The organism is Mesorhizobium sp. CA5 (genome assembly GCF_020165105.1).
Lineage (GTDB): Bacteria > Pseudomonadota > Alphaproteobacteria > Rhizobiales > Rhizobiaceae > Mesorhizobium.
Map to the genome: position 1 here is coordinate 1 of NZ_JAIUHJ010000028.1, position 55822 is coordinate 55822.

A 55822-nucleotide genomic window follows, 5' to 3' on the forward strand; every position below is an offset into this window, starting at 1 on the left:
GGCGTCTCCGGCCAGGAGGCTATTAAAGCCAGGTTACAGACGGCGATCAGCGGGCTCTTCGAGCGATTGGAGATACCGATGACGAAGGCGCCCTTGGAGCGGGCAAGCTCTGCCACGCGCACGGCGTCGATGGTCGAGCCAGAGCTGGATATCACCACCTGAACAGTTCCGTGCTGCGCGGTTCCCGCTGCCATCATCGCCAGATGCGCGTCGCCCAAGGCGCGGCTGAATTTGCCGATGCGGGTCATCTTGTAGGCGAGATACTGTGCCGTGACGGCGGAGGCGGCGATCCCGAAACACTCGACCACGGAAGCATCGAGGAGCTTTCGCGAAGCGGTAGCCACGTCTTCCCGGACGATCAGTTGCTCGGTCTCGCGCAGCGAGGTGATCGCGGTATCGACCAGCCGCTGGATGTCGTCGGACGGCGAGCCGTTGTCCCGGGCCCGCTCGTCGGTCGCGAGTTCCTTCGCCAGCGCCAGCTTGAAGTCCTGAAAGCCGGAGAAGCCCTGGTCGCGGCAGAAGCGCATGACGCTCGCCTCGGACGATCCCGATGTCTCGGCAAGCTCGGTGATGCTCTGGCGCAAGGTGGTGTCGGGCTGCGCCAGCACCGCCTCGGCGACGCGCGCCAGCGCCGGCGTCATATCGCCCGCCGCTGCTCTCAGCGAGGCTATCAGCGCGTGTGTCATGCGAGACCCCTCAGAAGATTCTCGGTGCGAGCAGGATCCTGGCCGAACCATGCTCAAAAATGCTCAGCCACCCAGGGCGGCGGTCCAGCGAACAGCTGATCACAGCGACGTATGTCAGCCGAGTCGCCTGCAACGAGGCCATACTGCGCCAATTTCGAGGCACTGCGAAAGCCCGTGAAGAGCTGGACGAAGGCCGGCGCATCCATGCGCACGGCCGGGCCACATAAATCAGCCCCCTCGCGCACTTCGGCGGCGCCTTCGCGAATTTCGATTTCGAGCGATATATCGCCGATGCGCAGCGCGAGCTTTGCCTCGTCGACATGGTAGCCGCGCTGGCGCAAGGCCGTCGCTGGATCGAGCACCCGCAACAACCATTCCTCCTGGCGCGCAAGGCGCCAGCCTTTGTCCGGTATCGCCGCCACTAGATCGTCTTGTGGCGCGCCATGCCAGCGAACCGCCGGATAGACCGAGCGGAAGCGGGCAAGAAAGGAAAGCAAGCCTTGTGCCGCCTCGGGCGAAGCGGCGGACCAGTCCCGTACCGTCAGGCAAGTTTTGTCAGCCATGTCGAGTATCAGATAGGCGGCCTCGCCTTCGGCGAGATAGGCGGCGAGCGAATCTGTTGGGGCACGCCGCAACTCGTTCCAATGCGCGGCAGCGCGTGCAAGCAACCCGGATTCGCCAAGTGTCTTTGCGACATAGGCGCCGGCCAGGCGCGAATCGTCGAGTTCGATGCGATCGAAGGCGAGCCGGCTCGCGGAAGGTAGTGCCGCTGTTGCCGCCTCATAGACGATCTCGTGCCCGGCAAGCTCGAAGCCGGCCTTGCGGTAGACCGGCCGCGTTGAGGCAAAGAGAGTGGCGATCGCGGCGCCCTGGCTCCTCGCCTCATCGCAGAGAGCATCCACAAAAGGCACGGCAAGGCCCTCTCCGCGCCGTTCCGGCGCGATCGCCACGTGTACGATGTTGGCCGCGCGCACGGGCTTGCCGTGGAAAATATGCGCAGTCTGCAGCAGACCCGCGCATAGGACCGGACAACCGTCCTCGCCGCGACTGAGCCGCAGCGCCTCGACCCCAATATTGGCGATGTATTCTTGCGACCTCGCCTTGCTGAAACCGAAGGCCCAACTCAGCAGGCGAGCGACGTCGGCGAGATCCTTGGTGGTCGCCATTTCGGTTGCGAAGTTTTTTTTCATGTCCGTTCCGTCTATGACGCTTTTCATCATAGCGAATAATCGCGGGCGCGCAATGGCGGCGATCCAATAGGCAGATTTGCGTGGTCGGCGGAATCTTTGTTGGCCACCTTTCGACACGAAATGGTGGCCAGCGGTAACGGCTTCCAACAGAAACAAGCACTTACCTTTAAAGGCGGGGTAAGTCGCTCACTGTGCTCAGTGCTTGGGTGTCTTCAACTTGCCGGTCCCGAGCTGATCCGAGCCGATATCAGTCTACCGATCCATGGCTTCCAGCAGATAAGCTCCCAGGATGAATGCGGTTTGGGAATCCGGCGGCCTCGAGCAGGACACGTACTGAAAGCGGACTTTGTCAAGCTAATGCTTGACCTACAGAATGGCGCCTTCCGCCGCTAGAAGCTCAGCGGGCGCTTCTCGACGACGCTGTGGTTGAATTGTCGACAACGACGTCAATGGTGTCGCGCACACGGCGCGCTACAAGTTTGATTGTAGATCCGTCCGGTGCCGGCTTTTAGGCCGAAAGCCGACCGGCAGCTTGAGCCCATGAATCTTCAAGAATGGACATTCAGCTGGCCCGGAGGATCGCCATCTGGACGTTTTCAGGAAGCGGCGCGCAAACTCTCGATATCCCTTACGATTTGACGATCTCCGTCACGCAATGGACGTAGTCCATCCGGTGGCCTTCGGGGGCGCGCGCTACGTCGGCTTCATAAGCGCCGTAAAGATCGTCGACGATTGCGGCACGGTCATTGGCGGGACGCGAGGGATCGAGCGCGTTCGCAAAAACGGTTTCCGACCAGGAGCGGAGCGTCGGCACATAGGCCCTGGCAAAATCCTGCGCGTTGCCATGGACCCGGAAGGCCTCGGCATAGGGGCACGGCGTCACCATGGTGAAGATGTTTTCCAGCCTCAGCCCGGCCTGCGACACCGGCGAAACGGGATCGCGAAAGGGTGCTGCGAACTCGTCCGGCGTCTTGTAGAATTGCTGGAACGTCGCGTTGACATATTCCGTCTCGCTGATCCGCCCCGCCGCAAGCAGATCGCGCCAATGGCGCGCGAAGCTGTCGAACATGTCGACCCCTGTCGTATGCCCGAGATAGCGCCCTTCCTCGTCGACGCAGAAATTGGCCAGCGCCAGCCGGCCGCCGGGCCTCAGCTCGCGGGCCCTCGCCAGCAGGATCATCTCCCAATCGCGCAGCCCCTGGGCGCGAAACTGCGCCCGCTCGGCTTCCGTCGCGCCGACCGCCTGGACATGGTCGGCGATCATGCAGGGCCGTTTGCTGATCCAGTGCATCGCCGTGGCGGAAAAGCCGAACGACAGCGAATTGTCCGGCAGGATCTGGCGGTAGAAGCTGGTGCCGCTGCCGAAGATGTAGAGGCCGGGCGTCTCCGCCAGCGGAACCTCGGTGGAGGTTCCCAACAGTCCTTGGCTCAGCCGGAACAGGGTCGAGAAATCATTATGGGGCAGGTCGGTATAGGTGATCGATATCGCCCGATCCGGTTCCCTCTCCCGAACGGCGCCAACCAGCCGCCGCATCATTTCCATCGAGGTGCCGCCGTCGGCCGCGCCGAAATCGGCGACGGCGAATGGCTGGCCATCGGCCAGCCGAGGCATCCCGGCGACTGCCTTGACGACGAGATCGCCGACCTTGTCGATGACGTATTTGGCGCCGACGGTGTTGGCCGAGTAGTAGCCCGCCCCACGCATGGCGATCTTCTGGCCGTCGGCTGCACTCATTTTCTTCTCCCCTTGTTGTTATTCATCGTCCACCCGGCCTCCGCCAGCTCCGCGCATGCGCGATCGCTCGCTTTCCGGCACATAGGTTCTGACAGCGAAGGAATTGAGCGCGGCAAGCGTCCGCTCGTCGATCGCGCCGCGCCGGCCTGTGGCCGGCCGCTCGATTTCGGCGCGATGTTCGATGACGACGTCGGCGCGCTTCGCCAGCCCCGCAGGTCGCGCGACGCGCATGGCCGAGCGGCGCAGCATGGCGTCGAGCCAGACCGGCAGACCGACACCAATGATCGCCAGCGGCAGCGCGCTCGCCGGAAGCGGATCGTCGAGCAGCAGGGCCGCGGTTCGGATCGGACAGAGTGGCATTTCGGCAGATTTGTCGGCATTGCCTTTTCGCCAGCGCGCAGCGCGGGCAGGGTCGGGCACCGCGAAGGACTGCGTGTTTTCGGCAAGGCTCAGCATGGCCATGCCCCAATTGTCGTCCTCGACCGCGAGCCGGCGCGCCGCGCGCCCGATATCCTCGGCCAGTCCCCAGGAAAATCCCGCACCCCGCGCCGTCTTGGCGCTGAGCGTCTCCACCTCGTTGAGCGACAGGTCGATCACGCGGCTTCTCCAGCCGATGCGGCGCTGGCGACCTCCTCGATCAGGGGCTCGCCGCTGAACAGCGCGATCCGCAGCCAGCGGTCCGAGCGGGGATCGAAGCTGCGCGCGCCGAAGAACGCCAGCTTGGCGCGCAATATGTCGACGGGCCGCAAATCGGCGCCGATCAGATTATCGTGAATCTCGGCATAGGGGAATTTCGCAACGATCTGGGTGCGCCGCACCGCATGGCGCCATTCGGGCCGGCGCAGCAGGAATTCCGCGACACTGGCCGAGGCCGGCTCCTGCGCCAGCGCGGCCGCCAGACCGAGCGCGTCGCGCGCGGTGGCCAAAGGCTGTTCGAGCTCGGCGCCGTCCTCCTCGAACCGCTCGCCGAGCCGGGGCTCGAGCTTCTCCGCCGATACATACCAGAAGCGCGCATTAGCGGAGGGCTCTGTGAAGTCGATTGCCCCCGCCCATGAATAGCAGTCGAGAAGCGCCTGGCGCAGCGAGCCGCAGTCCATGGCGCCGTCGATGGCATGGCCGGGCGTCTCGTCGGCTTTCATCGTGTCGCCGAGCTCGTCGACCAAGGCGCCATGCGGCTCGAGGACCAGGGAGACGCAAGCCTCCTGCCCTTCCAGGGAGAACTGCTCTTCCGCGAAGCGATAGACCGCATCCCACGGCCGCGGCTTCGCCAGGAGCCGGTCGAGATTTTCGGCCAGCGTGTCGAGATCGGCGGCTAGGGACCGGGTGGCGGCGGCCTGGCGGTCGTCGTCGCTGTGCCAGCGACCAACGCGCTGCGCCAGGTCGGCGAGCGCCTGCGCGAAAATTCTGCGTTCCGCCACGGCGGCCTGCGGTTCGGCGCGCACCCGCGCCAGAGCGGTTTCGCGGGCCAGAAACCAGCTATGCGTCAGCAGCGGGTGGCGCACGAGGAAGGGCGCCATGCCGAGTCCCGTCGCGTTGCCGACCCCGAGCGCCCGGCGCAATTCCGGCGCCAGTCTTGCCGCGCCGGCCGGATTGCGGCGACGGGCGATGTGATCGACCAGATCGAGCGTGAAGGATCGGATCAACCAGACGGTGAGCATCTCGGCCTGGAAAGACCCGGCAAGTTCCGGACGCGCGGCGATCTCGTCGCGGTCGGCGATGCCGAACTTGCCGTTGCCGTAGACTGCCGTGGTGCGTAGCAGATAGCCGACGCCAAGCAGTTGCTCCTCGTCAGGCTGCCGTCCCTGAGCCAGCGTTGAAGCCACGTCTTCGAACAGCCGCACGCTCTTGTTGGCGCGCGCCAGCACCAGCTCGCTTCTGGTGTATCGGCCCGCCTCCTGCAGCGGAGCGTTCGCCTCCAGCCGCGCGATTTCGGCGGCATCCGGCAATCCGTCGTAAAGAACGTAGCTCGTATCCCAAGCCTGCGCGATCACCCGGTCGGACCGCTTCTCGTCGTCAAGCGGCGTCGAGAACGCGACCAGGCTGTAGGTTCTTGCCGGCGTCTCGACGGCATACACCGCGCGTCCAAATCCGTTGTCGTCGAGGTCGAACAGGTGCTTGCGCACACGCCATTTCTCACTGGTGGCACGGCGGATCAATTGGCGCAGGAAACTGAGACGCGTCGGATGCGCCGCGCCAAGCCGCTGCAGTCGCATGACGATTTCCGGCGGGCGCAGCGGAATCGCCGTCATGCGGCGGTCCCGGCCAGCCTTTCAAGCGCGGCGAGCGCTTCGGCCGCCACCTCGATGCCGTCTCTGCTGTTTTGTTCGCGCGCGCCGAAGCGCCTTGTGCCCGGAAGCCTCGTATCGCCGACGAAGGCGCTGGCGATGGTTTCCAGGTTGCCCGAGAACGCCCCGGCCGACGTTGCGTCGGGCGACACCGCCAAAAAGAACTGCCCGGTTCCGGGCGGACCTCCGGCGGTGCCGGAGAGGGGGCTGGCGACAAGCCCGGGGTTCGCCCCCGTCAGGCATGCGGCGAAGATCTCCACCAAGAGCGCCGAGCCGACGCCCTTGTAGCCACCCGCCGGCGCCATCGTGCCCTTCAACGCTTCGCCGGCATCGGTCGTCGTATCGCCGCTTGCGTCGAAGGCCCAGCCGGGTGGGATCGGCTCACCCGCGCGGGCGCGCTTCATGACTTCGCTCTTGGCGACGACACTGGCGCTCTGGTCGATGACGAAGCGCGCCCCGCCCTGCCCGTCCGGGACAGCTAGCGACCAGGGATTGGTGCCGAGGGCCGCCTTGCGGCCGCCCCAGGGTGCGATTGAGGCCGGCGCGTTGGTGAAGCCTAGCCCGACCAGGCCGGCTTGGGCGATCCGCTCGGTGTGATAGCCGAGCGCGCCGCAATTATAGGAGTTGCGGATGGCGAGCGCCGCCACACCTTGCGATCGCGCCGCTTCGATCAGGGCCGGCAGGCCGAGGGCGATGGCCGCATGCGCAAAGCCGTTGGCGGCATCGACGGCGACGACCGCCGGAGTCGGCCGCGTCAGGCGTGGTTCGGCCTGCCCCAGCACCTTGCCGCAGATCAGGTGTTCGCAATAGGTCGATAGATACATGAGCCCATGCGATTTCAGGCCGTCGCGTTCGGCCGCGGCGATGCCGGCGGCCAGCGCCTCGGCCTGCCGCTCGCTTGCGCCGTGCCGCATCAGCGCAGCGCGCGCGAGCGTTTCGATGCGGGCTTGGGTCAGGCGTGTCATCCCCTCACCCACCGATCATGCCGCGGCATAGCCGAACTCCCCTTCGCTCGCCCGCGTCTGCAGGCGGATGCATTCGATGAAGCGCAGCGACGCCGGCTGCAGGTTCCGGCCCTTCTTGGCGATCCAGCCGACGGTGCGGCTCGAACGCGAATCGGCAAGCGGCAGGAAGCGCACGTCGTGGCTCGATTTCCAGCGGCAGAGCCGGGGCAGGATGGTGACGCCGAGCCCGGCCTCCACCATCGCCAGATTGGAGCTCACATTGGTCGCGGTGAGCTTGGAGCCGGCGGCAAGCGCTTCGGTCTCGGCAAGCCCCAGTGCCGCGGCCGCGCCATTGCGGATGAAGCTCTCGCCGTCGAGCTCAGCCCATTTCAACGGGCGCTTCGATCTTGCCAGGGGATGGTCGGCCGGGCAGACGAAATCGAGCGGCTCATGGAACAGCGGCTCGAAACGAAGCTGTGGCCGCCTGATCGCAAGCACGCACAAGCCCACCTCCACCATGCCGTTCTCGACCGCCTCGACGATAGCGCTGGAATCGCTGTCTCGGACATGAATGTCGAACTGGCCGCCCTCGGCGCGGAGCTTGGCGATGGCGCGAGGCAGCAAGGTCACCGCGACCGAAGGCACGCTGGCCACCTCGCAGCGCCCCTGCCGGTCCGCCGCGTAGCTGGTCATTGCCAGACAGGCGCGGTCGTAGTGGGCGATCATCGCGCGCGCCTCGTCGAGCACCACACGGCCGACAGGCGAGAGCGCGCCCTTGCGTTCGCTCTCGAACAGCGGTGCGCCGATATCGTCCTCCAGTTGCTTCAGGGTCATCGACACGGCCGAGGGCGTGCGGCCGATCTGGTCGGCGGCGGCGCGCACGCCGCCGGTCTCATAGACCGCGACGAAGCTGCGCATGCCGGTCAGGCTGATGGTTTTGGTCACTGTTAAGCTTGCCTGAACATTTGTGCCAAAAATTGAGCTTGATTGAAGTTCACCGCATTGGTTAGGTCGTTGTCAACCCAATTGATGCAGGTCGAACAGGATGCTGAGCGGTCAGAACTTCGTTGCAGGCGAGTGGCGCGACGGTGCCGACTGGGTCGAGGATATCAATCCGTCCGACGTGACCGATGTTGTCGGGCGTTTCGCGCAGGCACGGCCGTCCGACATCCATGACGCCGTCGCGGCGGCGCAAGGCGCGCAACGGAAATGGGCGGCGGCCGGGCTGGAAGCGCGAGCCGCCGTTCTGGACGCCATCGGACGCGAGTTGATGGCGCGCTCGAAGGAGCTTGGCGAGTTGCTGTCGCGCGAGGAGGGCAAGACCCTTCCCGAGGGCGTCGGCGAGGTCTATCGCGCCGGCCAGTTCTTCACCTATTTCGCCGCGGAGGCCTTGCGCAATCTGGGTTCCTCGTCCGATTCCGTCAGGGCCGGCGTCGATGTGCTGATCGAGCGCGAGCCGCTTGGGGTCGTCGCGATCATTTCGCCCTGGAATTTCCCCATCGCCACCGCGTCCTGGAAGATCGCGCCGGCGCTAGCCTTCGGCAATGCCGTTATCTGGAAGCCGGCCAGCGTCACGCCGGCCAGCGCCTGGGCGCTCACCGAGATCATCAGCCGGCAGGCGATCCCGAAGGGCCTGTTCAACCTGGTGATGGGTTCAGGATCGACGATCGGCCGTGAGCTTGCCGCCAATGCCGACATACAAGGGCTGAGCTTCACCGGCTCCGGCGCCATCGGCTCCGGCATCGCCGCGCTCGCCGCCGCGCGCTTCGTGAAGCTGCAGCTCGAAATGGGGTCGAAGAATCCATTTGTGATCATGGACGATGCAGACCTCGATCGCGCCGTCGACCTTGCCGTGAACGGCGCCTTCGGCGGCACCGGTCAGAAATGCACGGCCTCGTCCCGCCTGATCGTCCACCGGCCGGTGCATGACGCCTTCGTCGAGAAGCTGCTGGCGAAAACAAAGGCCCTGAGGGTCGGCCATGCGCTCGAGGCCGGCGTCCAGATGGGGCCGGTCGTCAGCGCCGAGCAGCTCTCGGCCAATCTCGATTATGTGACGCTCGGCATCAGCGAGGGCGCCGAGCTAGCGACCGGCGGCGAGGCGCTCGATCTGGCGCATCGCGGCCTCTACATGGCGCCCGCAGTGTTCCTCAACGGCCGTTCGCGCATGCGCATCAACCAGGAGGAGATGTTCGCGCCGATCACCTGCGTGATGACCGCCGACGATCTCGACGAGGCGATCTTTCTTGCCAACGATACGCCCTATGGGCTGACGGCCGGCATCGCCACACGCTCGCTGGCGCGCGCCACGAAGTTCCGCCACGCCTCGCGCTCTGGCTGCGTCATGGTCAACCTGGCGACCGCCGGCACCGACTATCACGTGCCGTTCGGCGGCGTCCGCGCCTCGAGCTACGGGCCGCGCGAGCAAGGCCGCGCCGCGGTCGAGTTCTACACCCAGGTCAAAACGTCCTACATCCACGCGGGCGCGCCCGAATGACCAGCGACGCGCCGCAGGTGCTCATCGACGGGTTGCAATACTGCAAGTGGTCGCGCGCAATCTTCGAGGAGATGCGCCGGGGCGGACTGACCGCGGTCCACGCCACTGTCGGCTATCACGAAGGCTTTCGCGAGACGGTGCGCCATCTCGTCGATTGGCGCACTTGGCTTCGCGATAATGAGGACCTGATCCTCCTGGCGCGCGATGCGGGCGACATCGAGGAGGCGCGGGCCTCGAACCGGACGGCGATCCTGCTTGGCCTGCAGAACCCGATGCCGATCGAGGACGACATCGGCCTGATCGAGATGCTTTTCGATCTCGGCATCCGCTTCATGCAGCTCACCTACAACAACCAGTCGCTGCTCGGCTGCGGCTGGATGGAAAAGGAGGACAGCGGCCTGACGCGGATGGGGCGCGAGGTGATCGCCGAGATGAACCGGCTCGGCATGATCATCGATCTGTCCCACGCCGGCGAGCGGACCGCGCTGGAGACGATCGCGCTCTCCGAGCAGCCGGTGGTCGTCAGCCACGCCAATCCACGCTGGCTGCGCGACAGCAACCGCAATGTCTCCAAGGCCCTCTTGCAGGCATTGCGCGCAAAGGAGGGGCTGCTCGGCCTTTCGCTCTACCCGCTGCACCTTCCGAACGGCTCGGACACGACGCTGGAGCAGTTCGGGAAAATGGCTGCGGAAGCGGCCGGGATCATGGGACCTGACCATCTCGGCATCGGCTCGGATCTCTGCCAGGACCAGCCCGACAGCGTGGTGCGCTGGATGCGCGAAGGCCGCTGGACCCGCGAGACACAGGCGGCGGCAAGTTTCCCGCAGCAGCCATCCTGGTTCAGATCGAGCCTCGATTTCCCGAAGTTGGCGCAAGGCCTTTCCTCGGCGGGGTTCGGTGCGGCCGAAACCGCGCTTGTTCTTGGCGGCGCCTGGCATCGCTTCCTCGAGGCCAGTCTGCCTTCGACCCGAGATTCGCCAGCCACCAGTAGGTAGATTTGCCCCGCATGATGGCGCTGTGGCCTTGAAGATGAAACCGCTTTCAGGTGTCACCGGACGCCGCCATCCTTTCGCAGGCGAAGTCTGCTTTTAAGAAGCGGCAAAAGTCACCTCGATGATCGAGATGGGTCGCAAAACTGCCGTTCGCGTCGCAGGTAGCTTGCGTGTCAGACTCTCCCGGTCCTACCGGTCTTCGCAGCACCAAGACAGACCCATCACGCCCGACGCTGTAGAAAACATCGTACGCTCTCCGAGTGGGGGAAAGGCGGTAGTGCTCTCCCGACTCGAACCCCTGATCACGTTCGTAATGTATGAGGCACTTTGGGCGCCATCCAGTGGCGCATCGGGGCGCAGCGTGGGGCCGGCAAACTCGCTATCGTACTGATGGCCGACCGGGCCCAACATGTGCGGCGGCTTCGGAACCTTGCGATCAGAAAAAGCGCTGTGGGATCGCGTGCGCCGCCGAAGGGTTTGGCAAAGCAAAGGCGGAGTGGCTGGCCCGGTCTGGTCGGCAACGCCGTAATGGTTTGGAACCGGCGGTTCGCCGCGGAGTTAGCTTGTACCCGTCAAGGGTGATTTCACCCAACCGGAAGAACTCCGATGGCAACAAGCAAGAAAGCCGCTGCCGCTGATAAGGGTCTCGCGGACCTTCGGCAAGTTGGCACGGTCAGTCGGGACATAAGCCGCTAGACATGGACAGCTGAGATGGTGGCCGAGCTGACTCCAGAGCAGTCGAAGGCCGCGCGAGCCCTGCTTAACTGGTCACAAGTCCGTCTGAGTGCCAAGTGCAATCTGAGTGAGGGCACCATACGCGATTTTGAGAATGGTATTAGGACGCCGCGCCCGTTGAAGGTCGCAGCCATCCGTCAAGCATTCGAATCGGCGGGCGTGGTATTCGTCTCAGGCGCGAGTCCTATCCTGAGTAAATGACTTCCATGGAAATCCGCGCATTAAAAAACCCGCCGGCCGGAAGTAGCGGGCTTATCCAGTTCGCCTGAGCTTCGATAGATCAGGGCGGAGGCGGCGGCACAGGTGGGACCGCGACGATTGCGGAAAGCTTCGCCTTGCGACCCAGCGTCGGCTGCTCGTAAGTCTTCTTCATGAGAATTCCCCCGGTTTCGATTGATCCCTCAAACACGATGACACTGTCCCGTGCCTTCTCTGGTTGCCAAGCTGCGAGAAACAAAGTTGCACCGGATGGTTTGGGCCTGTCGACCAAGGGCAGAGCATCATCACGACCTATTATTTCGACGTCGACAACAGCTAATTCATCTCCGACGTAGATGGTGTCAATCTCCCGCGGCAAGGAAGGAGCCGTGCGGGCTGCCGGCGAGATGATAAACGAGAGCAAACATTCTTTCTGGAAGTATACGAAGCCTCGGATCATGAAAGTGACGGACGATGAAAATCATCTCCTGTTCACGCTTCAGGTCGCGGCGAAAGTCCCATCAGGGAATGCGCTCTACATACCGCAAACGGAGGCTGTGCACGGCTAGGCCGCCGTCCGACAAAAAGCCCGCCGGCCAGAGCCAGCGGGCAGTACTGGAGTAGCCTGGGGCGCGAAGTGGCAACGTGCGCGGCAGGCTACTCGGGAACAGCGCAAAAGCCCGAGTTGTTCCCCCGACACCTGTGTCTTGCCCGTCAGTCGTAATACGCGTCGGACAGACGTCTTATCCGCCAACTCATAAGTCCCGACGACGCAACATATTCCGTAGATCTTCATTTGGGAGTGCTGGCGAGCATAGTCCCTTCATCGCCAGTTCATGGATGCCCACCATTACCTGCGACGATGGTGGGCATCCATCAGCCTAAAGGTGCCGGATTGCCGATTCCCCAAGAGCTTAACGACGAATATCTCACCTTTGAGTGCCCACGGTGCGAACGCCCCATCGTTCGAAAAGGCACGTGGTTTAAAACCATATCCTCATTCAAATGCCCGTCCTGCAACGCGGCGCTGAGGCTTGGATACCCCGAAAAGCTGCACCTGTTCGAGAAGCACAAGCGTCTGACCGGGGGACCTCACGAACCGGCGAACCCGCCTGCCTGAACCAAGCCGTGGCTAGCCGTACGACCTGTATGGATCGCATCGCACGCCAATCTTGCTCCATTGATCGATTATCAAGCTCTCAAATGGGCTGCTTCTTCGAATAGGGCAAAGACCTTAGACTGAGGTAGGGGCGACCGAACAGCCAACCCTGTCGGTACAGCCATTCTCCCTGATCAACTGATACTGTTCCTCAGTTTCGACGCCCTCGGCTGTCGTGGTCATGCCGAGAGTGGCCCCAAGTTCGGCGACGGCCTTGACGATCGCCCGGCTTTCGCTGCTTTCACAAATCAGGCTGACAAAGCTACGATCGATCTTGATGCGGTCGAAAGGGAAAGAGCGCAGATAGGTTAGGCCGAAGCCTATTGTTCGCCTGAAGGCATTCATCCGCGATCCCCTACCAATCGGCAGAGGTTAGTGTTGTCCGGCTTAGGAACCGCTAATGATCCACCGAGATGGATTTCTAATCTAACAAAAATAGGACCTTTACTCGCCGCAGTCACTGGGTGCGAACGGCCGGTAACGGCTGCAAATAGCAGCGCTTATCTTTAAAGGCGGGCTAACTCCCTCCGCCCGCTCGCCGCACTGTCGGAGGCTATCGAACGAAACCGACCGCCGGCTCTAACTATTGATTTCCTGCCCGACAGCTCAATTGGCACCACCGCAGGCGTGAATGATCCGTGTCATGCCACCACCAAGTTTTGGCGCATGCTCCTTCGGCATTTGCGGCAGCGAACCTTCCGCACGAGGGCAGACACAATCCAGAAACATTCAGGAAAAACTGCAGAAATCATTCAAGCGTATCATGCTCTGGAGGGATCAGTTCATCGGCTGCAGCAGTGCTGCACTTGCTCGGGTTTGCGACAAGCGATGCACAGAATCTCGATCAACTTGATGGGTGCGTTGCTCAGCTTGTCGCTCGCTACGGCAGCGACCGGACCCTCCACCTCAAAGGCGGCGCCGCTCACCCGGACCGAGCGTTGCACCATTCTCAGCCGTCAAGTCGACGAAGCCCTCAAAACGCATGCCGCGGCAACGCAGGTCACCGCGGCGAAAGCTCTTCAGAGAAAGGGAAACCGGTACTGCGCCAAGAAGAAGGAGGCGCAGGGAATCCGGATGCTCGCGAAAGCTTTGAAGCTGCTTGGAGTAACACCCATCGATCCTGATGGGTGACGCTCAACCCCCGACTTGCCAAACAAGGAATAGACACATGAAAAAGTCTCTTCTGTCTGCCGTCGGTCTTGCATTCGCGCTCGCCGTCTCGATGCCAGTTCTCAGCCCTAACGACGCCGCCGCGGCTACGAAGCCAGCGCCAGCAGCGACGGCCGCAACTGGCTCTGCACCCGCTTCGGATGCTATGACCATGAAGAAGGCTAAGAAGCACGTAACGAAGGCCTGCAAGGCGACCAAGAAGCACAAATGCCCGGTGAAGCACAGGAGGAGCGCCGCGAAGAAGGCCTATTAAGGTGTGAAGTATTGCAAAGAAGGCCGTCCACCTCCGCATATACCGGGATGGCCTTTTTTGCTCCCGCCTGCGACTGAGTGGGCGCAACGACCGGCTCTTCGTGCCGGCCCGCTCTTTTCGTCATGGACAGCAGCAGGCTCGTTACGCGCCCTTTGCGGCGTCCTCGATCAACCTGACCACGAAGTTGCGGCATCTCTGGCCCGGACTTATCCCCTATATTTCCAACCTCCTCCGCCCCATTGCGGGTACAGAAACGGACACCTCCCCGCTCAACTGCGCGCTGACTGTGAATGTCCCAAAAACGTATCAGAACTACTCCAATTTTTAGGCTGCCATGTTCAGCCTATGTCGTCGCGAATGCATGCCTTCATACGTCCAGGAGCTATCTCCCGTAGCCGTGGCACGGCGCCGGCACAGGCAGCCATCGCTGCGGGACAGCGCGTTCTGAAAACACATCCCGACGGCGGATTGGCGGGACTTGGGATGTCGCCTTTCAGTATCTGCCGTTGCTTCCTGGCGAACGCATCTGGCGATGGGACGGCCGACAGCAATGCCCGTGTGTAGGGATGCCCAGGCCGGACATAGAGATCGGTCGCGGGCGCGACTTCCATGATGCGTCCGAGATAGAGAACGATGACCGTGTCGCAGATATATTCGACAACGGCGAGGTCATGCGAAATGAACAGCATGGTGAGGCCAAGCCGGACCTGGAGATCGCGAAGAAGATTGATCACCTGGGCCTGAATAGACACGTCGAGTGCCGAGACCGGTTCGTCCGCGACGATAAACTCGGGCTCCAGCATAAGGGCTCGCGCGATGCCGATGCGCTGGCGCTGGCCGCCCGAGAATTCATGCGCGTATCGGTCATAGGCATCGACCGGCAGTTCGACGGTGGCGAGCGCCTTTTCGGCGCGGGCGCGGCGCTCGGGCCGACTACCGATGCCCTGGATATCCAGGCCCTCGGTGAGGATCTGGCCGATAGTCATGCGCGGCGACAGGCTGGCGAAGGGATCCTGGAAGATATACTGCATGTTGCGCCGTTGACGTCGAAGCTCCCTTGCCCCGAGCTTGACGATGTCCTTGCCGTCGAAGCGTATCTCGCCTGAGGTCGGCTCGATCAGCCGCAACACGGAACGGCCAATTGTCGTCTTGCCGGAACCGGATTCGCCGACCAGCCCGACCACCTGACCACGTGGAATGTCGAATGAAATATCCTGCAGTGCCTTGACCACAGGTCCGCGCGAGAACGCTGTCGGCGGGAAATGCTTGGTCAGGTTGCGAACGGACAGATAAGGAGCCGGCGCGCTCATAGCTCCTCCCAGCGGATGCAGCGGCTCGTCTGTGTCGGCGATACCTGCAACAGCGGCGGCACGGCGGCGCGGCAGGAGTCGATCGCCATCGGGCACCTTGGAGCAAAAGAACAGCCTCCGGGCAGCATGGCCAGCGAGGGGACATTGCCGGCAATCGTCGGCAGCGGTGTGCCGGCCGCCTTCAGCACCGTTGCTTGGCCAAGTCGCGGTGCCGATCGCATCAGGCCTGTCGTGTAAGGATGGCGCGGCCGGGCAAAGACTTCGCCAACCGGGCCGGTCTCGACGATGCGGCCGGCATACATGACGGCCACGCGGTCGGCGATTTCCGCAACAACGCCAAGATTGTGGGTGACGAAGAGGATGCCCATGCCGCGTTCCGCCTGAAGAGTGGCAAGCAGATCGAGGATCTGCGCCTGGATCGTCACGTCAAGCGCCGTCGTCGGTTCGTCGGCAATCAGCAATGTCGGGTTGCATGCGAGCGCCATGGCAATGGTGGCCCGCTGACGCATGCCGCCCGAGAGTTCGTGCGGGTATTGTTTCGCGCGCCGCGCGGGGTCCGGGATGCCGACCTGCATCAGCAAGCGCACCGCTTCGGCTGCCGCCTCGCGATGCGATTTGCCAAGATGGATGCGCATCGGCTCGGCGATCTGCTCGCCGATAGTGTAAACCGGGTTCAGGCTGGTCATCGGCTCCTGAAACACCATGCCGATATCGTTGCCGCGCACGCGGCGCAGTTGCTCCGCGTCCAGCCCGGTCAGCTCGGTGACGGAACCGTCGCGTCGTCTGATCGAGATATGGCCGTGAGCGATATGGCCGATCTTCGGCGCCAGGAGCCCCATGATGGAGAGGCTGGTGACTGACTTGCCCGAACCGGACTCGCCGACCAGCGCCACGGTCTCGCCGGAGCCGATCTCGAGATCAACGTCCTGTACGGCCGCAATGTCGCGCCCCGCAATGCGAAACACGGCACGCAATCCGGCAATCTGGAGGATCGGCGCTTCCATGATCAGCCAAGCAGGCCGGCGTCGCGCAGGATCGCGTCGACCTTGGCGGTTTCCTCGGCGTTGAGATCGCGCTGCGGGCGGGCCATCCTGTTGGTGGCGATGATGCCGAGGCTGCGCATGGCGGTCTTGAAGGAGCCGACGCCGGCTGAACCGGCACTGGTGCGCCCGAGCGCGATCCAGACGATCTCGAACAGCTTCAGCAGGCGTTCCTGCTCGACGCGGGCCTCGGCATGCTTGCCGGCCTGCATCAGGTTCCACATCTTGACGTAGCCGTGCGGGTCGACATTGGCGATGCCCGGCACAACACCATGCGCACCCATGGCGAGAGCAGTATCGACCATGATCTCGGAGCCGGTCATGCCGAAGAAGCCGGCATCGCCGGCCATGTCTTTCAGTACATAACGCAGATTGCCATCGTCGCCGCTGGAATCTTTCAGGCCGGCCACGGTGCCTTCCTTGGCAAGCGTCACCGTCGTCTTGCGATCGAGCTTGATATGGACGCAGACCGGGATGTCATAGGCAATGATCGGGATGTCGATCGCATCCTTGATATAGCGGAAATGATCGATGATCTCCGGCTGGCTGGTGCGCGTGTAAAAGGGCGCGGTGACCACGATTGCGTCGGCCCCGGCCGATCTGGCGATCTTCGAATGGTTGATGACACGGTCGGTGGTCGGATCGATGACGCCGGCGAAGATCGGAACGCGACCGTTGTTGACCTTCACTGCGTGCTCGATGATCGCCTTGCGCCCGGCTTGGTCGTGGAAAACCACCTCGCTGGTCGAGCCAAGCACGAACAGTCCGTGGACGCCGCCGTCGAGCAGGTTCTCCAGCGTCCGGGTGAACGACGGAAAGTCGATGCTGTAGTCGTTGTTGAGGGGGGTAACGACTGGCGGCACGACGCCGGTAAAAAGTGGCATTTTGAAACCTTCAGTTGAGATCGGATCGGGGATCGAAAGCGTCACGCAGCCCATCGCCAATGAAATTGATGGCGAGGACCGTGAGTACGAGGGCGGCACCGGGGAACATCCACTGCCAGGGGTATTGTTCGAGGACGACGGTGGAGCGGGCAAGATTGAGCATATTGCCCCAGCTCGCTTCGGGTGGTGCGATGCCGAGGCCGAGGAAAGAGAGGCCAGCTTCCAACAGGATCGCGTTGGCGATCTGCAAAGTTGCGTAGACGACGAGGATGTCCATGCAATTGGGCAGGCCGTGGCGAAACAGGAGATGCGGCAGCCCTGCCCCCATGCCGCGCGCGGCAACGACGAAATCGCGCTCGCGCAGTTCGAGGAGGCGGGCCCTGACCATGCGCGACAGAACCGGCCACGATAGCAGCGAGATGACGAGGATTGTCGGCGCGATGCCGGTGCCGGCGATCGAGGCAAGAACCAGCAAGAAGATGACTGGCGGCAAGGTCATGGCGAGATCGACGAAGCGCATCGCGGTTGCATCAACGATGCGGCCGCCGAAGCTCGCGATAGCACCGATGAGGAAGCCAATAACGGTGGAGATCGCGACCGAGCAGACGGCAACCAGCAGCGAGATGCGACCACCCTGCAGAAGCCGCGCGAAAACGTCCCGCCCGACACCGTCGCTGCCGAGCCAATGGGTGGCGGACGGTCCCTTGTTCATGGCCTTCAGGTCGATGGCGTTAGGAGCGTATGGCCACCACCAGTGGTAGGTCATGACCGCTATCAGTACGGGGATCACGATGACCAGACCGGCCCGCGCGGCGCGGTTCTCGATGAAGCGGCCGAGTGCGCGGCGCAATGGACCTTTGGTGCGCTGCATGGGTGGTTCGATCTCGGCAATCGTCATCACCCCACCTGGATGCGCGGGTCGACAAAGGCGTAGACAACATCGGTGAGAATGTTGACCAGAATGACGCAGACACCGATCACCAGCGTGGCACCCATGATGACGGGATAGTCACGCGTGCCGACGGCATTGACCAGCAGCAAGCCCATGCCTGGCCAGTTGAAGACGCTCTCCAGGAAGATCGCGCCGCCGATCGCGATGCCAATGGTCGACCCGATCAGCGTGATGACCGGCAAGAGCGCGTTGCGGGTGGCGTGCTTGATGATCACCCAGAACTCTCGCACGCCTTTGGCCCGGGCGGTTCGGACATAATCCTGGTTGAGCACTTCGAGCAGCGAAGCGCGCATATAACGCATGATCAGCGCCGCGTGGCCGATCGACAGCAGGCATGCCGGCAGAATTAGATGGGCAAGCACATCGGAGATCGAGAATGGCGCGCCCGCGGTCTGCATGCCGCCTGACGGCGCCCAGCGCAGCAGAACCGAGAAAAAATAGAGGCCAAGCAGAGCGGTCAGGAAGGCCGGACTCGATATGCCGATGAACGACAGCACGGACATCGCAATGTCGGGCCAGGCGTTGCGGCGCACTGCGCTGTAGATACCGGTCGTAATACCGACGACAATGGCGATCGCCAGCCCCGTGCCCATCAGGAGAGCCGTGGGTCCGATGCGCTCCATCACCAGCGGCAACACCCGCACGCCGTTGCGCTGGATCGAATAGCCGAAATCCCCCGACAGAGCCGCACGCACCCAGCCGAAATACTGAAGCGGCAGCGGCCGATCGAGACCGAGGCGATCGCGCAGGGTCTCGAGATCGGAAGCCGACATCGGCACGGAAGGATTGATATATGCGTCGATCGGATCGCCAGGCGACAGGCGCAACAAGATGAAGATGAGGAGGCTCAAGGCAACCAGCATCAACAGTCCTGTGGCGCAGCGGCGGGCTATGAAGCTCAGCATTGGCTTTCCGCAAGTGGATGGTGTGGGCCGAATCCCAGAGGAAACCGGCCCTTGTGGCGGGCCGGGAGACCCGCCTGCTCACTGAATGTCCCACGCCTCGGGATGAGCGGCGTAAGGACCGCCGGCGGGCGCAGGCGTCCAGACGAAATCCTTCAGCTTATTGGAGGCAACGCCGTAGCGATTGGCCACCCACAGCGTTGCCCACGGAAGGTCCTTGTTCATGACCTTGCAAACATCCCGCCAAGCGGCATCGAGCTTCGATGCATCGGTTTCACCGAGCGCCTTGTCTAAAGCCGCGCTCAGGTCGTCGAACTTGATGCGCATGGTGTTGAAGCCGGCAGGCGGAATCTGCGACTTGTTCAGGCCCGGATTGATGCCAGCCGGGTTCGGGCCATTCTGCAGGCCGGCATAGACCATGGGAAATGCGTTCCAGTCCGGCGTGCCTCCCTTGTAGACGATGCCATTGTAGGTCGGCGTGTCGACGACGCGCGGCACGACGTTAATGCCGACCTGCGACAGCATGGACTGGATGGCTGCCATGACATTGGCAGCCTGCGGAGAGCCGTAATAGGTCAGCAAAGTAATGGGCTTGTCGCCGTTGACCTTGTCCCAGCCCGCCTCTGCCAACAGCGCTTTGGCCTTGGCCGGGTCGTAGGCGTAGGTTTCCAGCCCTTCGGGCACCAGTTGCGGCGCCACAAAGCCGCAGTTGGCTGGTTTGGCTGCTCCGCCATAGAGGCTCTCTATGATCGCGTTACGGTCGATGGCGTACATGATTGCCTGACGAACCTTGAGATCCTTGAACAGGTCGACCTGCTGGTTGAGACCGATATAGTTGACCACGTAGGAGCCGCCTTCGATCACCTTGAAGTTGGAATCGGTCTTGAACGACGCCGTGTCGTCAGGCTCGACATAGGTGAATTGGATCTCACCAGCACGCAGCGCCGCGACCGCCGCGGCCGGGCTCTCGAAATAGCGGTTAATCAGCACGTCGACTTTCGGCTTGCCGCCACGATAATCGTCATCCGCGGCCAGTTCGACATATTGGTCGGTGACGTATTTCTTGAACTTGAACGGACCTGTGCCGACCGGATTGGTCGACCACCAGGTGCTGGTTGCCAGCGACTCCGGCGGCATTCCGGCAAGAGAATGCTCCGGCAGGATCAGCACCTGCGAAAGAATGGACAGGAAGGAGGCGTTCGGCTTCGACAGCTTGATGATTACGGTGCTGTCGTCGGGCGCCTCGACCGAAGCGATATCGCCGAGACGTGCCGCGAACAGGCTGCCGGAAGCTTTGTTCTTGGCAAGATCGATGGTGAATTTCACGTCCTTCGACGTGAACGGCTTGCCGTCGTGCCAGCTCTCCTTGACCAGGTTGAACGTATAGGTCAGCTGGTCGGCGCTCACCGTGTAGTTCTTGGCCAGGTCGCCTTCGAGTTGGGTCAGCCCTGCATTCCAGATGACCAGCGGTTCAAAATAGGTGCTGAGCCAGGTGAAGCCGCCAGTCGCGACTAGCGGGTTGAAGTTCTTGGGGAAGCCGCCGGGACCGACGTCGAAACCACCCGCAATGGTCTTTGGACTTTGCGCCTGCACGATGGTCGGCAGGCCGGTGCCGAACAGCAACGCGGCAGCGATGGCTATCGTCTTGATGCGCATGGTTTCCTCCCTTGGCATTTTTCAGGTTGTGCGGTTTTTGGCGATAACTTGCTGGATACCTCTGTAGTGATCGTCGAGCCGGCTACGTGCCCGGTCAACATCCTTGGCGGCGACCGCCTCGACGATTTCATGATGATCGCGCCAGGTGGCGAGCGGCGTCGGATTGTCGAGATTGGTGAAATCCGAGGCCTTGTTGAACGCCACCCAAAAGATATCGATCAATGCGCTGAGCATGTGGTTGTTCTGGCAGCGGAACAGCATCTGATGGAATTGCTGGTCCTCTTCGGCAAAGCTCTCGCTGCGCTCCGCGCGCTGGCGCATGCTTTCGGTCAACCGGCGAAGCTCGTCGATGTCTTCGGCGCTGATCATCTCGATGGTCTTGGAGATCAGCCCCGTCTCAAGCACACGCCGAATCTCGCGCAGTTCCTCGACGTCGCGCAGCGAGTCCTGCAGGCCATAAGCCAGATTGTCGAGTAGTGGCTTGAAGGAGAATTCCTTGACGAACACGCCAATGCCACGACGCGTCTCCAGGATGCCGATCGATTCCAGCGCCTTGATCGCTTCGCGGACCGAATTGCGGCCAACGCCGAGCCGCTGCGCCAGGAAGGTCTCCGGGGGCAACGGGTCGCCTGCCTTGAGCCTGTTCGCCTCGATATAATTCCGCAGGCTCTCCTGGACGGTCACATGCAAAAGCGGTGGTCGGCTAAGCGGTTCGATCGACTTCAATACCGGCATCTTGTTTCCCGTTTCCACTGCTGTCCGACGCCGATAACCACTTCGCTTGAGAGGCTGGCGACTTGTCCTATAACGACTTGTAGGATATCCTGCAAGTGCAGGAGGAAATATCAGGAGATGAAAGTCGTTTTGGCCGGCATTAGCCATTGGCACGCCGACTTGCATCTCGATGCGGCGCGCGATGCCGGCGCTGAAATCATCGGCGTGTGGGATGAGGACGAGGCGCATGCAAGGGGCTTTGCAGCGCGCAACTCGCTGAGCGCGATTGCTGCATTCAAAGACGTTCTTGCAACACCTGCGGATCTGATCTTGCTGATGGGACATCCTTCGAACGTGCCGGCCAGGGCGCGCAGGATAATCGAAGCCGGCGTCCCGCTTATCCTCGAGAAGCCGGCAGCGACCGGCACGGCGCCGTTGATGCAACTGAGAGACCTAGCCCATCAACGAAATGCCTTCGTCGGCGTGCCTTTGCCCAATCGCTTTGGCCCGGCGGTGATCGCCTTTGAGAGTCTGCGAAGGGAAGGCCGCGCCGGCCAAGTCGCGCACGGCCATTTCCGCGTCGTCAACGGGCCGCCCGAGCGTTATGCCGCCGATGGTGTCGGCTGGGTGGTCGATCCCGCGATTGGCGGAGGCGGCGCATTGCGCAATCTGGGCATCCACGGTGTCGATGCAGCGCTGAGCCTGGCCAGTGGAGAGCTCCATCTCAAAGCTGTATCGATAGGAAACCGCATCCACAGGGCTTCGGTTGAGGACTACGCATTGCTGGTGCTCGAGGACAATGCCGGCGCGGTGTTCACCATTGAGGCGGGCTATACCTTCGCTTCAATGCTCCCTGGCGGGGATTTCGAATGGCGCATCGTCTCCGCCAACGCCACGCTCATCGACCGTGGCGACAAGGCGACCTGCGCAACTCTCGACGACGCTGCGGTTGTGGACCTGCCGGTCGAACTGCCGGCTACTCGCTACCGCCTCAGCATGCGCGACACATTCGAACGGTTGCGGCGAAACGCTGCGCCGGCAATCTCCATAGACGACTATGTTGCGGCGATGTCGCTGATCGACGCCGCATATCAGAAGGCAGGACGATGATTGCACTAGGCATTATCGGCGCGGGCGATTTTGGCGCCGCGCATGCACGCGCAATCAAGGAGGTCGACGGCATCCGCCTCGTCGCAGCCTGCCGTGGAAACGCGACGGCGCTGGCGGCTTTCACGGCCGAATATGGCGGCAAGGGCTACACCGACTGGCGCGAACTTCTCGAAGACAGCGGCGTCGATGCCGTCGTTATCGCTGCCCCGCACGCGCTGCATGCCGAAATGGCGATCGGCGCGGCCAAGGCCGGCAAGCACATTCTGCTCGAAAAGCCGATGGCGCGAACTGTAGCCGAATGCGATGCAATCAATGCGGCTGTGGCGCAGAGCGGCGTCAAGCTGATGGTCGCCCGCCTCCTGCATTTCTCGAAACCTTGCATGGCAGCCAAGAAGGTCATCGAGGCAGGCGAGATCGGACGGCCGCTGATCGCGTCGAGCTGGATGATCAAGCTCTGGATGGAGCACAACCGGCGCGACTGGCACCTGCGCAACGCTACCGGTGGCGGCATGCTGATGACGGCCGGCATTCACGCGCTCGACCGTCTCGTCTGGCTGATGGATGACGAAGTCATCTCGGTGAGCGCCATGCTCGGCGCAAAATTCCATCAACAGGAAGCGGATGACACGTCGATGCTGGCGCTGCGTTTCAAACGTGGCGGCCTGGGCCAGGTGCAGAGTATTGGCTATCGCAACGGTGCGGTCGGCTTTGCGATGGATCTCGTCTGCGAGCGCGGCACGCTACGCATCGACATGGATCGCGGCACGATGATTGGTCGCGATACCGTGTGGACCGACCTGCCGGATTCGTTCGAGCCCGCCTGGATGCACAATGCGGTGAAACGCGAATGGGCAGCGTTGCGCGACGCTATCGTCGACGACAAGCCGGTACCAGTGACGGGCGCCTATGGGCGCAACCTCATCGGCATCATCGAGGCAGCCCACGCCTCGGACAAATCCCGCCGCGAGGAAACAATCGCTGATGCCGGCTGACATAGATACGATTGCCGAGGCCATCGCCGAGGCTCACAGAAACCCGCGTCGACGCGTACCGGGGTCGCGTTTGGTCGACCTGACGCGCGGCGATGCGATGGCCGTTCAAGGCGCGGTGTTGAAGCAGCTCCGGGAGCGCGAGCTCATCGGCTCTCGCATCGACGACCGGACCAAAGCCGGCCCGTTCGGGCCGCTGGCCGACAATATGATCACAGGCGGTTACGTCATCGGCAGGCAGACACCAGTGCAAGCGCCGAAGGTCGACGGGATGGCGATCACGCTTTCCAGCGACGGAGCGATCAGCCAGCGCGAGACCGCCAAATACCCGTTTGGCGACGCCCTTTCTTCCATCATCGCTTTCGCCGGAATGGCCGACGATCATTTCGGCAGCTTCAAAAAAGGCATGGTGATCACCACCGGATCGTTGTCGCCGCTGCTGATCGCTCCAAGGAGGGGTCGCATAGAGGTCAATCTTGGAGACTTCATGCCGCTCTCCTTCACGCTGCGCTAGTCGGACCATGAGTGATCATCTCTCCGCCCTCCCCGAACACGCGCCGCGCGGCATCTGGGGCGCGGTGATGCTGGCCGTGGGCCTGGATGGCAATATCGACTGGAGCGCCACGCAAGAAACCGTCGCGCGGCTCTGCGCATCCGGCGTTCACGGCGTCTATTCCAACGGCACGGCATGTGAATTCCATTGCCAGACTGAAGCAGAATTCGACCGGCTGAGCGAGATGGTGGCGGCAGTCGCCAGTGCCGCGAGAATCCCATTCCAGATCGGCATCAGCCAGTCCAATCCGCGAGTTGCATGCGAGCGATTGAAGCGGGTTGCGGGATTGGGACTCTCGGGAGTGCAATTCACCTTGCCGGACTGGTGGCCACCAAGCGACGAAGAAGTGCTGCGTTTCGTCTCGGGCTTGGCCGAGGCAGCGCCAAGCACTCCTCTGGTGCTCTATAACCCGCCGCACGCCAAGCGGCGGCTGACTCTAGAAAGTATTGCCGCATTGGGCACCGCGGTACCCTCGCTTGTCGGGGCAAAACTCCCCGGCGGTGACGCCAGCTGGTACGCCGGCATGCGGCGCGAACTGTCGGGCCTTTCGGTGTTCGTGCCAGGCCACACGCTGGCAACCGGTTACGCGAACGGTGCGCATGGCAGCTATTCGAACATCGCCTGCCTTAGCCCGAAAGGCGCACTGCAGTGGTGGGCGCAGATACGAGCCGGGGAACAAGCGGCCTTCGAGATACAAGCACGCGTACAGGCCTTTCTCGCGGACCACGTCCTACCATTTCGGGCACGCTACGCCGTCAGCGACGCCGCCCTCGACAAGGCAATGGCGGCAGCCGGCAGTTGGAGTTCGATCAGGGCCCAGCTATTGTGGCCCTATTCTTCGGTCCCCGACGAGGACATCCCACCGCTGGCGACGGCGGCACGCGTTGCCTTCCCTGGATGGTTCTAGCATGGCGCGCTTGCCGAATGGTACTGACGGGGAGACTTTGGCGATATGGGGCAGCTGCGGCTGCTTTTCGTACTCGGGCGCTATGCGCGATCAGGAAAGTCGGCGTGACGATCGCGATGTTTTCCTTGCCGGCCTTCAACGCCACCGACTCTGCGCCGACACGGTTTTGGTCGGCTCGGCTTTCGGTCGCGGTGAAACCGCCGCCTGGCGGCGTCCATCGGGCTGAGCGGTCATGTTCGTGGGGTTCGAGAGTTCACCATGGAATGCACGGAGGAATCGCGCGCGACAACGCCGAGCGCGGCGCTGCCATGGCCCGCGTAGCCGCTAGTTATGCGGAGCGGCCACTTGCATCGGCTCATCAGGCCATGGTCTCGTTGGAATTGCGTCAGCTGACCAGTGTCCCATTTTGTCCATGAGCACCCTCAATTCGGGCTGAGGCGCGACCCAGAAAGTTCGAAAGCTTCCAAGAACCCCAGGCAAATGGATGCCGCCTCGGACATTGATCTCACGGCTATCGCCGTGAACGTCCGCGATGGAGCGGCCAATATCGCCGGCAAAAGAGCGTCCGAATTGGACTATCGGCGGCTCCGTCGTGGGAAACGAAAAAAGAAGAGAAGCAGAACTTTCGCGTGCGATTTGAACAGGACGCTGGGCGACCGAAACCGAGCGCCAGGTCGATCGCGGTGAGACCCCGACCAAGTCCGCATAGCTCGCCTGAAAATGTTCGGCGAACTCATCGACCTTCATATCGACGACATGCGCGATGTGGGCAAGTCCCCTCGCCGCTCCAAGGCCGCAGCCCTGGATATGCGCCGATGTGGATTTCAGCCTCGTCCAACCATACCCGAGGCACGCCATGTGCCAGGAGATCCTTGCGCAACCGGCGCACGAACGGTTTGTCGATACCGGTATGGCGAGAAAAAGACCGTGATAGTTGTCGTTAGCAGGGTCCGCTTTCTCACGCCAGGCTATCGCGCACAAGCTGGGTCTGAGCCTCTTGTGAAGCGGCAGCGTCAGCAGCCAGCCCGTCGTCGCCCCGAAGCTTACCTTGCCGCCCAGGCTTAGCCTTCGGGCGTCGCAGCGATCGAGGCATAGCCTTCGCCAGGAATCCTTCAATTGCAGCCGGCCGATCCTATTCGCGATCGCATGCCGCGCAAGTGATATCGCCCCGCCTCAAGCGATACCGGCAGCAATCGCGATGAAATGCTGTCGATGCCGGTAGCACTGTCCAGCTTACTGCAGCTTGGCCTGCAGGGCATTGACATCGTCGGTGGTCATTTCACCATCGGTGGTCACTTTGCCGTCGACAATCTTCCACAACCGGAACGGACCGGTGATGTCGCCGAATTTGTCGAAGACGACCGGACCGATGACGCCTTCATAGCGGATCGGTTTGCCGTCCTTGATCAGGCCGAGTGCCTTGGCGAACTCCTCCTTCCCGGCAAAGATCGGCGTGCCGGCCGGGTCGACCGCCTTGTATATGGCATCCCTGATCTTGGCCGGATCCTCTGAGCCGGCTATGGCAATGGCAAGGCCAACGATGGCGCCGGCGTCATAGGAGCGGTCGGCCGCCGGATTCGAGGGCTCGATACCGGAGAACGCCTTGTAGTTCTTGGTGAAATACTCGGTCGATGCGGTCGGGCTGGTGCCGGACGATGTGCCATAGGCATCCTTCAAATAGTCGGCACCGACCGACTCGATGAAGTCAGGGCTGTTCATGCCGTCATTGAGCAGAAATTTCTGCACGCCCCCTTGCGATATCCAGGTGCGGGCGATGGTGGCGCCATCGACCGGCGTGCTGACGAGATAAAGTCCGTCCGGCTCGCCTCCCATCGCTGCCGTCACTTCCGAGGCATAGCTCGACTGCTTCTCATTGTAGGGCGTGTCGGAAACGATGGTGCCGCCGAGCGCTTTATAGGCGCGCGAGAATTCGGCCACCATGTTGACGCCGAAATCGTTGTTGACGTGAATGATCGCCAGCTTTTTGAAGCCCCTGTCGAGGGCGTATTTGGCCGCGGCCACGCCCTGCAGCGCGTCCGAGGTGATGGTGCGGAAGAAGATGCCGTTGGTCTTGCCCTCGCGGCCGAGTGCCGTCAGCGTCGGCGAGGACGAAGCCGGCGAGACCTGGACGATCTTGGCCGGCGCGGTGACCGAGGTCAGGATCGGGATCGACACCGAGGAGATGATGCCGCCGATAATGGCCGGCACCTTCTTGACCTGTACCAGCTGGGTCGCGGCATCGACCGCGATGTTGCCCTGGCTCTGGCTGTCGCGCGTGTCGGTGACGAGATCGCAGCCGCGCACGCCACCGGCGTCGTTGATGTCGCGGAAGGCCATTTCGACAGACTTGGCGCCGGCCTGGCCGTATTCGCCGGCGGGACCGGTCAGTTCCATGACGAGGCCGACGGTGATCTTGCAATCGGCGGCCTGCGCGGCGCTGGCAATCGTGACGAGAGCGAGCGCGGTGGTGAGTTGGAGTATCGTCCTTCTCATTGTTGTTCCCCTTTAGTTACACGAACTGGTTTGACGTCTCGAAAGTGTCAGTGTTCCGGCACCTGCAGCCAGGTTCATGCAGATGCCGCCATTGGACGCCATTGGGCGCCGATGAACTAGCAGTGAAGACGGCACTCGACTGGCGGCGGCTGTGCTTGCCGCCACGCAACTGCGCCTCGACATAGAGGATGACGATCGTGTCGCGGGCCTGCCAGCCGGGCTTGATGTCCTCGATCGAGATGGCGAAGCCATCGTCGCATGTGGCGCGGCTGGAGCGGACATGCTCAACGACGGCCTTACGGTCGAGGATTTGGCCGGTTGGTGCGATCATCGTCAAGCCTTCCCCCATGGCGGCTTCGAAGCGGCCGAAATGCACTCTATCGGCGCGCGCAGCAACGAACCAGTCGGCGAAGAAGCGATGCAGGTCGACGACTTCGGCACTAGCCCGCGAAAACAGCTTTCCGTCCATCGTTTTCAAACCCGGCCCGCGTTGAGATTGTAGTGCATGATCGAGCCGTGGCGGCCGTGGCGGTCACGCTCCAGCGCGTAGACATCGCCCTCGAGGCCGGCGCCTTGCGCGATGACGGCAGCGATCCGTGCGCGGTCGTCGGCATCGAGCTCGATGTCCATGATGTTCGCATTTGCCAATGCATGCGCCTGGTTGCGGGCACCGACGATCACGGCGGCCACTCGCGGCTGCTCCAGCACCCATGCGCTGGCGATGGTGGCAATGTCGGCCCGATGGCGATCAGCGACGGACTTGAGCGCCCGCAGCATTTGCTGGAACAGATCCCAGCCGCCGAAATCATCGATAATCAGCTTGTATTTGACCAGCGAGCGGTTTTCGAGCGGCGTGGTGGGTTCGGCCACGCCAAGCCATTTCTCGCTGAGGAAGCCACCGGCCACCGAGCCGTAGCAGAGGAAGCTGACGCCGTTTGTCTTCGCAACTGCGGCGAGGCTGTGCGCAGGCCGCTGGTCGAGCACCGAATATTGCAGCTGCTGGCTGACCACCGGGATGCCGGCGGCCAGGATTTCAGCGAGCCGGGGCGTGTCGAAATTGGTGGTGCCGAGATTGTGCACCTTACCCTCGCATCGAAGCTCGTCCAGCCAACCCATCGCTTCCAAGTAACGAGGCTGCGCATAGTCCCACCAGTGGAACTGCACGAGATCAAGCCGCTCGGTCTTCAGCCTGAGCAGCGACTGGTCCACGATGCCCCTGATATAGTTGCGGCTGATGGTGGCCAGCCGCTCGAGGTCGGGCACTAGCTTGGTGTGCACCTTCATCCTGGCCGCCGCATCGAGGCCGCGCTCATCGGCCAGCCGCAGGCGGGCGGCGCCGATCAGCTCCTCGACGCCGGTGTAGATGTCGGCGCAGTCATAGGTCCAGATGCCGGCATCGAAGGTAGCGATGAGGTCGGCCACCGCCTGGTTGCCGTCGATGGCGCCATGGCCGCCGGCGAGTTGCCACCCACCGCGAATGACGCGCGAGATCTTGTAGCCTAGGCCGAGCTCGAAGGTCTTAGCACTCATCCCTCGTTATTCTCCTTCGGCAGCGGCTCGGCCGTGGTTTCGGCATGGCTGAATCGCCGCTTGGCCAGCCTGACGATCCTGAGCCGACTGGAGCAATTGGGGTCGGGACAAGCGATCTCGGCGTCCGAGGTCATCCAGTCATTCTTCTGGGTCGGGCGCTGCTTTGCCGCAAGCAGCGGCAGCACGGCGGCAAGCGAATAGATCGAAAAGCCTTGCCCTGCCGGCATCGACAGCGTTTCGCCCTTGAGCTCGAAATAGTCGCCGGCCTTGGCGCCGCAATAAATCGGCTTGCCTTCGGGGACGATCGCCTCGACGCGAAGATCGAAGAGCTCGAAGCTGTCGTCGGTCATGTCAGGCCTCCACCACGGTGAAGCTGATATCGCAGGCGCCGTTGCGGCGGATCGCCCCGCATGCGGCGGCGAACTGATCGCTCTCTTCGGCGCGCACCTGCGCCACCACGCTGCCGGCCAGCCAGCCGATCGGGAACAGAAGCCGCGCCCCTTGCCCGTAAAACAGGCCGATGTCGAAGATGGCATTGGGGTTGCCACCCCACATGTGCGGCGGCACGTAGGACAAGACGATATCGCCGGGCTGCGGCGTCAGCGTCGCGTTCTCCGCCGGCAGCGGCCGGGCATAGGCTTGGCCTTCGAGGTCGGCTGATGGAAGCGGACAGGAAATTTCAGGTCCAGTCCACATGGCGTGGATGCCTGGGACGACGCGTGGCGTGGCGAGATACGCGGTGAGAAAAGCGGCGTTTTCCGGCGCCTTCTCGGGCAGTAACAGCGCCGTGACGGCAAGCTTCGAGCGTGGCTCGGTGATCTGGATAAAGGTCATGTCTGATCTTTCCCAGCCGCGGATTGCAGCTTGCTGCGCAAGAAGGTGAAGGGCCGGCTGATGTCGGCGACCAGCGCGTCGCGCGCCGCCCGTGCGTCCTGCGTGGCCAGCGCCTCGACAATGCGGCGGTGATACTGGGCGGTGTCGACCTCACCGGCTTCCGAAAAGGCGTAGATGGCGACGCGGATGCATGGCCCCGATTGCAGCCACAGGCTCTCGATCATCGGGATCAGTACGGCCGAGCCACAGGAGCGGTAAATCTCGAAATGAAAGCTCTGGTTGAGCGTCACTTCGCGGTCGACATCTTTCTTGTGCTTCAGCGCCCGCATCTCATCCCATTCGCCGAGAATGGTTTCGATTGTGGAGATCTGGCGCGGCACCATGCGAGCGGCGGCAAGCGCTATCGCCTCGCCTTCGATCAGGATGCGGGCTCGCAAGAGATCGTCGAGGCGATCCAGCGTGATCGGCGGCACGCGCACCGAACGGTTGGGCAACGCCTCCAGCGCCTTTTCCGTGATCAGCCGCCCGAGGGCCTCGCGCACCGGCATCGTCGAGGTGACCAGCGCATCGGCCAGACCGCGGATGGTCAGCACCTGGCTTGGTTCGAACAGGCCGCCAATCAAGGCCCGTCGCAGTTCGGAATAGACGCGATCCTGCACCGTTTCGCGGCCCACCGGCGCAAGCTGGGCCGCGATCGCCTCGTTGTTCCTTTCGATGGCAGTCTTGTGCATGGAATTCCGCTCTGGGCCCGGTTTTCGGCTTGCGGAGGAAATTAAAGCCGAATAGCGTGATCAAAGCAAGTGTGATCACAAATCAAAATCGGGGGCGACGACGCGCGTCTTCGGCCAGAGGGTTTGATGAGCGAGGCAACCAGACGGCAGGGGCGGGAGAGCCGTGCGCCGGTCCTGACGGCAAGGAACGTCGTCAGGCGGTTCGGCGGTCTCGTCGCCGTCAACGATGTCTCCTTTAATGTCAACGCCGGAGAAATCCTTGGCCTGATTGGACCGAACGGTGCCGGCAAGACGACCATGTTCGATCTGCTGGCCGGCAGCATATTGCCGAACAGCGGCGATATCTTTCTCAACGGCACGCGCATCTCCGGTGAAGCCGCTCACCTGCGCATCGGGAGAGGGCTCGGCCGCACTTTTCAGATTCCACGACCGCTGCCCAATCTGACGCTGATCGAAAATATCTTGCTGGCAGCGCAGGGACAGACCGGTGAACGGCTGCTCGCCAACTTCGTCACGCCTTGGCGAGTGGCGGCGCAGGAAAGAGCCGCCCGGACAAAGGCGCTCGAACTGCTGGAGCTCGTCGCCCTCACCCACCTCGCGTATGAGCCCGCGCGCGTGCTGTCCGGCGGCCAGCGCAAGCTGCTCGAACTCGCCCGTGTCATGATGGCCGACCCGGCGATCATCCTGCTCGATGAACCGGCGGCCGGCGTCAACGCGACGCTCCTGGAGGTCATCATCGATCGGATCCACGACATCAATGCGCGAGGCATCACCTTCCTGCTGATCGAACACAATATCGACATGGTGGCGCGGCTCTGCCACCGCGTCCTGGTAATGGCGAGCGGTCAGTTGCTCAGCGAGGGCACGGCGGAAGCAGTCGCGCGCGATCCGCGCGTCATCGAAGCCTATCTGGGAGGCGCCGCATGAGCGAGACCGTCCTCGATGTCCGCAATCTCGAAGCCAGCTATGAACCCGGCATGCCGATCGTGCGCGGCGCTTCGCTCACGGTCGGCAAGGGTGAGATCGTCGTCGTCCTCGGGCCCAACGGCGCCGGCAAGTCCACCTTCATCAAGGCGATCGCCGGCCTCGTCCCGATTACCGGCGGCACGGTTTTCCTGGACGGGAAGAACATCACCGCAGCACCCGCCCACACCATGGTGCGGCTTGGCCTTGCCTTCGTGCCGCAGACCGAAAACATCTTTCCGCTGATGTCGGTCGAGGACAATCTCAAAGTAGCCTGCGGCATCCTCGAGCGGCGGGAAATCCCCGCCCGCATCGAGGAGATGTATGCCGCCTTCCCCGACCTCGTCCGCCAGCGCCGCACCGCCGCCGGCAATCTGTCCGGCGGGCAACGGCAGATGCTCGCCGTCGCGAGGGCGCTGATCGTCCACCCCAAGGTACTGGTGCTGGACGAACCGTCGGCCGGCTTGTCGCCAAAATTCGTGTCGGTCGTGTTCGAGATGCTGGCCGGCATCCGCAGATCCGGCGTCACCGTTCTGTTGGTCGAGCAGAACGCCAAGGCAGCGCTTGCCATCGGCGACCGCGCTTATGTCCTAGTCGAGGGCAAGGACCGGCATGAGGGCGTCGCCTCCGAATTGTGGAGCGATCCTGTCGTTGCCGAACTCTATCTCGGCCAGCGCTCCCAACATCACAAGGGAGGCGCGGCATGAGCCTGCAATTCATCGTCGACGGATTGCTGACCGGCTCCATGATCGGCCTCGGCGCCATTGGCGTGACGCTCACCTATTCTATCCTGCGTTTCTCCAACTTCGCCCATGGCGACTTCATGGCCTGGGGAACCTATGCGACGCTGGCCGTGGTCAGCGCCATCGGCGCGACCTTCGGCAAGGTGGCGCCGATCGGGCCACTGTCCTTCGGCTGGTCGCTGCTTGTCGCCCTGGTCGTCGGCATGGCGTTCACTGCCCTGCTGGCGCTCCTGCTCGACAAGGTGCTGTTCTCGCGGCTGCGCTCGCAAGGCCAGGCAATCATCGTCGTGATGGCGAGCTTCGGCGCCTCCATGGCGCTGCGCAGCCTGTTGGAGTTCACCTTCACCTCACGGCCGACCTATTTCAGCCGCGCGATCCAGATCGCCATGCCGATCGGCTTCGGCATCCGCATCACGCCTGACCAGATCGCCTTGCTGCTGCTGACCGCCGTGCTCGTGCTCGGCGTGCATCTGCTGATGACTCGCACGCAGACCGGCCGCTCGATGCAGGCGCTAAGCCAGAACGCGGCGCTGGCCCGCATTGTCGGCATCAACGTCGCCAAGGTGGTGCGCGTCACCTGGATCGTCGGCGGCTCGCTTGCCTGCGTGGCCGGCGTGATGATTGGCATTCTGGTGCAGATCCGACCGTTCATGGGCTTCGACATGCTGCTGCCGATGTTCGCCGCCGCCATTCTTGGCGGCATCGGAAGCATCCCGGGCGCGGTAGTCGGTGGCGTGATCATCGGGCTCGCCGAAGCCGGCGCGGTGCAGTTGATCGGTGCCGAATGGCGCGCCGCCGTCTCCTTCATCATCCTGATGGCGGTGCTGTTCGTGCGGCCGATCGGCCTTTTCGGAGTTGGGGAAAGATGATCGATCTCATCGGCTATGGCGCCTTCTTCCTGAGCACGGCGCTGATCTTCTCGCTGGTCACGCTGGGGCTCAATTTGCAGTGGGGGCTGACGGGCCTATTCAACGTCGGCCTCGCCGGGTTCGTCGCCATCGGCGCCTACACATCGGCGCTGCTGACGACACCGGACGACCCCGCGCGCCTTGGCGGTTTCGGCCTGCCGATCCTTGCCGGCTGGGCCGGCGCCATGGTGGTGGGCGGCGTTGCCGCAGCCCTTACCGGCATAGCGACGCTGCGTCTGCGGTCCGACTATCTAGCGATCACCACGTTCGGTGTCGCGGTGGTCGTGCAACTGGTCGCACTCAACGCGCAGAAGCTGAGCGGCGGGCCGTTCGGCATCGGTTTCATCCCGCGTCCCTTCGGCAGCCTCGCCGAAACTCCGCTGCTGTTCAATCTGTCGAACCTTGCTGTCGTCTCGGCTGTCACGCTGATCACCTATCTGGCCCTGGAGCATCTGTCACGCAGCCCATGGGGCCGTGTGCTCAAGGCGCTGCGGGAGGACGAACGAGCGGCGATTTCGCTCGGCAAGAGCGCGAGCTTCTACCGCGTCCAGGCCTTCGCCGTCGGCGGCGCTATCATGGCGCTGGCCGGCGCACTTCAGGCGCATTTCACCGGCTTCATCGCGCCGGACAATTACCTGCCGATCCTGACCTTCCAGGTCTGGGTGATGCTGATCGTCGGCGGCTCGGGCAGCAATCTCGGTGGCGTCATCGGCAGCATCTTGGTCTGGGCGATCTGGGCTGGATCAGGCACGCTGACCAGCTTTCTCTTTCCGCCGGAGCAGCAGGCTCGCGCCGCCTCGCTGCAGATCGTCGCCATCGGCGTCATGCTCTGCGTCATCTTGCTGGTCCGGCCGAACGGACTGTTCGGCGACAGGCCAAAGCGGCCGCGCTTCGGCAAACGGGCGAAGCTGGCCGCTGCCAAGAGCGGCTCTGGCTCATGAATGCCGCGATCCGGCAGGACGCACGTGGCACTTCGCTCTGGCATGCCGTCAGCCGCAGTCATCGCGAGCGGCCTCCCCTGCATGGCGAGATCGATACCGACCTCGCCATTGTCGGCGGTGGTTTCTCCGGCCTTTCGACTGCGCTGCACGCCGCCGGGAAAGGACTTTCCGTGGCCGTTCTCGAAGCCGAAATCATTGCCTGGGGCGCGACCGGCCGGAATGCCGGTTTCGTCGTGCCGAACTTCGCCAAACTGGATCCGGACAGCATCCTTGCATATCTCGGCCCCAAACGAGGCGAGAGGCTGATCGATTTCGCCGCCAGCAGTGCCGACCTCGTGTTCGGCCTGATCCGACAGCATCGTATCGACTGCGACGCGGTGCAGAACGGATGGATCCAGCCGGCGCATTCGCCGGCCGCCCTGGAGAAGGTTAAATCCCGTGCCGGACAATGGTCGCGGCGCGGCCGACCCGCCGTCACCCTGGACCGGCGGGAAGTCGAAGCGCTGACCGGCGCGCGCGGCTATTTCGGTGGATGGATGGATCATTCAGGCGGTGTGCTCAATCCCGTCGCCTATGCACGCGGATTGGCCGACGCGGCGGGAAGCGCCGGCGCGCGGATTTTCGAACGGACGCGTGTCACGTCGGTTGATCGAAGGGCCGATGGCTGGGCGCTTAAAACGCCAACCGGCACGGTGCGCGCGGCCAGGGTGCTGATCGCCACCAATGCCTATGGCGGATCGCTCAATCCGTCGCTTGAGCGGACTTATTTCCCGCTGAAAGTTTTCCAGATCGCGACGCGGCCCCTGCCGCGCGACATCCGCGCGCGTCTGCTTCCCGGTGGGCAAGGCGTCGGCGACACCAGACGCAATCTCTTCACCTTCCGCTTCGATGCCGACAACCGGCTGATCAGCGGCGGAATGCATATTCTGGGCGCCGGCGCCGATACGCGTGTGCCGCAAACGATCTGGCGGCGGCTCTCTACGCATCTGGATCTGCCCGATCTGCCCCCGCTCGCCTATGGCTGGTCGGGGATAGCTGCCGTCGAACCGGATTTCCTGCCGCACCTCCTGGACCTCGGCCCCGGCCTGATCGCCGGCCGTGCCTGCAACGGACGCGGCATCGCCATGACGACGGCGATGGGCAAGGTACTGGCCGATTGGGGCGCTGGAACCGACGCCCGCGACCTGCAGCTGCCTTTCGCGCCGCCGGCGCGGATCCCGTTCCACGCCCTGCTGCGGCATGCGCCCAAAATGCTGCTCGGCTGGAGCATGCTGCGCGACCGGATGGACGAGAAGGCCTAGACCGAACCGTGCCTGCCGCGGGACCAATGCGCTTGCCGCGGTCGTGTGTTGCGCCGGCACGCCCTTGGCCGCGACCGCCGCTGGCGACAGCTGCGCGGTCGAAGGAAGGCGAACGCGCCAAAAGTTTGATGCCTCATAAATTATCCAAAAGCCGTGTCTATTATCCCATACTGTCCCTAAGCACCCGCAATTCGGGCCGAGGCGCGACCCAGAAAGCTCGAAAAGCTTCCAAGAACCCAGGAAAATTGGACGCCGCATCGGACACTAAGGCCCACGGATACCGCAGCGAACGTCCGCGATAGTGCGGCCAACATCGTCAGCAGAAGGGCGTCCTAATAGGGCTGTCGGCGGCTCCGTCGTGAGAACGAAAAAAGAAGAGAAGCAGAACTTTCGTGTGCGATTTTTGCACACGACCTCCGGTAACTACTTGATATTAAGTGTTTATCTGCCCAATCCATCATGGGCGCAACGGCCATCCTATGCTCTTGATTTTTCAGCATTTTTCTTTAGTATCAAACCGTTAGATGGTGCCGAGTGCACACGAATTTACGCCAGAATACGACCCTTTTCGCCAGGTTTCGATCTCTCAGTGCACAGGGAGCGCACACGAAAAAATGGCCACCTACACAAAGCTCTCGTCCGGTTCCTGGCGCGTGCAAGTCCGTCGCAAAGGTCGCTACGCGAGCGAGACATTCCTGCGCCGTGACGACGCACGGCGCTGGGCAACCGAAACCGAGCGCCAAGTTGATCGCGGTGAGACGCCGACCAAGTCCCGTATAGCGCGCCTGAAAACTTTCGGCGAACTCATTGACCTTCATATCGACGACATGTGCGATGTAGGCAAGTCCCCTCGCCGCTCCAAGGCTGCGGCCCTCGCGATGCTGAAAAGAGATCTGGGGAAGTGCCACGTCGCGGCGCTCGATCGCGAACGGCTCATTCGTTTTGGTCGTGACCGGGCCGCGCAAGGTGCTGGACCGATGACTCTCGGCATTGACATCGGCTTTATAAAGCTTGTCCTGTCTCATGCTGCGGCCGTCCATGGCCTACCGGTCAAGGTCGAACCCGTGGATCTCGCGCGCATCGCACTTAAGCGCCTCGGCCTTGTCGGCAAGGGATGTGAGCGCGACAGGCGGCCTACCCAGGATGAACTCGACAGGCTCATCGCCCACTTCAATTCAAACCCTTTGCAGATAGCGCCCGTCGGTCGCATCATACGTTTTGCCGTCGCTACGGCCATGCGGCAGGAGGAGATCTGCAAAGCGCGTTGGTCTGACGTCGATTCTCGCACGCGGATGCTTCTCATCCGCGACCGGAAAGACCCGCGCAACAAGAATGGCAATAATCAGCGCATACCGCTATTCGCGGCAACTGGGTACGACGCATGGGCCATCCTTGAGGAACAGCGCGCAAAGCGAAGCAATGACGATGATCGAATTTTCCCATTCAATCACAAATCAGTCGGGACCGCCTTCCGTCGGGGATGCGCTGTCCTGAGCATCCACGACCTCCATTTCCATGACTTGCGTCATGAGGGCACAAGCCGCCTTTTCGAGGCGGGTTTCACGATTGAACAAGTAGCACTGGTTACCGGGCACAAGGACTGGAAGATGTTGAAACGATACACCCATTTGAAGCCTGAAATGCTTCACAATATTCCCACAGCGAGGATGGCGTAGCCCGCGAGACCTGGTCACCTTTTATGGTGTTCGGACGTTGTTGTAAGCAAGCCTGTCGGCGTCCAGGACCGTTTCCGAGGCCGGCGTCAAATGATACCCGGCTAGCAAATCTTCGCCGCAAGCCGGGGAGTTAAGCCGGCGAAGGACACGGGTAAAAAGCGTTCTCCGCGATAACGCTGAGCGGCCTCCTTGACTGTTAGGCCCCGACTCGTCCTGGCCCACCGAGCAGAGTGTCGCAGCCGCTCCCGCTGTTCATTTACTCATAGCGCCAGATCACTCGCTCCCCCTAACGGATATCCACCAGGCGACGGAAACTGAAGGTTGATCTCAGATTCATGCAGGACGCGGAACCAATTTCGCTTATCGAAGTTAGCAAGCGCTGCTTACGGGGACTCACGCGATGCTCCTTGCCCTGGACGATGCGATCTCGATGGCTGTTTTGGCCGGCAGAGCCACGGATGCGGAAATCTTCGGAGTGATCGACCTCACCAGCAAAATTGAAGCCCGGATCGGCGCCATCAGCTTAGGGCGCGCCATCCAGTTTGTCGCCAATGCCTCGGTGCTTGGATACGACGTTCGCGGTGCAATGGTCTTATATGGGGAACCAGGAGCGCCAAGCTTGAGGATATGGGACTGCGAACACCTTTGGGCGCAATATGGTGGCGCACTTCTCCAGCCATAGCGCGAGGCGGCCTGGAGGACTGGCAACAGCTCTCGCAGAGCTGATCTTACGATCAATGGGAACGAGCGCCAGGGAGGTCTTTAGAAGCGTTATCTCGGCCTGTGCGCCCGGCTGGCCAACGCGCGGTCCTTGGGATCTCAGCCCATAAGCAGCCCGAAGTACCCCCTTGCAAAGCAGTGCTGCTGCTACCGTCCAAAAGCCGGCAATCCACACTGATCTCGTGGCAGCGAAAACCCACGCTGCCACAACTCTGGGTGTCGCGAGCACGTCATTACAAAATACGCAAAAAAATATCTTCACTACCTATTTGGCGGCCGCCCCTGTGGGCTCGCAGCCGCCACCGATCGAAACCCGACGGTGCGCGCTTGGAGCTGTCGCATCATCGAGTGGTTCCAAAGACAGGGTCGGCAACGCTCGCGAGAGCCGCAATGTTATCAATCATGGCTAGAACCGCCTGCGGCTTGCTTTGATGCACCATATGTCCGGCATCCAGGACGATATCCAGCAGCGAGTGGCTTATCTCGGCGTGTAGCCGCAGCGCTTCGGCCTTAGCATCGAACGTCCGAGCGGGCGTCCAGCCAATTCCCGTCTCGCAACGAGATTGTTGTAGAGCGCCAACCCAGCGGTTGCCGCCGGCTTGTTCTGGTCACATCGCGGGTTGACATTCGTGGCTCGCTCGCCATGCTGCATTGCAGCATGAATAATAGCCTTACCGCGTCATCACGCATCGAGTGCCTGGATGGCCTTCGCGCCGCCGCCGCGCTGTGGGTGCTGGTCGGTCACTGTCTGCTGTTGACCGGCTGGCATATTCCGGTGCTTGGCGACCCTGCGCTCGGCGTCGATCTCTTCATCATGCTGTCCGGATTTCTGATGGTGTTTCACTATCAGTTGCGCCAGGCCAAGGAGCCCTGGCAACGGCCTGAGACCTGGCTGAAATTCTGGACGCGGCGTTATTTTCGTATCGCGCCGCTGTTCTACGTCATGTTGCTCTTCGCGCTGGCGCTGGGGCCTTATCTCTATGAATCGCGAATAGTCATCGATGCCTTCCTGCAGCGCGCGCCACAGGCGCCCGAGCGGTTTCTCGACGGCAGCCTGAAGAACATCGCCGCCCACCTGACATTTCTGTTCGGCCTGTCACCGAACTTTGCCTACCGGACGCCGCTGCCGGATTGGAGCCTTGGCCTGGAAATGCAGTTCTACGCAGTCTTCCCGGCGCTGATGCTTTTGGTGCGCCGCTTCGACTGGATATGGAGCGCCATACTCGTGGCGGCGATCGGCAGCCTGGCTGTGATGATCCTCAAGTCGCTGTCGATCCATTTCCCGATGCCGTCCTTCCTGCCGCTGAAGATCCAGGTGTTTCTTTGCGGCATGCTGCTGGCGGGCGTCCTGGCACAAAGCCGACCGAGGCCACTGCTGCATCTGGCCCTGGCCATGGCGCTTGCTGCGATTCCCTTTGGCGACGGCTACGGGCTTTCGAAATTCCTGATACGCGAAGTGCTGGTGCTGGGCTTCTTTGCCCTTGTCCTCTACCGCATGCTGCCCGGCTTGGCGGGCGTCGTGGCGAAAAAGGTCGCCGTGGCGCTGGGCCGCGGTGTCTTTCATGTTCTGGGCGAGCTGTCCTACAGCATTTATCTCATCCACCTGCTGGTGCTGCAGCCCGTCGCGGCATTCGTCATTGCCCGCTATGGCGATGGCCTTGCCGCGCCGTTGCGCCTCGCCATCGTGCTGGCGATCGTGCTGCCGGTGGTCTGCCTTCTGTCCTTCGTCACCTACAGGGTCATCGAAATGCCTGGCCAGCAACTCGGGCGCACGGTCTTGCGCTGGTTCCCCCGGAGGAAGCCGGTGCTGAAGCCGAGCCCCGCTGAATGATCAAGCCCGGCATTCGGGTGGACTTCCTCCCGCCGATCGAAGTCAGCGGGAAGAATCCAGATAATCAATAATTGCCGTTGTAGTACCGGTCGTCGCAGGGCGCGGTATAGATGCGGCCGTAGCGGTCCTGATAGCGGCAGAGCTGGCCGCCGCGCGGCTCGGTCGGCGTGGTGGCGCTGCCGACAACCGCCCCGAGCAGGGCACCGCTTGCAGCACCGATGACAGTGCTCTTGGTGTTGCCGCCGATCGCCTGGCCGACCAGCGCGCCGCCGGCGCCGCCGAGCAATGCGCCGGTGGTGGCACGCTGCTGGCCTTCGGTCTGCGTCTCGCAGCCAGCGAGCGCCGCGGCCATTAGTACCGCGAGAATGGCCTTCTTGATAAACATCACTCGAACTCCTCTGAAGCCCCGAGGACTGACAGGCTGGGGCGAACAAAACCCCGAGTGCGGTCGCATTGCGGCGGAACGGCGGCAGACCCCGCTCACGAAGTGAATCACAGTTTCCCGCCGGTTGAACGCCATGGTTGCCAAATGGGAAAGTTATGCGGGCGATGGTGACCAGCCGCGCGTTCAGTGGATCTTCAAGCGCACCAATATGGAAGCTTGGCTGCGATGGTCCGGATTTGCCTCGATGTGCTCGAGCGACGTAGGTTGCGGAACCGCTATGCCGTCCTCGATCATTCCTACGACGTGAAAGGCCAGGGCTTCCTCGGCCAGCTCGCGCGCCTCGTCAACAGTGGCGCCGGCCGTGATCAGCCCGGGAAAGTCGGGAAATGACACGCCGTAGTCGCTGTCGCCTTCCTGATGGACCAGCCCGACATGTTGCTGCATCTCAGTTTCCCTTGCTCGAGGGCGATCGACCGCTAGTTTAAATTGCCGGCACCAAGGTGCAAGGCGATGGACAAGTTTGCAGAGGGTGGCAATCCGCCTGCGGGGAGGCGAAGGGTTCGCGCTGCGCAATACCTGCGTATGTCGACTGAGTATCAGGCCTACTCGATCGAAAATCAGCGGGATGCCATCCGCGACTATGCGGACCTCATGGGCTACGACATCGTCGCCACCTACGAGGACGCAGGCCGCAGTGGGCTCAACCTCGAAGGCCGTCCCGGCCTTCAGCAGTTGCTGGCCGATGTCGAAATCGGGAGAGCCGATTTCGAGACCATCGTGGTGTACGACGTAAGCCGATGGGGACGATTCCAGAATATCGATGAGAGCGCTGCATACGAGTATCGATGTCAAATGGCAGGTGTGCGGATCGAGTTCTGCGCCGAACAGTTCGCAAATGACGGCAGCATCGGATCCGATGTGCTCAAGGCGATCAAGCGCAGCATGGCTGCTGAGCACAGTAGAATGCTGTCGCAGAAAGTCTTCATTGGCCAGGCGAGGCTAATCCGGATGGGCTTTCGACAGGGCGGCAAGGCAGGGTTTGGCCTGCGGCGCCTGCTTGTCGATCAACATGGGCGTCCCAAAGGCGTCCTGTCGTCCTACGAGTACAAGAACCTGCAGACGGATCGCATCGTTCTGATCCACGGACCGCCTGACGAGGTCGCGACTGTACGATGGATCTTCAACCACTTTGTCAGAACAAAAAAATCACAGCTGGAGATTGCCCGAACGCTCAACAAGCGCGGCGTGCTGACCGACCTGGAGCGCCCCTGGACGCGAGAATCTGTCCACTCGCTGCTGACCAACGAGAACTACATTGGCAACAGCGTCTGGAACAGGGGCTCGACCAGGCTCAAGAGCCATCGGGTCCACAATCCTCCCGAACAGTGGCTTCGGGTGGAGAACGTCCTAGAGCCGATCGTCGATCGCAAGCTATTCAGGCGCGCACAGATTTTGCTCAAGACTATCCACCGCCACATGTCCGATCAGGAGATGTTGGTCGCCCTCGAGGCGCTGCTGGCACGCCGTGGTGCCCTATCCACCTTCATCATCGACGCCGCACCCGATTGCCCGCCCGCCCAACGATACTCGTGGCGTTTTGGAACCCTCGTCAAAGCCTATGAGCTGATCGGATACCAGGCGCCCAAGAACTACCGCTACATCTACGTCAACCGACGACTGGACACAGTGAAGCTGCAGGCGATTCAGGAGTTCTTGGCCGCAGTCGAGGCGCGAGGCGCGGTTGCGGCCTATGACGCGGAGACAGGCGTCGTGCAGATCAACGAGGAGCTTATTGTGGCGATCGCAATAGCGCGCTGCAGAGCCTCCTACTTCGGTTATCCAAGATGGTTTGTGAAGGCTGATCGGCAACCGTTGCCGGACATCTATGTCCTGATCCGGATGAATCCCGGCGACCTCACCATTCGAGACTACCTGATTGCTCCGGCCCGTGAGATCGCCGGCAAGCGTGATCTGCACGCCCACAACGGAGCGCTTCTGGATTCCTATGTTTTCCCCACATTGATGCCGCTGCTTGCTCTGGCGGAGCGGGTCGCTGTCGAGAGCGCAACATGAGGTCGAAGCGGCTGAGCCGGGAAGCTGCCCACAAGATTCTCCTCAACAACGGCCGCCGACATGTCGGGGCGTTGGCCTCCGATCAGCTACGCCCGAAGATGCGCCGTTCCACTCCCGAGTTCCTTAGGATTTACGACGCCGAGTGCAGGCGCAAGCGTGCCTTCATCGCAGAGGTGGAAGAACTGGAGCAACGTTTGGACAGGATCGCCGTGGCGGTACGCCTGATAGCAGGCGACGGGCAGTTCCGCGACCTGTTGGCATCCGAAGGCCTTGCTACGATGCCAAATACATTGGCGCGGAGAATCAGCGGCACGCCGCCTGCGCAGACCTCATCGCAACTCATCTCTTCCGACGCCAATCCGATTTCAGCCGGCGAGATCTGCCCGGAGGTCCTCGATCTGCTGAGGGACTGCAGCGGGCCGGCAGGGCTTTTCGCGTTGCTGCGGACGGTGCTTCCGGTCCGGCAAATAGAGATTGCGCGCTCAATGATTGCCAGGGGGCCGGTCAGTCTCAACTACGTGAAGATGCTCGTCGCCCTCACGCAACGGTCGCTCCTGGTTGAAGATTTCCGTCCGCAACCTGAGCTCGCCAGCCTTTCCGAAGACCGGAGGGGAGAAATGGAGTGCGAGTTGGCCAACCTTAGCCGCGCATTTTTGAATGCGCTCGACCGGCGCGGGCCAGCGAGCCTGGAACTCGTCGCCGCCTGCCGCTATTTTGACCGGCTGATGGATAATTCCAGAGTGGTGCGGTATCTGGCACGCAATTTCCCTGGTCGTTTCGAAGAGTTTCATAACTTGACGGTTCTCAAATAGATTTTACTCGTCGCGCCAAATCACACGCCTTTCCCATCGTATTTCCTTCAGGCGCCGGAAACGGATGCTCACAAGCTCCTGTCGGTAGGGATGGAAGAGTTCCGCCGACATCCACTCCCGCTTGCCGCAGGCCTGACAACGTACCCTTTCTCGCACCTGGTTTATGGTGACATTGCCGATCACCTCGCGGAGCTCGATCGGTTTGTAATGGCGTGTGATATGGCAATGGCCGCAGGAGATGCGCGCGATCTGCCCTGCCTCATGGGCATGCATCAGCGTCCAAGCCTGGCCTCGTGGCCACTTTTCGGGTTGTTCCGGCATCCTCTGAAATGAGGAACATATTCCCATGCAGTCAAGGTGCGTCTTGACTCTTTGTTCTCTTTTCGTTCACTGTTTGCGAAAGGAGACAGAACCATGAAACCGATACGTGCGACCGAAGCCGAGCAGCCCGAAATCTACGCAACCGTCAGGCGCGAAATGCCTGCCATCCACCGAGCAGCTCAAAAGATGGCAAAGCACCTGCGTGGACTGTCAGATGTCAGCCAGAAGCAGGCGATTACAGAACTCACGGCCGCCTGGATCATGGCGATCTACCCCGACAGCCTTAACCTGGCGATATCGCTTTCGGATGCGATGCGCGACCAGACCGACATCGATTTGCAGCAAGCCTTTGAAACCAGGCGACGGAAATTGAGCAATTAATGGTTGCCCGCAGCCGTAGCATTCCGCCGCCAACGATGATCGATCGCGATATGCCGCACCAGGTGGCGCTGCCCGACGACATGTGCACGGCACACAACTTCACGCTGATCCGGCGGTTTCTTGAGGAGCAAGGGCTATCTTGCCGGACGCGATCCGTGATCGCGATCTGGAAGACGGCAAGCAGGAGCAATGGCGACTGCATTGTTTCGCTGATCGCGATGCCGCCGCCGCATTCCTTGACCACTTCGGCGGGATCATGTTCGATCCCAAGCGCGACAGGGAGAATGGACGCGCACGTGGCGCCTGGCGTCGCAAGGGCGTCTATCAGCGGATTTTCGACATTGGACCGCTCAGTGTGCCGGAGCCTCTCCGCAACTGAACTCAGGCGCGCTCTGGCCGTACCGTTTCAACGGACAACGATCCCGCCGGCGAGGGTCGCAACAACTCTCTCTCCGGTCTCGACAAATCAAGCCACGCTGACCAGTTTTCGGGCTGAAGAACGACCACCTGGCGATTGTGATATGGCGAGACATCCGGCCCGGGATCGGTCGTCAACATGGTGAAGGTGGGCGGCTTGTTGCCGGCCGCTTCCCGCCAGAGCCCGGCGATAGCCAGGAAAGGAGCGCCGTTCAGAGTGAAGCGGTGTTTCGCCTTCGGGTATTTGGTGCCAGTGAATTCGAAGAACGCCGAGGCCGGGACCAGACAGCGTTTGCTGTCGGCGAAACGACGTCCTTCCGATCGGAAGTTGAACACCGGTCCTCCCTTCGGGCCGGCCGGCGGAAACCCAAACGTCATCGACGCAAGTTCAACTCCGTCTCCGGCAGCGAGCATGATCGGCGCCGGATCATTGATGCGGATATCATCAGCTTGGGGAAGATCGAGTTCAGTTTGATGAGCCGGGATCTTCAGCGCCAGCGAAGCCATCGTCCGGCAATATTCGGCCCAAGCGACATGCTGCTCATAGTCGTTGCACATGCTGTCCCCACAAAAGCAATACGAACGGGGCCGTCCGTTGCCATGCTAGGCGGATTTTCGCGCGGGCTTTGCGTTTGCCCGCCCCTTGATACCCTCCGCAGCGAGGCTCTTCTTCAGCACTGCAGCCAGGTCCACCACGTTCTCCCTGGGTTTCGGCGCCGGCTTGGGCGGCTTCTTGCCCTTGCGCTTGGCGTCGATCATGGCGATCAGCGCATCCTCATAGGTATCTTCGAATTTCGAGGGGTCGAACTTTGTTGCCTTCTTGTCGATCAGCAGCCCGGCAATTTCGAGCAGATCCTTGTCGTATTTGGGGCTTTTCACGTCGTCGAAGATGCTCTTTTCTGAAATCATCTCGTTGTGGGTTCGTAACTCGGTCAAAAGCATTCCTTTGCCGAAGGGCTGGATAATGACTTCCCTGCCCCGCTGGTACAGCACAACACAAGATCGCGCCGCGACCCGCTTCTTGGCCATTGCTTCTCGCAGCACCGAAAACGTCTCAACAGCGGCGCCATCGGCCGGGATGACGTAATAGGGCTTTTCCAGATACCTCGTGTCGATCTCATCGATCGCGACGAAGCCCTCAATGTCGAGCGTATGCTGCGACGTGAGCTTCAGCTTTTTGATCTCGTCCGGCTCGATTTCGAGGAAGTCGCCCTTCTCAACCTCGTAGCCCTTGATCTGATCTTCTGAAGGAACGACGTCGCCGGTACCTTCATCGATATAGGCGCTCTTGACCGGCAGGCCGTTTTCGCGGTTCAGAATCTTGAAATGGACCTTCCCCGCCTCAGTGGTTGCTCCCACCAGCTTTACGCTGCATGCGACCGATCCGAATTTCAGGAAACCTTTCCAAACCGCGCGCGGCGCTGCCATGTTTCATCCTCCGTTAGGTGAAGAAACACTGGCACCCGCGGGGGGGTTCCGACTTCGTTCAGTTTCCTAGAAATCGATAAGCTTTTTGAGCCTGCCACCCGCGAGGGACGAAGGGCAAGCTCTCGGACTGTGGGCAGCCCGAGAATAACGCGCCATCTGGCGAGGGTGCGTCACCCGACAAGGAAGGCTGCCAGACGCCTTACGTTCCATCATCGCGTAAGCCCTGTAATGGCGCCTGTCGCAGGTAGTCTTCGCCGCGCATGTGTTTCACTCGCCCTATTAGGACCGGCCGAACTTATTGCGTGGCGGGCCGGTTCGGCGAATCGTACTCGTCGACAGCGCTTGGTCGGTTCCCGGAGGTCCCTGTACTTGCCCCGCAACGCCAGCAAGATTGAAGACGCGTGCGCGATGACGATCGGCGGTGATATACAGCAGCAGGAAGAAGATCGGTCGCCAAAGCTCTCACGGCTAGTGCTTTGCAGTCACTCAGGTTGGCTGTGGCGCGCGAGGAATTGGTGCACGAGTTTCGGCAGGTGGGTTTCAGCCACTCCGCCATCGCCTCTTCTTCCCGCAAGATGCCCTCGCAGACCCGCTGCGTCTCGATATCGCCCGCCTCCTCGGCCGTCGCACTCAGGATTCGATAGCTCGCGATCTCCATGTGCTCGAACGTGTAGCTTGCGAGAGCGCCTTTCAGGACTTCGTCGCCGACAAAGAAGCCGCTCAGTCCCTGGGCGGTCGCGAGCATCTTGGCGCCTGCGTCCTTCGCAACGATGTGCTTTCGCCCATACGTTCGAGGCACTCGCTGACGCGTTTGGCCTGCCGACGGGTTTCCTCCAGATGAAGCGAGAACCTGTCACGCAATTCGGGGTAGTTTTGGAGCCGGCTAACCTGGGTGCTGATCATCGTTTCGGCCTGCTCTTCCATGACGCTGACCTGCGGGAACTGGGGCGTCAGACCTATCGCGATTGGGACATCACGGACGCCGATCTGCGACAGAAATGGAAGAAGGGCGACAAATCGGAGTTCTATCCATACGGGGACAATTCAATCTCAATGGACGAGCTCATGCTACAGATGGCGGGAGCAGTCGATCAATTCGCGGGCAGAGCTGAGACTGAGTGAGCATCCGATTGTGCCGCCCGCCCGGAGGGCGATTCATCGTCGGTGGGTAGGCCCGTGGGCCGGTAAAGCTCATTTGGCAGGATTCGCGATCGCCAGTCCCCCAATGCACAAAAGATCCGCGGCCTCCTGTGAACGGCGGATCGCCCTCTCTCAGCGAATTTGCAGAACTCTCAAGCACACTACCAATGCACGCGCTTCGGTGATCGGCCTGCCCCCGCGCGTTGCCACTGCGCACCCAGGCTACTCCAGCACCTGCCCATCGGCTTTGACCGGCGGGCTTTTTCTTTTGTTGACATGGGACGCAACCAAAGGCGAGTTTGACGGCGTTTGAGGGATCATCCGATTTTGAGAGGGTCTCGTGCCAATTCATCAAAGAGCCCGAGAAGCTGGCATCTTCAGTTCTTCGGACCTAGCGCTGCTCGGTCGCGTGTTCGACAAATTGAAGGTCGAACATCAGTCCCCCGAGCGACGCGAAGCCCTCGCATCTCGCCTTCTGGCCAACTACCTGGCAGGGATCAGGGACGAGGCGGAACTGCTGTCAGTGTCAAAACAGCCGCTCGGTCGCTAGATGATACTCCTCACGTTACGGCCGGACAGGTATTGGCGATGAATCTTCTGCTTTTTCTCAAGCAAATGTACGCTGGGACCGGCTCGCATAATCCTGTGTCATGCGCGAGCCGGGCTTTTGGAATTCCTAAGGACGCCAGCTAGAGCCGCCCACCCGGGAAATTCCCCTCGTTAATGCTCCCGAGCTACAGCCCATTAGTCAAAACTGCATTAGAAAGAGCTTTGTGCGGGGTTCCTGGGCTCGGGCGGACCATCCGGGAAAGGAGAGCGTAAGCAGTTTGAGGGAAGATGGCCTCGGCTTCGGTCGGCGGGCTTTTTTCACTTTCTGTTACGCATAATCTAAACCCGAAACCTTGCCGCTCACAATCAGTTCGGCGCGATGCATGGGGTCTCCCATGGGTCATGGAAGAGCGACAAGAAAGATCTTGGTCCGGCGGCTAGTTAAGGAGACGGGGGTTCCGAAGAACAAACCCGAGAGCTCATCAAGATGATCGGCACTGGCTGGGCATCGCTCCTGCGAGAAGCGCGCGCTTTCTGCAGCGAAAGTAGCGATCCCGCGGAACATTCCCGCCAACTCGATGTTCGATAGCCGCGGCGCATGCCCCTCCCAGCATTTTACCGCGTCGCGTCGGGTTTCGGCAATTTTCCCGACATGAGCCCGCATCGCCCTCCCCCCGGTGCGGGCTCTTTCATTGCTGCACACGCAGTTCCGTCACGAGCGCTTCAAGAGCTTTAATGTTCTCTGCGTAGGATGTCGCCTGGCCAGGATACCATCTGCTGGCGATAGAAAGACACCCACTTCGGCAGGTCGGCATCGGGAACGTTCCTCGCCAGACGCCCTTCTCCAGCGTGAAGGTGCCGGCAACGAATCGTAAGTCGCTATTGTCTTCGTGGTGCAAGTCCACGTCGCGTCGTCCATCGTCGCGTTATAAGTTCGCGCCCCTGAAACAAAAGCCGCATTCCGATCGTTTGCCATTAGCAAGCCAGCGCGGTGCGCCATTCCATCCACCTGGATCAGGAAAAGCGAATACGATCCCGCAACCAGGAGCTCTCCGGCTGGTTCGTGGCCAGCGGCAAGCACGCCTCGCACGGTTCTATTACGAATACGGCGACGACGGGGAGAGACTCCTATGATTGAGGTGCTTTATGTCGACGATGACCGCCAGGACGAGCTGATCGCCAACGTCAGACATGAGCCTGTTCAGTATTTTGCAGGCCTTCTTGACTGCCTTCTGGATTCGAGGCGGTCGCGTTTGAGAGGCTGCTTTGGTCGCGCGAAATCCCAGCTGGCATCCTTGCCGCAGCCGGCATTCACATGCCCACGCGGGCCGCGCGGACGCTGCCGCATGGCGTCGCCGGGGCGTGTCGTTTCGTCGCTCGCTCGAAATACTCCAGGTTGCTCACATACCCGGTTTCGACCCTCACGCGCGGGTCATAGTCAGGGCGGTGATCGATTGCATGATGCTTCGGCTGCCAGATGGCGTTCAACACGCGGCCGCCATTTTCAGCGACCTCGTTCAGCAGAAGGCGCTGCCTGTGCTTAGTGAATGTGTCTGACGAGCTCCTGTGAAACTGGCAGCTCAACCGCGCCATTGATCGGGATGTCCAGCATGATAAGGCCTCCCGAATGCTCGTCATCGCGGACCCAGGAGCGCAGTTCGTTCAGGCCGGGCCGTCCCTCGAGCCGCCGACCGCGTCCGCCGAGACTCTCTGCGAGCTTGGCGAAGTCAGGCGAGGCATAACGTGCATGGCGTTCCGGGAGACCCTTGTGTCCCAGCGTATGACGCTCCTGTCCGAAGCCTTCATCATTGAGAATGATGATCGTAAGCGGCAGATCGTACCGGACGGCTGTATCTAGATCGGCCATGTTCATCATAAGCGAGCCGTCGCCGGTCACCAGTGTCACACGCTGTCCGGGCCGCGCGAAGCAGGCGCCGATCGCAAGACCGAGCCCTTGGCCGATGCAGGCGAAATCGAAGGAATAGGCCCAATCGCGTGGATTTCGGACAGTCAGTTTTTGGCAGATCGCCTGGGCCGAGTGGCCGCCGTCCGCCACGATGATGCGGTCAGGGGGAAGTACATCTTGAAGAACATCAAGCGCGCGCCGCGGATCGACGTGTCCGTTCTCGGCATCTGCGTAGTCCTGGCGCCGGCTGAGGCCCGGCAGTCGCGGTTGCGCATGCGCCTTGCCGCCACGGCGGCGTACCGCCCCGCAAAGCCGTTGGGTGGTGAGACGCGCATCTCCCAATAGCGCCAATGTAGGCGACGCATACGCCCCGAAAGCGGTCGGATCGGCGTCGATCTGAATGATCTTCCTGTTACGAACGAGCTCTCCGTGGTTCGTGGTCCACTGGTTGAGGCTCGCGCCAACCGCGAGCAAAATATCGCAATCGCTGAGAGCTTCCTCGGCGATGCCTTGGCCGAGGCCACCGCTGACCCAGACTGCGAATGGATGGTCGCTGCATATTCCCTTTGCAACGAGAGAGCTTGCGATAGGCGCGCCGAGTGCCGTTGCGAGCTCTCCGATCACGGCATCCGCCCCGGCGAGCACCGCACCGCGTCCGGCGAGGATAGCTGGGCGTTCGGCTTGAAGGAGAAGGTCGGCGGCGCGGTCGACCGCAGCTTCCTCCGGCTCACTCGCCATGGGAGCTGAAGGACGCGCGTACGACCAATCATCGCTGAGGTCTGTCGTCTGAACATTGTAAGGCAGGTTCAGCACAAATGGTCCGAGACCGGCGTGTAGATGCCTGAATACCGCGTCGAGCGCGGGGGCAACCATTTTCTCGTTCTCTATCACCACTCCGGCGCCTGCCGTCGCGGTCGTGAAAGCGCCCTGATCCAGCCGCTGCGGATTGTGCATGTCGCCGAGTGAGGTCTGCCCCGCGAGCAGCAGAACGGGCGACCGATGATGGCGCGCGACTGTCAGCGACGTCGCGGTGTTGGTCAAGCCGGGGCCTTGCGTCACGGAACCGAGGCCCGGCCGGCCGGAGAAACGGGCATAGCCATCGGCCATCGCCACGGCGTTCTGCTCGTGCCGCGCATGCACGAGCGTGCGGCGATGACGTTCCGCGAACTCCACCATGAGGTCCATGTTGCCATCGCCCATGAGACCGAAGATTGGACTGTCGGTTGCGTCCGATATTGCCCGCGCGACAGCTTCGTAGACTTTCATGTGAAAACCTCCATGGAAAACACTTGAATGCCGCTTCCGCCGAACGGCACCGTGCAAGGCAGTTCTCATTGCGGCCGCGTTTGACGAAGTAACTCCTTGGCCGGCGGGGCGTTGCAAGTCTGCCCTACTAATCTCAATCAGGATGGTTCACCTTGAGATTGCTTCAGAAATGGAAAGGACCGCGATGCCGGTTCGCGACTAGAGGTCTCGACCAGAGGCGCTGTTCGCTAACTCCTCGAAATATGCCCTGAGGGCGCGAGCAACATGACGGCCGAATCTGCCGGCTGCACCGATCACAAGGATCATTATCGAACTGCACTCAGCCCGGTCGCGGCAAGCCTTGGCGCGCAGGCACCTGCACTTCCAAGTCCAGCGTCGTCAGCGCCTTTCGGAGCGGCTTTCGCCGTCGCGCAGTTGTTTCGTCCTGGCGGTCGGAGTTGTCCTTTCAGTGCAGCCCTAACGCTTAAGATTAGGCCTGATCGCCTCGACCTCTTCTCGCGTGTTCGTATCGGGTAATTCGCCCGCGCTCTCCGGATTTGGTGCGGGATTCTCACGCGTATCTCTTGGCGGCTTTCTCTTAGGCTTGACGCCGGGCGGATTGGATTCGCCCCCTTTTTTCTGCTTCAGCTTTTTCGGCACCTTCTTGACCTCGCACAAGCATCGAGACGCTGCAGCGATATCATTGAATGCCGCTGCGGACGCTTTGGCGGAACGTTACATGCGAGCAGTTGGTTCCTACCTAGATAAGATGCAGCGGCGGGGGCTGGAACCGATCGGAGGCATGTTGAAGATCAGCGGCTATATGACACGTGTGTCAAGGTGGCCAACCCCGACCAGTCAGTCTGCGACGGCACGCAGATAACGGACAGGTTTGACGTCGAAGCTGTTCCAGGAGGCGAGAAGGACCGAGCGGTCGGCAGCGATAAACCGATCGCGACGTGGTGCTTCGCATGTGGCGTCTCCGCGCAAGACCCGCTCACGTCGTTCCACCGACAGATTGACCACCTGTTCGATGACTTCTTCGCGCCGATAGCCGAAGCGACTACGGCCGGCGATCTTTGGCCGAGCGTCGATGCCAACGTGGTGGAGAAAAGACACGCCGCCTTCTTTTCGACGCCTCAGGATCGAAGCAAGGAACCTAATCAACTCGGCGCGGTTCGGGCGCTTCACGCGCCTCGGAGAAGCCGAATGACGAAAATTCACCCGCAATCATTGTCCCGACGTGAAGTTATGGCCGCGGCGGGGGTGGGCATAGCCGCCGGCGTGGCGGGGGACGCCCGTGCACAGCAGACAAGCACCAAACCTTTAGAGAACGGTACCGCGATGCAAGACCCCCGCTCCAAATACCCGAAGCCGCCATTCGAAGCACAGAACCAGCCCTGGCCGGGTCTGGCACGCGACATGAAACCCAAACCCGACCATGGAGAGACGAGCTACAAGGGATCAGGCCGGCTTGCGGGCCGCAAAGCCTTGATCACGGGCGGCGATTCCGGCATGGGCCGGGCCGCTGCAATTGCCTATGCACGCGAAGGAGCGGATGTCGCTATCAATTACTATCCGACCGAAGAACCCGACGCCAACGAAGTGATCCAGCTCATACGCGATGCCGGCAGGACCGGCGTTGCTCTGCCCGGCGATTTGCGGGAGGAGGCGTTTTGTCAGAAACTGGTGGCCGACGCCGTGCAGCAGCTCGGGGGTCTCGACATTGTCGTTTGCAATGCCGCCAGGCAGCAGGCGAAGCCCACGATCCTTGACATCACGAGCGAGGATTTTGACGCCACGATAAAGACGAACATCTACGCACCGTTCTGGATCATCAAGGCTGCGCTGCCGCATCTGAAGCCAGGATCCTGCTTAATCGGCACGACGTCGGAACAGGCCTACGACCCTTCGCCCGACCTCTACGACTACGCCCAAACCAAGGCCGCGACGATGAACTCCGTGAAGTCCTTGGCAAAGCAACTCGGCCCCAAAGGTATTCGCGTCAACGGCGTGGCGCCCGGGCCGATCTGGACCCCGCTGCAGATAAGCGGCGGCGCGTCAGAGGAAAAGTACAAGAAATTCGGCAGCACGACCGTGCTGGAACGGCCGGGGCAGCCGGCCGAACTGGCCTCCATCTACGTGCAGTTGGCGGCCGACGACGCGAGCTTCACAACCGGAAACATCTACGGGTCCGGCGGAGGACAGGGACAACCGTGACAAAAAGATAGCGGCGGCGCCAAGTTCGGCGCCGCCCTGTCACGCTTGAGCGTTCTTAGCGACCCAGAGGCTCTCAACAATTGCCGTTGCATATCGGTCATCGCAAGGCGCAGTGTAGATGCGGCCGTAGCGATCCTGATATCGGCAGGGCTGATCACCGCGGCGCTCGGCGTGATGGCTGAGCCGGCCACGGCGCCGACCAGTGCGCCGATCACCGTGCTCTTGGTGTTGCAGCTGGCGTCCAGTGATTGTGGTCGTGCGGGCGGGCATTGCGACCGCAGTGCCTACACCCACTACCTCGAAGCCAGCTTCAAACCCGACTTGATGTCGAGCAGTATTATAGTTTCGTCTTCAACAACGCGAACCGCGCTGTCGATCATGAAGTATCCCAAATTGGTGCGCACTCAACTGCGGAGGAGATATTTCAGTTCCAGTTAGAATGACCATAGAGACGCGAACGCGGAGTTGTTGCTGCCAGGGATGGTTGCAACTGAGCGGTGGCGACGAAATGACCCCCGATCGCTAAGCACAGCGGTACCCTATTGAGCTGAAAGTGCGCGCTCTTTCCGTCAGACTTGAGTTCCCGGCTCCCTGTCGAAGGCAGCATAGTTGGCAACGCGGGCAGCGGCCAGCGAGATCAACCGAGCCGTTGCTCGTCGTCGATCAGCTCGAGCCTGGATGGGGCAGCGTCACCCCATCGCCACAGAACGAGATTCAAGTCGCCGATTGCGGCGCCCTTGGCAAAGCTCGGCACGAGCAGGCCATTATAGTCTTGCGCGACCAGCTCGCGGGCAAATCGCTGCGTATGCGCCTCGCCATGGCCTCTCATCTGATCGCGCCATGTCGGGTCGGCGAGGGCCGCCGCATCGAGACCCATTGCTGCAAGAGCAGTGCCGTCACCTGCGTCGAAGACGGCCTCGATCTCGGCACGATAAGCGACCAGCGTCGTCGGCTGCAGATCGCCTACCTGGTTGGCTTCGTGCAAAGCCGTCAGGACCGAGGTCGACGCATAGAGCGCCGGCATGCCTTTGGGGTTGAAACGTCCTCCATAAAGCTCGGCACCGCGTCCCGACATAGGCTCGCGGGCATACACCGGATTGAGAGCGCGGTAGAGCCGGCCTGAATAGGTGATGGCGGCGATCGTCAGGCGTAGATCCCCGCATCGACCGCGTCGATGAAGTCGAGGATCTCATCGGCTCGACCCTCCCGCACGAGCTGCATGGCCGTCTGCCCCGAAAATCCCGGCAGCGGCTCGGACCGATACCAGGCATAGGCCATGAGCGCGGAGCCAAATCGCGGCTCGACCTTGTTCACGATTTCCACCATCTCGCGCAGGCGGCGCTGCGTCTTGGCTGAGCGCACCCGCTCCCGGCGCTGGACCGCGTCTTTCCCCAGACCAGCCGTACGCGCGATCTCCTCGCTCGTGGTGCGGAAAGCGTCCGCCATCTTCTTCGGTGCGAACAAACCGTTATCCGCATATCGTGCCAAGCCCATTGCAGCACCTCCGTGCACTGCCAAAAATTATGACGCAATATAGCGTCAGTTAGGTCGACATTTCAAGATCTGCCCGGCTTCTCCCCGCAACGATGGCCGTTCCAGCGATCAGGCCTCCACGACCCCACGGCGGACTGCGCAGGGTGTTCGGCAAGATCGACCAAATCTAGACGCAAGCGGGAGCAACAGAGACAGCTCAATGATGACATTTGGAATCTTTCCGTTCAGCGATTCCGCCAGCGGAACGCACGCGCTTCTTCCTCGTTTTTGGCTCTGAGGGAACCATGAAACGGAGACAGAACGATGAGAAGGCTTTTGTTACCTGTTGTGACAGGCGCGCTTGTCGCCTTGTCTGGCGCAGCTTTCGCCGACACTCCCGTATCCGCCGCTACAAACCTTAACGTTCGAGCCGGTCCCGGCTCGCAATATCCGGTCATCGGCGTGCTGCGGGCGGGCCAGACGGCCACACTGAACGGCTGTCTGCAAAACTCGAAATGGTGCACCATCGCCGAGGCCGGTGGTCAAGGCTGGGTCTATTCCGATTTCGTCACCGCAGAATTTGGCGGCAATCGGGTCGTCTTAACCGAGCGGCCGGCCAATTCAGGCATCGCGGTGGTGAAAGCTCCTCGCGATCAGGCTAATGCCGGAGCCGTCGCCGGCGGCGCTACCGGAGCGATCGCCGGCGCTATCATCGGTGGTCCAGTTGGCGCTGCCGTGGGCGGCGCGGCGGGGATCGTGGGCGGCGGTGCGGCTGGTACCGTGATCACTCCCCCCGAACAGGTGCGCACCTACATCACCGAGCACCGGGTCAAGCCTGTTTACCTTCAAGGCAAGGTTGTGACAGGCGCGACCCTGCCTGCGACGGTAGCCCTGCAGAAGATCCCGAACTACCGGTACCGGTATGTCTATGTGAACAACCGACCGGTGCTGGTTGAGCCGTCGACGCGCCGCATCGTCTATGTGGAAGGCTGAACGTGCCATTCGACAGTGAATACCGACCGCCGGGCGAGTTGCACGGCGGTCAAGCCGAGGCGGGCTCGACGGCAACACACGACTGCGAACAACGACACCGTCGATTTATGGTGAACATCTCCGGCGTTAGCGTGGGCTGGCCTGCGTCGTTCACGCAATGCCGCCGAGACAGACATGTTTGATCTCGGTAAACTCCTCGATTCCATGGCGCGACCCTTCCCGGCCCAAACCCGAAGATTTGACGCCGCCGAATGGAGCTTCGAGGTGAGACCGGTGTTGAGACCGACCATGCCGTATTCCAGGGCCTCCGCGACGCGAAACACGTGCGACAGGTCCTTGGCATAGACGTAGGAGGCAAGGCCAAATTCGGTATCATTGGCCTGAGCAATAACATCTGCCCCATCCTTGAACTGAAACAGTGGTGTCCGGCCGGTTGAATGCCGGCGCGGCGACACCATTGTCTCAGACTTCGGTCCTTAGGAGCCATACGCATCGCTTTTCGCCGTTAGATCCGCAGCTTGAGTGCAGCTGGCCTATGCGAAACGCGCAAACCAGCAGTTAATCCGGTGATTGGGTTGCCATGGTCGTCAACGCCTTCATAACCGCCAGCCCGTAAACCAGCGTCTTCCTTTTCACGAGTGTCGCCGACGGCGAAGCCTTCCTGTCCCCGTGGCGGATAGTGTTCGATTACCCAGCGCTTTTCGCGCGCCGAGGAGCTGGCGCCGCCGAAGCTGGTGTCGGTCGATCTCGGAGCCTGCCTTCTATCGGAGATCAGGGCCAAGTCGCATCTGGTCGTCAACGACAGCGCCTTCTTGCGCAGCTTCGATCCCGATTCGATCAAGATCTTGCTGCAACTCGAGGCCACAGCCGCTTCGATCAGCGACAGGTCAACACCGCGACATAGTCGCGAAACCCGCCGTCGCGATGGACGCCCATCACTCCCAAGTTGG

At 61.8% G+C, this 55822-nt stretch carries 55 protein-coding genes and 4 pseudogenes (1 of these 59 cut by a window edge); 24 read left to right on the forward strand and 35 right to left on the reverse strand.

Annotation, left to right across the window (positions count from 1 at the left end; all coding sequences use genetic code 11):
• The 7 genes from LB529_RS26350 to LB529_RS26380 all read right to left on the reverse strand — a co-directional run.
• On the reverse strand, positions 1–686 hold a 686-nt coding region (locus LB529_RS26350; protein ID WP_224712759.1), incomplete at its 3' end, for a MurR/RpiR family transcriptional regulator.
• A gap of 53 nt (positions 687–739) precedes the next feature.
• Positions 740–2032 (reverse strand): enhanced intracellular survival protein Eis, encoded by a 1293-nt coding sequence (gene eis / locus LB529_RS26355; protein WP_224601156.1) that lies wholly within the window; start codon positions 2030–2032, stop codon positions 740–742.
• Positions 2033–2504: 472 nt separating this feature from the next.
• Positions 2505–3611, reverse strand: coding sequence for a class I SAM-dependent methyltransferase (locus tag LB529_RS26360; RefSeq protein WP_224712760.1), 1107 nt, complete (start codon positions 3609–3611; stop codon positions 2505–2507).
• Between the two features lie 18 nt (positions 3612–3629).
• Positions 3630–4208 (reverse strand): DUF3726 domain-containing protein, encoded by a 579-nt coding sequence (locus tag LB529_RS26365; protein WP_224528467.1) that lies wholly within the window; start codon positions 4206–4208, stop codon positions 3630–3632.
• Positions 4205–5860 (reverse strand): hypothetical protein, encoded by a 1656-nt coding sequence (locus LB529_RS26370; RefSeq protein ID WP_224528471.1) that lies wholly within the window; start codon positions 5858–5860, stop codon positions 4205–4207. The genes LB529_RS26365 and LB529_RS26370 overlap by 4 nt, the downstream gene beginning before the upstream one ends.
• Positions 5857–6861, reverse strand: a complete 1005-nt coding sequence (locus tag LB529_RS26375; RefSeq protein ID WP_224638564.1) for an Ldh family oxidoreductase — start codon at positions 6859–6861, stop codon at positions 5857–5859. The genes LB529_RS26370 and LB529_RS26375 overlap by 4 nt, the downstream gene beginning before the upstream one ends.
• 15 nt (positions 6862–6876) lie before the next feature.
• Positions 6877–7785, reverse strand: coding sequence for a LysR family transcriptional regulator (locus tag LB529_RS26380; protein WP_224528478.1), 909 nt, complete (start codon positions 7783–7785; stop codon positions 6877–6879).
• 100 nt (positions 7786–7885) lie between these two features.
• On the opposite strand from LB529_RS26380, the gene LB529_RS26385 reads away from it, so the two are divergent.
• From LB529_RS26385 to LB529_RS26395, 3 genes are all read left to right on the forward strand, one after another.
• Positions 7886–9334 carry an aldehyde dehydrogenase family protein gene (locus LB529_RS26385; protein ID WP_224712761.1) on the forward strand — a complete coding sequence of 483 codons (1449 nt, stop codon included), beginning with the start codon at positions 7886–7888 and terminating at the stop codon, positions 9332–9334.
• Entirely contained in the window at positions 9331–10329 is a 999-nt protein-coding gene (locus LB529_RS26390) for a membrane dipeptidase (RefSeq protein WP_224528488.1), read from the forward strand. The genes LB529_RS26385 and LB529_RS26390 overlap by 4 nt, the downstream gene beginning before the upstream one ends.
• 708 nt (positions 10330–11037) lie before the next feature.
• The gene (locus LB529_RS26395) at positions 11038–11262 is read left to right on the forward strand and encodes a multiprotein-bridging factor 1 family protein (RefSeq protein ID WP_224528491.1); all 225 of its coding nucleotides are present in this window, start codon (positions 11038–11040) and stop codon (positions 11260–11262) included.
• Between the two features lie 79 nt (positions 11263–11341).
• On the opposite strand, the gene LB529_RS26400 is transcribed toward LB529_RS26395, so the two are convergent.
• The gene (locus LB529_RS26400) at positions 11342–11683 is read right to left on the reverse strand and encodes a hypothetical protein (protein WP_224528502.1); all 342 of its coding nucleotides are present in this window, start codon (positions 11681–11683) and stop codon (positions 11342–11344) included.
• An 849-nt stretch (positions 11684–12532) separates the two neighbouring features.
• Positions 12533–12730 (reverse strand): annotated as a pseudogene (locus tag LB529_RS26405) (EAL domain-containing protein); the annotation flags it as partial.
• Positions 12731–13246: 516 nt separating this feature from the next.
• On the opposite strand from LB529_RS26405, the gene LB529_RS26410 reads away from it, so the two are divergent.
• Both LB529_RS26410 and LB529_RS26415 read left to right on the forward strand, forming a co-directional pair.
• On the forward strand, positions 13247–13549 hold the full coding sequence (locus LB529_RS26410) for a hypothetical protein (protein ID WP_224528505.1): 303 nt from the start codon (positions 13247–13249) through the stop codon (positions 13547–13549).
• A 37-nt stretch (positions 13550–13586) separates the two neighbouring features.
• Positions 13587–13841, forward strand: a complete 255-nt coding sequence (locus LB529_RS26415) for a hypothetical protein (RefSeq protein ID WP_224528509.1) — start codon at positions 13587–13589, stop codon at positions 13839–13841.
• Between the two features lie 338 nt (positions 13842–14179).
• Here LB529_RS26415 and LB529_RS26420 read toward each other — a convergent pair whose 3' ends face one another.
• The 7 genes from LB529_RS26420 to LB529_RS26450 all read right to left on the reverse strand — a co-directional run bounded on the left by LB529_RS26420 (position 14180) and on the right by LB529_RS26450 (position 21320).
• Positions 14180–15151 carry an ABC transporter ATP-binding protein gene (locus tag LB529_RS26420; protein WP_224528511.1) on the reverse strand — a complete coding sequence of 324 codons (972 nt, stop codon included), beginning with the start codon at positions 15149–15151 and terminating at the stop codon, positions 14180–14182.
• Positions 15148–16158 (reverse strand): ABC transporter ATP-binding protein, encoded by a 1011-nt coding sequence (locus LB529_RS26425; protein ID WP_140541243.1) that lies wholly within the window; start codon positions 16156–16158, stop codon positions 15148–15150. Before LB529_RS26425 ends, LB529_RS26420 begins: the two co-directional genes overlap by 4 nt.
• Complete coding sequence (locus tag LB529_RS26430) at positions 16158–17075, reverse strand: dihydrodipicolinate synthase family protein (RefSeq protein ID WP_224638567.1); 918 nt, start codon at positions 17073–17075, stop codon at positions 16158–16160. The genes LB529_RS26425 and LB529_RS26430 overlap by 1 nt, the downstream gene beginning before the upstream one ends.
• A gap of 10 nt (positions 17076–17085) precedes the next feature.
• Complete coding sequence (locus tag LB529_RS26435) at positions 17086–17946, reverse strand: ABC transporter permease (RefSeq protein ID WP_411962585.1); 861 nt, start codon at positions 17944–17946, stop codon at positions 17086–17088.
• Between the two features lie 26 nt (positions 17947–17972).
• Positions 17973–18932 (reverse strand): ABC transporter permease, encoded by a 960-nt coding sequence (locus tag LB529_RS26440; protein ID WP_224638570.1) that lies wholly within the window; start codon positions 18930–18932, stop codon positions 17973–17975.
• 78 nt (positions 18933–19010) lie between these two features.
• Positions 19011–20585: an ABC transporter substrate-binding protein gene (locus LB529_RS26445; RefSeq protein ID WP_224638571.1), complete on the reverse strand. Its 1575-nt coding sequence runs from the start codon at positions 20583–20585 to the stop codon at positions 19011–19013.
• A 21-nt stretch (positions 20586–20606) separates the two neighbouring features.
• Positions 20607–21320: a FadR/GntR family transcriptional regulator gene (locus LB529_RS26450; RefSeq protein ID WP_140542389.1), complete on the reverse strand. Its 714-nt coding sequence runs from the start codon at positions 21318–21320 to the stop codon at positions 20607–20609.
• 129 nt (positions 21321–21449) lie between these two features.
• Between LB529_RS26450 and LB529_RS26455 the strand changes: the two genes are divergently transcribed.
• The 4 genes from LB529_RS26455 to LB529_RS26470 are packed head-to-tail and all read left to right on the forward strand — an operon-like array spanning position 21450 to position 24858.
• The gene (locus LB529_RS26455; RefSeq protein WP_263497408.1) at positions 21450–22409 is read left to right on the forward strand and encodes a Gfo/Idh/MocA family protein; all 960 of its coding nucleotides are present in this window, start codon (positions 21450–21452) and stop codon (positions 22407–22409) included.
• Positions 22406–23401 (forward strand): Gfo/Idh/MocA family protein, encoded by a 996-nt coding sequence (locus LB529_RS26460; RefSeq protein ID WP_224712762.1) that lies wholly within the window; start codon positions 22406–22408, stop codon positions 23399–23401. Before LB529_RS26455 ends, LB529_RS26460 begins: the two co-directional genes overlap by 4 nt.
• The gene (locus LB529_RS26465; protein WP_224638584.1) at positions 23391–23912 is read left to right on the forward strand and encodes a hypothetical protein; all 522 of its coding nucleotides are present in this window, start codon (positions 23391–23393) and stop codon (positions 23910–23912) included. The genes LB529_RS26460 and LB529_RS26465 overlap by 11 nt, the downstream gene beginning before the upstream one ends.
• A 7-nt stretch (positions 23913–23919) precedes the next feature.
• Positions 23920–24858, forward strand: a complete 939-nt coding sequence (locus tag LB529_RS26470) for a dihydrodipicolinate synthase family protein (RefSeq protein WP_224638586.1) — start codon at positions 23920–23922, stop codon at positions 24856–24858.
• Positions 24859–26091: 1233 nt separating this feature from the next.
• Here LB529_RS26470 and LB529_RS26475 read toward each other — a convergent pair.
• The 6 genes from LB529_RS26475 to LB529_RS26500 are packed head-to-tail and all read right to left on the reverse strand — an operon-like array spanning position 26092 to position 30446.
• Positions 26092–27351: an ABC transporter substrate-binding protein gene (locus LB529_RS26475; RefSeq protein ID WP_224638588.1), complete on the reverse strand. Its 1260-nt coding sequence runs from the start codon at positions 27349–27351 to the stop codon at positions 26092–26094.
• 16 nt (positions 27352–27367) lie between these two features.
• Positions 27368–27820 carry a hypothetical protein gene (locus LB529_RS26480; protein WP_224712763.1) on the reverse strand — a complete coding sequence of 151 codons (453 nt, stop codon included), beginning with the start codon at positions 27818–27820 and terminating at the stop codon, positions 27368–27370.
• 5 nt (positions 27821–27825) lie between these two features.
• On the reverse strand, positions 27826–28881 hold the full coding sequence (locus LB529_RS26485; RefSeq protein ID WP_224638600.1) for an aldo/keto reductase: 1056 nt from the start codon (positions 28879–28881) through the stop codon (positions 27826–27828).
• Positions 28878–29231 carry a TIGR04076 family protein gene (locus LB529_RS26490; protein ID WP_140542327.1) on the reverse strand — a complete coding sequence of 118 codons (354 nt, stop codon included), beginning with the start codon at positions 29229–29231 and terminating at the stop codon, positions 28878–28880. The genes LB529_RS26485 and LB529_RS26490 overlap by 4 nt, the downstream gene beginning before the upstream one ends.
• Position 29232: 1 nt before the next feature.
• Entirely contained in the window at positions 29233–29715 is a 483-nt protein-coding gene (locus LB529_RS26495; protein ID WP_224638603.1) for a DUF3830 family protein, read from the reverse strand.
• Positions 29712–30446 carry a GntR family transcriptional regulator gene (locus LB529_RS26500; RefSeq protein WP_224629229.1) on the reverse strand — a complete coding sequence of 245 codons (735 nt, stop codon included), beginning with the start codon at positions 30444–30446 and terminating at the stop codon, positions 29712–29714. The genes LB529_RS26495 and LB529_RS26500 overlap by 4 nt, the downstream gene beginning before the upstream one ends.
• A gap of 126 nt (positions 30447–30572) precedes the next feature.
• Here LB529_RS26500 and LB529_RS26505 point away from each other — a divergent pair, with 126 nt between their 5' ends.
• The 8 genes from LB529_RS26505 (at position 30573) to LB529_RS26540 (ending at position 39529) form a co-directional block, all read left to right on the forward strand.
• On the forward strand, positions 30573–31373 hold the full coding sequence (locus LB529_RS26505) for an ABC transporter ATP-binding protein (RefSeq protein WP_224638604.1): 801 nt from the start codon (positions 30573–30575) through the stop codon (positions 31371–31373).
• Positions 31370–32116, forward strand: a complete 747-nt coding sequence (locus LB529_RS26510; protein WP_224638605.1) for an ABC transporter ATP-binding protein — start codon at positions 31370–31372, stop codon at positions 32114–32116. The genes LB529_RS26505 and LB529_RS26510 overlap by 4 nt, the downstream gene beginning before the upstream one ends.
• On the forward strand, positions 32113–33021 hold the full coding sequence (locus LB529_RS26515; RefSeq protein ID WP_224638606.1) for a branched-chain amino acid ABC transporter permease: 909 nt from the start codon (positions 32113–32115) through the stop codon (positions 33019–33021). Before LB529_RS26510 ends, LB529_RS26515 begins: the two co-directional genes overlap by 4 nt.
• The gene (locus LB529_RS26520) at positions 33018–34001 is read left to right on the forward strand and encodes a branched-chain amino acid ABC transporter permease (RefSeq protein ID WP_224712764.1); all 984 of its coding nucleotides are present in this window, start codon (positions 33018–33020) and stop codon (positions 33999–34001) included. The genes LB529_RS26515 and LB529_RS26520 overlap by 4 nt, the downstream gene beginning before the upstream one ends.
• On the forward strand, positions 33998–35302 hold the full coding sequence (locus LB529_RS26525; protein ID WP_224638611.1) for an NAD(P)/FAD-dependent oxidoreductase: 1305 nt from the start codon (positions 33998–34000) through the stop codon (positions 35300–35302). The genes LB529_RS26520 and LB529_RS26525 overlap by 4 nt, the downstream gene beginning before the upstream one ends.
• Positions 35303–35916: 614 nt before the next feature.
• A complete protein-coding gene (locus tag LB529_RS26530) occupies positions 35917–36978 on the forward strand; it encodes a site-specific integrase (RefSeq protein ID WP_224638613.1) in 1062 nt (353 codons plus the stop codon).
• Between the two features lie 400 nt (positions 36979–37378).
• The gene (locus tag LB529_RS26535) at positions 37379–37660 is read left to right on the forward strand and encodes a hypothetical protein (RefSeq protein WP_224607887.1); all 282 of its coding nucleotides are present in this window, start codon (positions 37379–37381) and stop codon (positions 37658–37660) included.
• Positions 37661–38356: 696 nt separating this feature from the next.
• Positions 38357–39529 carry an acyltransferase family protein gene (locus LB529_RS26540; RefSeq protein WP_224638614.1) on the forward strand — a complete coding sequence of 391 codons (1173 nt, stop codon included), beginning with the start codon at positions 38357–38359 and terminating at the stop codon, positions 39527–39529.
• A 64-nt stretch (positions 39530–39593) separates the two neighbouring features.
• On the opposite strand, the gene LB529_RS26545 is transcribed toward LB529_RS26540, so the two are convergent.
• Positions 39594–39914 (reverse strand): YMGG-like glycine zipper-containing protein, encoded by a 321-nt coding sequence (locus LB529_RS26545; protein ID WP_224638615.1) that lies wholly within the window; start codon positions 39912–39914, stop codon positions 39594–39596.
• A 183-nt stretch (positions 39915–40097) separates the two neighbouring features.
• Positions 40098–40358, reverse strand: a complete 261-nt coding sequence (locus LB529_RS26550) for a type II toxin-antitoxin system HicB family antitoxin (protein WP_224638622.1) — start codon at positions 40356–40358, stop codon at positions 40098–40100.
• Positions 40359–40424: 66 nt separating this feature from the next.
• On the opposite strand from LB529_RS26550, the gene LB529_RS26555 reads away from it, so the two are divergent.
• Both LB529_RS26555 and LB529_RS26560 read left to right on the forward strand, forming a co-directional pair.
• Positions 40425–41987, forward strand: a complete 1563-nt coding sequence (locus tag LB529_RS26555) for a recombinase family protein (protein ID WP_224712765.1) — start codon at positions 40425–40427, stop codon at positions 41985–41987.
• Positions 41984–42799 carry a plasmid partitioning protein RepB C-terminal domain-containing protein gene (locus LB529_RS26560; RefSeq protein WP_224638624.1) on the forward strand — a complete coding sequence of 272 codons (816 nt, stop codon included), beginning with the start codon at positions 41984–41986 and terminating at the stop codon, positions 42797–42799. The genes LB529_RS26555 and LB529_RS26560 overlap by 4 nt, the downstream gene beginning before the upstream one ends.
• A 3-nt stretch (positions 42800–42802) precedes the next feature.
• Here the strand turns inward: LB529_RS26560 and LB529_RS26565 are convergent, their stop codons facing one another.
• Positions 42803–43072, reverse strand: a complete 270-nt coding sequence (locus LB529_RS26565) for a hypothetical protein (protein WP_224638626.1) — start codon at positions 43070–43072, stop codon at positions 42803–42805.
• Positions 43073–43213: 141 nt separating this feature from the next.
• Between LB529_RS26565 and LB529_RS26570 the strand changes: the two genes are divergently transcribed.
• Both LB529_RS26570 and LB529_RS26575 read left to right on the forward strand, forming a co-directional pair.
• Positions 43214–43501, forward strand: a complete 288-nt coding sequence (locus tag LB529_RS26570; protein WP_224638628.1) for a hypothetical protein — start codon at positions 43214–43216, stop codon at positions 43499–43501.
• Between the two features lie 139 nt (positions 43502–43640).
• Positions 43641–43880: a hypothetical protein gene (locus tag LB529_RS26575; protein WP_224638629.1), complete on the forward strand. Its 240-nt coding sequence runs from the start codon at positions 43641–43643 to the stop codon at positions 43878–43880.
• A 2-nt stretch (positions 43881–43882) separates the two neighbouring features.
• Here LB529_RS26575 and LB529_RS26580 read toward each other — a convergent pair whose 3' ends face one another.
• The 3 genes and pseudogenes from LB529_RS26580 to LB529_RS26590 all read right to left on the reverse strand — a co-directional run bounded on the left by LB529_RS26580 (position 43883) and on the right by LB529_RS26590 (position 46270).
• The gene (locus LB529_RS26580; protein ID WP_224638630.1) at positions 43883–44476 is read right to left on the reverse strand and encodes an SOS response-associated peptidase; all 594 of its coding nucleotides are present in this window, start codon (positions 44474–44476) and stop codon (positions 43883–43885) included.
• Positions 44477–44521: 45 nt separating this feature from the next.
• Positions 44522–45346 (reverse strand): Ku protein, encoded by an 825-nt coding sequence (locus tag LB529_RS26585; protein WP_224638632.1) that lies wholly within the window; start codon positions 45344–45346, stop codon positions 44522–44524.
• Positions 45347–45828: 482 nt separating this feature from the next.
• Positions 45829–46270 (reverse strand): annotated as a pseudogene (locus LB529_RS26590) (ferritin-like domain-containing protein).
• Between LB529_RS26590 and LB529_RS26595 the strand changes: the two are divergent.
• The gene (locus LB529_RS26595) at positions 46184–46468 is read left to right on the forward strand and encodes a hypothetical protein (protein ID WP_224638845.1); all 285 of its coding nucleotides are present in this window, start codon (positions 46184–46186) and stop codon (positions 46466–46468) included. The pseudogene LB529_RS26590 and the gene LB529_RS26595 overlap by 87 nt on opposite strands.
• Before the next feature lie 2107 nt (positions 46469–48575).
• Here LB529_RS26595 and LB529_RS26605 read toward each other — a convergent pair.
• A complete protein-coding gene (locus tag LB529_RS26605) occupies positions 48576–50207 on the reverse strand; it encodes a thiamine pyrophosphate-binding protein (RefSeq protein ID WP_224638648.1) in 1632 nt (543 codons plus the stop codon).
• A gap of 1323 nt (positions 50208–51530) precedes the next feature.
• Here LB529_RS26605 and LB529_RS26610 point away from each other — a divergent pair.
• Entirely contained in the window at positions 51531–52406 is an 876-nt protein-coding gene (locus LB529_RS26610) for an SDR family oxidoreductase (protein ID WP_224712766.1), read from the forward strand.
• Positions 52407–52445: 39 nt separating this feature from the next.
• Here LB529_RS26610 and LB529_RS26615 read toward each other — a convergent pair.
• The 3 genes and pseudogenes from LB529_RS26615 to LB529_RS26625 all read right to left on the reverse strand — a co-directional run.
• A pseudogene (locus LB529_RS26615) lies at positions 52446–52636 on the reverse strand (hypothetical protein); the annotation flags it as partial.
• 407 nt (positions 52637–53043) lie between these two features.
• Positions 53044–53538, reverse strand: a complete 495-nt coding sequence (locus LB529_RS26620; RefSeq protein ID WP_224638833.1) for an RES family NAD+ phosphorylase — start codon at positions 53536–53538, stop codon at positions 53044–53046.
• An 11-nt stretch (positions 53539–53549) separates the two neighbouring features.
• On the reverse strand, positions 53550–53900 hold the full coding sequence (locus LB529_RS26625) for an antitoxin Xre/MbcA/ParS toxin-binding domain-containing protein (protein ID WP_140541390.1): 351 nt from the start codon (positions 53898–53900) through the stop codon (positions 53550–53552).
• A gap of 303 nt (positions 53901–54203) precedes the next feature.
• On the opposite strand from LB529_RS26625, the gene LB529_RS26630 reads away from it, so the two are divergent.
• Positions 54204–54872, forward strand: a complete 669-nt coding sequence (locus tag LB529_RS26630) for a DUF1236 domain-containing protein (protein WP_224638650.1) — start codon at positions 54204–54206, stop codon at positions 54870–54872.
• A 150-nt stretch (positions 54873–55022) separates the two neighbouring features.
• Here the strand turns inward: LB529_RS26630 and LB529_RS26635 are convergent.
• The 3 genes and pseudogenes from LB529_RS26635 to LB529_RS26645 all read right to left on the reverse strand — a co-directional run.
• Positions 55023–55294 (reverse strand): annotated as a pseudogene (locus LB529_RS26635) (aldehyde dehydrogenase family protein); the annotation flags it as partial.
• An 83-nt stretch (positions 55295–55377) separates the two neighbouring features.
• Complete coding sequence (locus LB529_RS26640) at positions 55378–55713, reverse strand: hypothetical protein (RefSeq protein WP_224638652.1); 336 nt, start codon at positions 55711–55713, stop codon at positions 55378–55380.
• Between the two features lie 35 nt (positions 55714–55748).
• Positions 55749–55822, reverse strand: partial view of an alcohol dehydrogenase catalytic domain-containing protein gene (locus tag LB529_RS26645; RefSeq protein ID WP_224638653.1) — the final stretch only. The gene runs 115 nt beyond the window's last position; 74 of the gene's 189 nt are visible here — the last part of the coding sequence; its start codon lies beyond the right edge, outside the window; it ends in the stop codon at positions 55749–55751.

Excerpts from the sequence above, each read along its gene's own strand:
- LB529_RS26560 (WP_224638624.1), top strand. The coding sequence starts at position 41,984 with ATGAGGTCGAAGCGGCTGAGCCGGGAAGCTGCCCACAAGATTCTCCTC.
- LB529_RS26480 (WP_224712763.1), bottom strand. The coding sequence starts at position 27,820 with ATGGACGGAAAGCTGTTTTCGCGGGCTAGTGCCGAAGTCGTCGACCTG.
- LB529_RS26510 (WP_224638605.1), top strand. The coding sequence starts at position 31,370 with ATGAGCGAGACCGTCCTCGATGTCCGCAATCTCGAAGCCAGCTATGAA.
- LB529_RS26495 (WP_224638603.1), bottom strand. The coding sequence starts at position 29,715 with ATGACCTTTATCCAGATCACCGAGCCACGCTCGAAGCTTGCCGTCACG.
- LB529_RS26545 (WP_224638615.1), bottom strand. The coding sequence starts at position 39,914 with ATGTTTATCAAGAAGGCCATTCTCGCGGTACTAATGGCCGCGGCGCTC.
- LB529_RS26465 (WP_224638584.1), top strand. The coding sequence starts at position 23,391 with ATGCCGGCTGACATAGATACGATTGCCGAGGCCATCGCCGAGGCTCAC.
- LB529_RS26370 (WP_224528471.1), bottom strand. The coding sequence starts at position 5,860 with ATGACGGCGATTCCGCTGCGCCCGCCGGAAATCGTCATGCGACTGCAG.
- LB529_RS26605 (WP_224638648.1), bottom strand. The coding sequence starts at position 50,207 with ATGAAAGTCTACGAAGCTGTCGCGCGGGCAATATCGGACGCAACCGAC.
- LB529_RS26580 (WP_224638630.1), bottom strand. The coding sequence starts at position 44,476 with ATGTGCAACGACTATGAGCAGCATGTCGCTTGGGCCGAATATTGCCGG.
- LB529_RS26570 (WP_224638628.1), top strand. The coding sequence starts at position 43,214 with ATGAAACCGATACGTGCGACCGAAGCCGAGCAGCCCGAAATCTACGCA.
- LB529_RS26445 (WP_224638571.1), bottom strand. The coding sequence starts at position 20,585 with ATGCGCATCAAGACGATAGCCATCGCTGCCGCGTTGCTGTTCGGCACC.
- LB529_RS26565 (WP_224638626.1), bottom strand. The coding sequence starts at position 43,072 with ATGCATGCCCATGAGGCAGGGCAGATCGCGCGCATCTCCTGCGGCCAT.
- LB529_RS26395 (WP_224528491.1), top strand. The coding sequence starts at position 11,038 with ATGGTGGCCGAGCTGACTCCAGAGCAGTCGAAGGCCGCGCGAGCCCTG.
- LB529_RS26630 (WP_224638650.1), top strand. The coding sequence starts at position 54,204 with ATGAGAAGGCTTTTGTTACCTGTTGTGACAGGCGCGCTTGTCGCCTTG.
- LB529_RS26500 (WP_224629229.1), bottom strand. The coding sequence starts at position 30,446 with ATGCACAAGACTGCCATCGAAAGGAACAACGAGGCGATCGCGGCCCAG.
- LB529_RS26440 (WP_224638570.1), bottom strand. The coding sequence starts at position 18,932 with ATGCTGAGCTTCATAGCCCGCCGCTGCGCCACAGGACTGTTGATGCTG.
- LB529_RS26530 (WP_224638613.1), top strand. The coding sequence starts at position 35,917 with ATGGCCACCTACACAAAGCTCTCGTCCGGTTCCTGGCGCGTGCAAGTC.
- LB529_RS26430 (WP_224638567.1), bottom strand. The coding sequence starts at position 17,075 with ATGCCACTTTTTACCGGCGTCGTGCCGCCAGTCGTTACCCCCCTCAAC.
- LB529_RS26360 (WP_224712760.1), bottom strand. The coding sequence starts at position 3,611 with ATGAGTGCAGCCGACGGCCAGAAGATCGCCATGCGTGGGGCGGGCTAC.
- LB529_RS26505 (WP_224638604.1), top strand. The coding sequence starts at position 30,573 with ATGAGCGAGGCAACCAGACGGCAGGGGCGGGAGAGCCGTGCGCCGGTC.
- LB529_RS26390 (WP_224528488.1), top strand. The coding sequence starts at position 9,331 with ATGACCAGCGACGCGCCGCAGGTGCTCATCGACGGGTTGCAATACTGC.
- LB529_RS26550 (WP_224638622.1), bottom strand. The coding sequence starts at position 40,358 with ATGCAGCAACATGTCGGGCTGGTCCATCAGGAAGGCGACAGCGACTAC.
- LB529_RS26520 (WP_224712764.1), top strand. The coding sequence starts at position 33,018 with ATGATCGATCTCATCGGCTATGGCGCCTTCTTCCTGAGCACGGCGCTG.
- LB529_RS26450 (WP_140542389.1), bottom strand. The coding sequence starts at position 21,320 with ATGCCGGTATTGAAGTCGATCGAACCGCTTAGCCGACCACCGCTTTTG.
- LB529_RS26525 (WP_224638611.1), top strand. The coding sequence starts at position 33,998 with ATGAATGCCGCGATCCGGCAGGACGCACGTGGCACTTCGCTCTGGCAT.
- LB529_RS26625 (WP_140541390.1), bottom strand. The coding sequence starts at position 53,900 with ATGGGCTTGGCACGATATGCGGATAACGGTTTGTTCGCACCGAAGAAG.
- LB529_RS26585 (WP_224638632.1), bottom strand. The coding sequence starts at position 45,346 with ATGGCAGCGCCGCGCGCGGTTTGGAAAGGTTTCCTGAAATTCGGATCG.
- LB529_RS26535 (WP_224607887.1), top strand. The coding sequence starts at position 37,379 with ATGCTCCTTGCCCTGGACGATGCGATCTCGATGGCTGTTTTGGCCGGC.
- LB529_RS26515 (WP_224638606.1), top strand. The coding sequence starts at position 32,113 with ATGAGCCTGCAATTCATCGTCGACGGATTGCTGACCGGCTCCATGATC.
- LB529_RS26595 (WP_224638845.1), top strand. The coding sequence starts at position 46,184 with ATGAAGCGAGAACCTGTCACGCAATTCGGGGTAGTTTTGGAGCCGGCT.
- LB529_RS26415 (WP_224528509.1), top strand. The coding sequence starts at position 13,587 with ATGAAAAAGTCTCTTCTGTCTGCCGTCGGTCTTGCATTCGCGCTCGCC.
- LB529_RS26540 (WP_224638614.1), top strand. The coding sequence starts at position 38,357 with ATGAATAATAGCCTTACCGCGTCATCACGCATCGAGTGCCTGGATGGC.
- LB529_RS26490 (WP_140542327.1), bottom strand. The coding sequence starts at position 29,231 with ATGACCGACGACAGCTTCGAGCTCTTCGATCTTCGCGTCGAGGCGATC.
- LB529_RS26410 (WP_224528505.1), top strand. The coding sequence starts at position 13,247 with ATGCACAGAATCTCGATCAACTTGATGGGTGCGTTGCTCAGCTTGTCG.
- LB529_RS26610 (WP_224712766.1), top strand. The coding sequence starts at position 51,531 with ATGCAAGACCCCCGCTCCAAATACCCGAAGCCGCCATTCGAAGCACAG.
- LB529_RS26435 (WP_411962585.1), bottom strand. The coding sequence starts at position 17,946 with ATGCAGCGCACCAAAGGTCCATTGCGCCGCGCACTCGGCCGCTTCATC.
- LB529_RS26475 (WP_224638588.1), bottom strand. The coding sequence starts at position 27,351 with ATGAGAAGGACGATACTCCAACTCACCACCGCGCTCGCTCTCGTCACG.
- LB529_RS26420 (WP_224528511.1), bottom strand. The coding sequence starts at position 15,151 with ATGAGCGCGCCGGCTCCTTATCTGTCCGTTCGCAACCTGACCAAGCAT.
- LB529_RS26375 (WP_224638564.1), bottom strand. The coding sequence starts at position 6,861 with ATGACACGCCTGACCCAAGCCCGCATCGAAACGCTCGCGCGCGCTGCG.
- LB529_RS26460 (WP_224712762.1), top strand. The coding sequence starts at position 22,406 with ATGATTGCACTAGGCATTATCGGCGCGGGCGATTTTGGCGCCGCGCAT.
- LB529_RS26555 (WP_224712765.1), top strand. The coding sequence starts at position 40,425 with ATGGACAAGTTTGCAGAGGGTGGCAATCCGCCTGCGGGGAGGCGAAGG.
- LB529_RS26470 (WP_224638586.1), top strand. The coding sequence starts at position 23,920 with ATGAGTGATCATCTCTCCGCCCTCCCCGAACACGCGCCGCGCGGCATC.
- LB529_RS26485 (WP_224638600.1), bottom strand. The coding sequence starts at position 28,881 with ATGAGTGCTAAGACCTTCGAGCTCGGCCTAGGCTACAAGATCTCGCGC.
- LB529_RS26385 (WP_224712761.1), top strand. The coding sequence starts at position 7,886 with ATGCTGAGCGGTCAGAACTTCGTTGCAGGCGAGTGGCGCGACGGTGCC.